Origin of the sequence: Pseudomonas sp. MN1F, assembly GCF_009391885.1 — a bacterium.
Classification (GTDB): domain Bacteria; phylum Pseudomonadota; class Gammaproteobacteria; order Pseudomonadales; family Pseudomonadaceae; genus Aquipseudomonas.
In genome coordinates this window covers 55186-110384 of record NZ_VZII01000016.1, presented here as the reverse complement: position 1 = coordinate 110384, position 55199 = coordinate 55186, and the positions used below count along the sequence as shown (strand labels likewise).

59 protein-coding genes and 1 riboswitch (2 of these 60 only partly in view) are annotated in these 55199 nt (G+C 63.3%); of the genes, 34 read left to right on the top strand and 25 right to left on the bottom strand.

The window, feature by feature from the left end; genetic code table 11:
- The 3 genes in view from F6X59_RS10900 to F6X59_RS10890 are tightly spaced (at most 1 nt apart) and all read right to left on the bottom strand, a layout consistent with a single transcriptional unit that may run on beyond the window.
- Positions 1 to 476, bottom strand: partial view of an ABC transporter permease gene (locus tag F6X59_RS10900; RefSeq protein WP_152956268.1) — the start only. 790 nt of this gene lie to the left of the window's left edge; only the first 476 of its 1266 coding nucleotides appear in the window; its start codon is at positions 474 to 476; its stop codon lies beyond the left edge, outside the window.
- The gene (locus tag F6X59_RS10895; protein WP_152956267.1) at positions 476 to 1186 is read right to left on the bottom strand and encodes an ABC transporter ATP-binding protein; all 711 of its coding nucleotides are present in this window, start codon (positions 1184 to 1186) and stop codon (positions 476 to 478) included. Before F6X59_RS10895 ends, F6X59_RS10900 begins: the two co-directional genes overlap by 1 nt.
- A 1-nt stretch (position 1187) precedes the next feature.
- The gene (locus F6X59_RS10890; RefSeq protein ID WP_152956266.1) at positions 1188 to 1763 is read right to left on the bottom strand and encodes a DUF2796 domain-containing protein; all 576 of its coding nucleotides are present in this window, start codon (positions 1761 to 1763) and stop codon (positions 1188 to 1190) included.
- A 131-nt stretch (positions 1764 to 1894) separates the two neighbouring features.
- On the opposite strand from F6X59_RS10890, the gene F6X59_RS10885 reads away from it, so the two are divergent.
- Entirely contained in the window at positions 1895 to 2230 is a 336-nt protein-coding gene (locus F6X59_RS10885) for a hypothetical protein (RefSeq protein ID WP_346652528.1), read from the top strand.
- A 45-nt stretch (positions 2231 to 2275) separates the two neighbouring features.
- On the opposite strand, the gene trxA is transcribed toward F6X59_RS10885, so the two are convergent.
- The 3 genes from trxA to F6X59_RS10870 are packed head-to-tail and all read right to left on the bottom strand — an operon-like array spanning position 2276 to position 4292.
- On the bottom strand, positions 2276 to 3148 hold the full coding sequence (gene trxA / locus F6X59_RS10880) for a thioredoxin (RefSeq protein WP_152956265.1): 873 nt from the start codon (positions 3146 to 3148) through the stop codon (positions 2276 to 2278).
- Between the two features lie 31 nt (positions 3149 to 3179).
- Positions 3180 to 3839, bottom strand: a complete 660-nt coding sequence (locus F6X59_RS10875) for a methyltransferase (RefSeq protein ID WP_372240352.1) — start codon at positions 3837 to 3839, stop codon at positions 3180 to 3182.
- Positions 3840 to 4292: a YbaY family lipoprotein gene (locus tag F6X59_RS10870; RefSeq protein WP_152956264.1), complete on the bottom strand. Its 453-nt coding sequence runs from the start codon at positions 4290 to 4292 to the stop codon at positions 3840 to 3842. It abuts the gene before it with no gap.
- Positions 4293 to 4397: 105 nt separating this feature from the next.
- Here F6X59_RS10870 and nrdR point away from each other — a divergent pair, with 105 nt between their 5' ends.
- From nrdR to F6X59_RS10810, 12 genes are all read left to right on the top strand, one after another.
- Entirely contained in the window at positions 4398 to 4862 is a 465-nt protein-coding gene (nrdR, locus tag F6X59_RS10865; RefSeq protein ID WP_054886565.1) for a transcriptional regulator NrdR, read from the top strand.
- 2 nt (positions 4863 to 4864) lie between these two features.
- Positions 4865 to 5995 carry a bifunctional diaminohydroxyphosphoribosylaminopyrimidine deaminase/5-amino-6-(5-phosphoribosylamino)uracil reductase RibD gene (ribD, locus tag F6X59_RS10860; RefSeq protein WP_152956263.1) on the top strand — a complete coding sequence of 377 codons (1131 nt, stop codon included), beginning with the start codon at positions 4865 to 4867 and terminating at the stop codon, positions 5993 to 5995.
- A gap of 42 nt (positions 5996 to 6037) precedes the next feature.
- The gene (locus F6X59_RS10855; protein ID WP_016497780.1) at positions 6038 to 6703 is read left to right on the top strand and encodes a riboflavin synthase; all 666 of its coding nucleotides are present in this window, start codon (positions 6038 to 6040) and stop codon (positions 6701 to 6703) included.
- A gap of 18 nt (positions 6704 to 6721) precedes the next feature.
- A complete protein-coding gene (gene ribBA, locus F6X59_RS10850) occupies positions 6722 to 7813 on the top strand; it encodes a bifunctional 3,4-dihydroxy-2-butanone-4-phosphate synthase/GTP cyclohydrolase II (RefSeq protein ID WP_012270288.1) in 1092 nt (363 codons plus the stop codon).
- Positions 7814 to 7904: 91 nt separating this feature from the next.
- Positions 7905 to 8381: a 6,7-dimethyl-8-ribityllumazine synthase gene (gene ribE / locus F6X59_RS10845; protein ID WP_027917814.1), complete on the top strand. Its 477-nt coding sequence runs from the start codon at positions 7905 to 7907 to the stop codon at positions 8379 to 8381.
- Positions 8378 to 8878, top strand: a complete 501-nt coding sequence (gene nusB / locus F6X59_RS10840) for a transcription antitermination factor NusB (RefSeq protein WP_060509621.1) — start codon at positions 8378 to 8380, stop codon at positions 8876 to 8878. Before ribE ends, nusB begins: the two co-directional genes overlap by 4 nt.
- An 18-nt stretch (positions 8879 to 8896) precedes the next feature.
- Positions 8897 to 9865 carry a thiamine-phosphate kinase gene (thiL, locus tag F6X59_RS10835; protein ID WP_152956261.1) on the top strand — a complete coding sequence of 323 codons (969 nt, stop codon included), beginning with the start codon at positions 8897 to 8899 and terminating at the stop codon, positions 9863 to 9865.
- A complete protein-coding gene (locus F6X59_RS10830; protein WP_027917812.1) occupies positions 9862 to 10365 on the top strand; it encodes a phosphatidylglycerophosphatase A in 504 nt (167 codons plus the stop codon). The genes thiL and F6X59_RS10830 overlap by 4 nt, the downstream gene beginning before the upstream one ends.
- 16 nt (positions 10366 to 10381) lie before the next feature.
- A complete protein-coding gene (locus F6X59_RS10825; RefSeq protein ID WP_152956260.1) occupies positions 10382 to 11125 on the top strand; it encodes an ABC transporter substrate-binding protein in 744 nt (247 codons plus the stop codon).
- Between the two features lie 121 nt (positions 11126 to 11246).
- On the top strand, positions 11247 to 11864 hold the full coding sequence (ribA, locus tag F6X59_RS10820) for a GTP cyclohydrolase II (protein WP_085677098.1): 618 nt from the start codon (positions 11247 to 11249) through the stop codon (positions 11862 to 11864).
- Positions 11861 to 12280 carry an MFS transporter gene (locus F6X59_RS10815; RefSeq protein ID WP_346652521.1) on the top strand — a complete coding sequence of 140 codons (420 nt, stop codon included), beginning with the start codon at positions 11861 to 11863 and terminating at the stop codon, positions 12278 to 12280. The genes ribA and F6X59_RS10815 overlap by 4 nt, the downstream gene beginning before the upstream one ends.
- A complete protein-coding gene (locus F6X59_RS10810; protein ID WP_152956259.1) occupies positions 12280 to 13092 on the top strand; it encodes a cobalamin-binding protein in 813 nt (270 codons plus the stop codon). The genes F6X59_RS10815 and F6X59_RS10810 overlap by 1 nt, the downstream gene beginning before the upstream one ends.
- On the opposite strand, the gene F6X59_RS10805 is transcribed toward F6X59_RS10810, so the two are convergent.
- From F6X59_RS10805 to ribB, 5 genes are all read right to left on the bottom strand, one after another.
- The gene (locus tag F6X59_RS10805) at positions 13070 to 14941 is read right to left on the bottom strand and encodes a TonB-dependent receptor domain-containing protein (protein WP_152956258.1); all 1872 of its coding nucleotides are present in this window, start codon (positions 14939 to 14941) and stop codon (positions 13070 to 13072) included. The two genes, F6X59_RS10810 and F6X59_RS10805, sit on opposite strands and share 23 nt — an antisense overlap.
- A gap of 121 nt (positions 14942 to 15062) precedes the next feature.
- Positions 15063 to 16958 carry a 1-deoxy-D-xylulose-5-phosphate synthase gene (dxs, locus tag F6X59_RS10800; RefSeq protein WP_152956257.1) on the bottom strand — a complete coding sequence of 632 codons (1896 nt, stop codon included), beginning with the start codon at positions 16956 to 16958 and terminating at the stop codon, positions 15063 to 15065.
- A 133-nt stretch (positions 16959 to 17091) separates the two neighbouring features.
- Positions 17092 to 17979, bottom strand: a complete 888-nt coding sequence (gene ispA, locus F6X59_RS10795) for a (2E,6E)-farnesyl diphosphate synthase (RefSeq protein WP_152956256.1) — start codon at positions 17977 to 17979, stop codon at positions 17092 to 17094.
- Positions 17976 to 18218, bottom strand: a complete 243-nt coding sequence (locus tag F6X59_RS10790) for an exodeoxyribonuclease VII small subunit (RefSeq protein ID WP_085677103.1) — start codon at positions 18216 to 18218, stop codon at positions 17976 to 17978. The genes ispA and F6X59_RS10790 overlap by 4 nt, the downstream gene beginning before the upstream one ends.
- 192 nt (positions 18219 to 18410) lie before the next feature.
- On the bottom strand, positions 18411 to 19061 hold the full coding sequence (gene ribB / locus F6X59_RS10785) for a 3,4-dihydroxy-2-butanone-4-phosphate synthase (protein ID WP_152956255.1): 651 nt from the start codon (positions 19059 to 19061) through the stop codon (positions 18411 to 18413).
- Positions 19062 to 19141: 80 nt separating this feature from the next.
- Positions 19142 to 19283: riboswitch (FMN riboswitch) on the bottom strand.
- Between the two features lie 501 nt (positions 19284 to 19784).
- Here ribB and F6X59_RS10780 point away from each other — a divergent pair.
- From F6X59_RS10780 to F6X59_RS10770, 4 genes are all read left to right on the top strand, one after another.
- Positions 19785 to 20027 carry a hypothetical protein gene (locus tag F6X59_RS10780; RefSeq protein ID WP_152956254.1) on the top strand — a complete coding sequence of 81 codons (243 nt, stop codon included), beginning with the start codon at positions 19785 to 19787 and terminating at the stop codon, positions 20025 to 20027.
- Between the two features lie 55 nt (positions 20028 to 20082).
- Positions 20083 to 20346: a DUF3077 domain-containing protein gene (locus F6X59_RS10775; RefSeq protein ID WP_152956253.1), complete on the top strand. Its 264-nt coding sequence runs from the start codon at positions 20083 to 20085 to the stop codon at positions 20344 to 20346.
- Between the two features lie 83 nt (positions 20347 to 20429).
- Complete coding sequence (locus F6X59_RS28635) at positions 20430 to 21581, top strand: hypothetical protein (RefSeq protein WP_256669210.1); 1152 nt, start codon at positions 20430 to 20432, stop codon at positions 21579 to 21581.
- A 103-nt stretch (positions 21582 to 21684) separates the two neighbouring features.
- Complete coding sequence (locus F6X59_RS10770; RefSeq protein ID WP_306109982.1) at positions 21685 to 23277, top strand: RHS repeat-associated core domain-containing protein; 1593 nt, start codon at positions 21685 to 21687, stop codon at positions 23275 to 23277.
- Positions 23278 to 23568: 291 nt separating this feature from the next.
- Here F6X59_RS10770 and F6X59_RS10765 read toward each other — a convergent pair whose 3' ends face one another.
- The 9 genes from F6X59_RS10765 to F6X59_RS10725 form a co-directional block, all read right to left on the bottom strand.
- Positions 23569 to 24258 carry an XRE family transcriptional regulator gene (locus tag F6X59_RS10765; RefSeq protein WP_152956251.1) on the bottom strand — a complete coding sequence of 230 codons (690 nt, stop codon included), beginning with the start codon at positions 24256 to 24258 and terminating at the stop codon, positions 23569 to 23571.
- Between the two features lie 177 nt (positions 24259 to 24435).
- On the bottom strand, positions 24436 to 24963 hold the full coding sequence (gene ppa, locus F6X59_RS10760; RefSeq protein WP_152956250.1) for an inorganic diphosphatase: 528 nt from the start codon (positions 24961 to 24963) through the stop codon (positions 24436 to 24438).
- A gap of 93 nt (positions 24964 to 25056) precedes the next feature.
- Positions 25057 to 25872 carry a zinc-dependent peptidase gene (locus F6X59_RS10755; protein ID WP_152956249.1) on the bottom strand — a complete coding sequence of 272 codons (816 nt, stop codon included), beginning with the start codon at positions 25870 to 25872 and terminating at the stop codon, positions 25057 to 25059.
- A gap of 8 nt (positions 25873 to 25880) precedes the next feature.
- Positions 25881 to 26528: a DedA family protein gene (locus F6X59_RS10750; protein ID WP_152956248.1), complete on the bottom strand. Its 648-nt coding sequence runs from the start codon at positions 26526 to 26528 to the stop codon at positions 25881 to 25883.
- A gap of 222 nt (positions 26529 to 26750) precedes the next feature.
- Complete coding sequence (locus F6X59_RS10745; RefSeq protein ID WP_152956247.1) at positions 26751 to 27209, bottom strand: GNAT family N-acetyltransferase; 459 nt, start codon at positions 27207 to 27209, stop codon at positions 26751 to 26753.
- A 109-nt stretch (positions 27210 to 27318) separates the two neighbouring features.
- Positions 27319 to 28137: an ethanolamine ammonia-lyase subunit EutC gene (eutC, locus tag F6X59_RS10740; protein WP_152956246.1), complete on the bottom strand. Its 819-nt coding sequence runs from the start codon at positions 28135 to 28137 to the stop codon at positions 27319 to 27321.
- An 8-nt stretch (positions 28138 to 28145) separates the two neighbouring features.
- The gene (locus F6X59_RS10735; protein ID WP_152956245.1) at positions 28146 to 29540 is read right to left on the bottom strand and encodes an ethanolamine ammonia-lyase subunit EutB; all 1395 of its coding nucleotides are present in this window, start codon (positions 29538 to 29540) and stop codon (positions 28146 to 28148) included.
- Positions 29541 to 29586: 46 nt separating this feature from the next.
- Positions 29587 to 31035, bottom strand: coding sequence for an ethanolamine permease (gene eat, locus F6X59_RS10730; RefSeq protein WP_152956244.1), 1449 nt, complete (start codon positions 31033 to 31035; stop codon positions 29587 to 29589).
- 117 nt (positions 31036 to 31152) lie between these two features.
- Complete coding sequence (locus F6X59_RS10725; RefSeq protein ID WP_152956243.1) at positions 31153 to 32673, bottom strand: aldehyde dehydrogenase family protein; 1521 nt, start codon at positions 32671 to 32673, stop codon at positions 31153 to 31155.
- 255 nt (positions 32674 to 32928) lie between these two features.
- On the opposite strand from F6X59_RS10725, the gene F6X59_RS10720 reads away from it, so the two are divergent.
- The 4 genes from F6X59_RS10720 (at position 32929) to F6X59_RS10705 (ending at position 37168) form a co-directional block, all read left to right on the top strand.
- A complete protein-coding gene (locus F6X59_RS10720) occupies positions 32929 to 34839 on the top strand; it encodes a sigma-54-dependent Fis family transcriptional regulator (protein WP_152956242.1) in 1911 nt (636 codons plus the stop codon).
- 69 nt (positions 34840 to 34908) lie between these two features.
- Entirely contained in the window at positions 34909 to 36258 is a 1350-nt protein-coding gene (gene mpl / locus F6X59_RS10715; protein WP_152956241.1) for a UDP-N-acetylmuramate:L-alanyl-gamma-D-glutamyl-meso-diaminopimelate ligase, read from the top strand.
- Complete coding sequence (gene ubiX, locus F6X59_RS10710) at positions 36255 to 36884, top strand: flavin prenyltransferase UbiX (protein ID WP_372240351.1); 630 nt, start codon at positions 36255 to 36257, stop codon at positions 36882 to 36884. Before mpl ends, ubiX begins: the two co-directional genes overlap by 4 nt.
- Entirely contained in the window at positions 36881 to 37168 is a 288-nt protein-coding gene (locus F6X59_RS10705; RefSeq protein WP_152956240.1) for a YceK/YidQ family lipoprotein, read from the top strand. The genes ubiX and F6X59_RS10705 overlap by 4 nt, the downstream gene beginning before the upstream one ends.
- A 3-nt stretch (positions 37169 to 37171) precedes the next feature.
- Here F6X59_RS10705 and F6X59_RS10700 read toward each other — a convergent pair whose 3' ends face one another.
- From F6X59_RS10700 to F6X59_RS10690, 3 genes are all read right to left on the bottom strand, one after another.
- Positions 37172 to 37816, bottom strand: coding sequence for an oxidoreductase (locus tag F6X59_RS10700; protein WP_152956239.1), 645 nt, complete (start codon positions 37814 to 37816; stop codon positions 37172 to 37174).
- A 27-nt stretch (positions 37817 to 37843) separates the two neighbouring features.
- Entirely contained in the window at positions 37844 to 39577 is a 1734-nt protein-coding gene (locus F6X59_RS10695; protein WP_152956238.1) for a C13 family peptidase, read from the bottom strand.
- Positions 39578 to 39697: 120 nt separating this feature from the next.
- Complete coding sequence (locus tag F6X59_RS10690) at positions 39698 to 40153, bottom strand: MaoC family dehydratase (RefSeq protein WP_152956237.1); 456 nt, start codon at positions 40151 to 40153, stop codon at positions 39698 to 39700.
- A 142-nt stretch (positions 40154 to 40295) separates the two neighbouring features.
- Between F6X59_RS10690 and F6X59_RS10685 the strand changes: the two genes are divergently transcribed.
- Genes F6X59_RS10685 through F6X59_RS10675 form a run of 3 tightly spaced genes read left to right on the top strand, consistent with a single transcriptional unit; the run spans position 40296 to position 41974 of the window.
- Positions 40296 to 40661 (top strand): CidA/LrgA family protein, encoded by a 366-nt coding sequence (locus tag F6X59_RS10685; protein ID WP_152956236.1) that lies wholly within the window; start codon positions 40296 to 40298, stop codon positions 40659 to 40661.
- Positions 40662 to 40663: 2 nt separating this feature from the next.
- Complete coding sequence (locus F6X59_RS10680) at positions 40664 to 41374, top strand: LrgB family protein (protein WP_178120070.1); 711 nt, start codon at positions 40664 to 40666, stop codon at positions 41372 to 41374.
- A 9-nt stretch (positions 41375 to 41383) separates the two neighbouring features.
- A complete protein-coding gene (locus F6X59_RS10675) occupies positions 41384 to 41974 on the top strand; it encodes an LON peptidase substrate-binding domain-containing protein (protein WP_152956235.1) in 591 nt (196 codons plus the stop codon).
- A gap of 67 nt (positions 41975 to 42041) precedes the next feature.
- Here F6X59_RS10675 and F6X59_RS10670 read toward each other — a convergent pair whose 3' ends face one another.
- Complete coding sequence (locus F6X59_RS10670) at positions 42042 to 43358, bottom strand: bifunctional DedA family/phosphatase PAP2 family protein (protein WP_152956234.1); 1317 nt, start codon at positions 43356 to 43358, stop codon at positions 42042 to 42044.
- A 3-nt stretch (positions 43359 to 43361) separates the two neighbouring features.
- On the bottom strand, positions 43362 to 44051 hold the full coding sequence (locus tag F6X59_RS10665; protein ID WP_152956233.1) for a DNA-3-methyladenine glycosylase: 690 nt from the start codon (positions 44049 to 44051) through the stop codon (positions 43362 to 43364).
- A 155-nt stretch (positions 44052 to 44206) separates the two neighbouring features.
- Here F6X59_RS10665 and F6X59_RS10660 point away from each other — a divergent pair, with 155 nt between their 5' ends.
- The 10 genes from F6X59_RS10660 to F6X59_RS10615 form a co-directional block, all read left to right on the top strand.
- A complete protein-coding gene (locus F6X59_RS10660; RefSeq protein ID WP_152956232.1) occupies positions 44207 to 45772 on the top strand; it encodes a hypothetical protein in 1566 nt (521 codons plus the stop codon).
- Between the two features lie 190 nt (positions 45773 to 45962).
- Entirely contained in the window at positions 45963 to 47234 is a 1272-nt protein-coding gene (locus F6X59_RS10655) for a glutamate-5-semialdehyde dehydrogenase (RefSeq protein ID WP_152956231.1), read from the top strand.
- A 1-nt stretch (position 47235) separates the two neighbouring features.
- Positions 47236 to 47895, top strand: a complete 660-nt coding sequence (nadD, locus tag F6X59_RS10650) for a nicotinate-nucleotide adenylyltransferase (protein ID WP_152956230.1) — start codon at positions 47236 to 47238, stop codon at positions 47893 to 47895.
- 43 nt (positions 47896 to 47938) lie between these two features.
- Positions 47939 to 48361 (top strand): ribosome silencing factor, encoded by a 423-nt coding sequence (rsfS, locus tag F6X59_RS10645; RefSeq protein WP_152956229.1) that lies wholly within the window; start codon positions 47939 to 47941, stop codon positions 48359 to 48361.
- Between the two features lie 9 nt (positions 48362 to 48370).
- On the top strand, positions 48371 to 48838 hold the full coding sequence (gene rlmH, locus F6X59_RS10640; protein WP_060479215.1) for a 23S rRNA (pseudouridine(1915)-N(3))-methyltransferase RlmH: 468 nt from the start codon (positions 48371 to 48373) through the stop codon (positions 48836 to 48838).
- Between the two features lie 16 nt (positions 48839 to 48854).
- Positions 48855 to 50744, top strand: a complete 1890-nt coding sequence (mrdA, locus tag F6X59_RS10635) for a penicillin-binding protein 2 (RefSeq protein ID WP_152956228.1) — start codon at positions 48855 to 48857, stop codon at positions 50742 to 50744.
- 38 nt (positions 50745 to 50782) lie between these two features.
- The gene (rodA, locus tag F6X59_RS10630; protein WP_177408561.1) at positions 50783 to 51886 is read left to right on the top strand and encodes a rod shape-determining protein RodA; all 1104 of its coding nucleotides are present in this window, start codon (positions 50783 to 50785) and stop codon (positions 51884 to 51886) included.
- A gap of 17 nt (positions 51887 to 51903) precedes the next feature.
- Positions 51904 to 52914, top strand: coding sequence for a lytic murein transglycosylase B (mltB, locus tag F6X59_RS10625; RefSeq protein WP_152956227.1), 1011 nt, complete (start codon positions 51904 to 51906; stop codon positions 52912 to 52914).
- Complete coding sequence (locus F6X59_RS10620) at positions 52914 to 53915, top strand: septal ring lytic transglycosylase RlpA family protein (protein ID WP_152956226.1); 1002 nt, start codon at positions 52914 to 52916, stop codon at positions 53913 to 53915. The genes mltB and F6X59_RS10620 overlap by 1 nt, the downstream gene beginning before the upstream one ends.
- A gap of 209 nt (positions 53916 to 54124) precedes the next feature.
- A protein-coding gene (locus F6X59_RS10615) for a D-alanyl-D-alanine carboxypeptidase family protein (protein WP_152956225.1) crosses the window boundary here: on the top strand, positions 54125 to 55199 show its 5' portion. It continues 86 nt past the right edge of the window; the window shows 1075 of its 1161 coding nt (coding positions 1–1075); it begins with the start codon at positions 54125 to 54127; its stop codon lies off the right edge, out of view.

Below are 55199 nucleotides of genomic sequence, written 5' to 3'. Positions count from 1 at the left end.
TTGTAATGCAGTGCGTCGGCCACTTCGGCGCCGAGCACTACTTCGAACGGGTCGCTGGCGAATTCACGGCCCTGGCTCAGTTGCAGATGCTGCTTGCGGCCGTACTGGTAATGGCTGAAGTAATCGGTAGTGGTCCCCATCACCCGGTAGCCACGGTGCGAGTCACCCAGCGAGATCGGGATCGCCCACTTGACCCGTGGGTCCTGGGCATAGTGCTGGAAGCTGTCCCAGCGGATGTTGTTGGTGGCGTTGCCGATGCGGAACACCGAGTACAGCAGCAGGTTCACCGACCCCGAACGGGCACCGACGATCAGGTCGGTGCCGCTGATGGTGCTGGCGAAACTGGTGCGCGCTTCGGTGCGCACGCGCTCCACGGCCAGCAGCAGGCACACCGACAGGGCGATGGCGAAGGCGGTGAGAAACGCGGTGAAACGGCGGTTGGCCAGGCTGGCCAGGGCAAGGCGAAGCAGGTACATCAGGCCTCCCGGGGCTTGGCGGCGCGGTTGAGATCGGCCAGGGACAGGTGACGGTCGAACAGCGGTGCCAGGCTCTGGTCATGGCTGACGAACAGCAGGCTGGAACCGGCTGTGCGGCATTCGTCGAACAGCAGGCGGATGAAGGCTTCGCGGGTGTCGGCATCCAGCGCTGAGGTCGGCTCGTCGGCGATCACCAGTTCTGGTTGGCCGATCAGTGCGCGAGCAGCCGCCACGCGCTGCTGCTGGCCGATCGACAGGCTGTCGGCACGCCGTGCGAGCAGCGCCGGGTCACCCAGGCCCAGGTGCGCGAGCAGCTCGCTGGCGGCCTGGTCGACGCTGCCGTGGCGCTGAATGGCCCGTTCGGCGCGGCTGCGCGAGAAACGGCAAGGCAGCTCGACGTTCTCGCGCACCGAGAGAAACGGCAGCAGGTTGAACTGCTGGAAGATGTAGCCGGTGTGGTCGACCCGGAAGCGGTCACGCGCACCCTGGCCAAGCACGGCGAGGTCCTGGCCAAGCAGCTGGATACGCCCCTGACCTGGCCGGTTGACCCCGCCGAGCAGGCCCAGCAGGGTGGTCTTGCCACTGCCGCTGGGGCCCTTGAGGAACAGCGCTTCGCCGGCCTCCAGGCGCAATGCCGGAATATCCAGCAGTGGCGCCTGGCCGGGCCAGGCGAACACCAGGTCCTGCAGTTCAATCAACGCCTGGCTCATCTCAGAACGCAACCACGGCCTTGGCCGGCGAAGTCTCGACGCCTTTCTGGCCATTCGGGCCGATCAGTTGCACGTTGATCTTCTGAGTGGCCGGGAAGGCCTTGAACAGCGGGGCGAGGTCGATCTGGGCGAGTTTTTCCGGGGTGGCGCAGGTCAGCTGGTAGTGGGCATTGATGTCGCTGTGCACGTGGCCTTTCTCGTGCTCGTCACCGTCGTCATCAGCCTTGGCCGCATCGCCGAACAGCGGGCTTTCCAGCTCTTGCTGGTCTTCCTTGCAGCCGGCGGCCGAGGCCAGGGCAAACAGCTTCAGGGGTTGTTCGAGCTGCTGGCGCACCGCGGCAACCTTGGCCTTGTCCGCATCGCTGCTGGCCATGTGCTCGAAGCCGACCAGGTTCATCGCCGGGCTGTCCAGCTCCAGCTCCAGGGTGTTGCCATCGAGCACGGCATTGAGCTTGGCCACACCATGCTCGTGGGCACCGAGGGTGCCGTGGGCGTGATCATGGTCATGTTCGTCGTGGGCATGGGCCACGGCCAGGGGCAGCAGGGCGAAAGGCAGGGCAAGCAGCAGGCGACGCATGGACGACTCCGGGAGCGGGCTGGAAGATTTGGTTATGTTATAACAAATTTTCTTCGCGCCGCCAGCCTGTGTGGCGCAGGTTTCATGTTGCGGTAGCATGGTTGCATTGATCTGAGCTCAAGGAACGCATCGTGAGAATTCGTGGACAGATTGGTGACTGGCCGGTGGACCTGACCCTCGAGTTGGAGCCGCAGGAGTGGGCGCAGTTGGGCCGGCAGATCGAAGTGCCGGTAGCTGAACCGGTAGCCGTTGCGGCGGCGCCGCGCCAGGACGACGGACAGTGGCATGCCGCACGTGAGGTGCTGCGTCTGGCAGGGCAGATGAGCGGGCCGGAGCTGCTCGACCGGCTGGAAGGGCTGGCCGGGAGCACGGCAGCGGGCAAGCGGTTGCTGGTGCGCTTGCGGCACAGCAGTGAGGTTAAGGTGGAAAGTGGCGTGGATGCGCCGGTGTATCACTGGGTGGGGTGAGGTCCTGGATTCTGGGGCCGCAAAGCGGCCCCGCCATTCTCAGGCTCAGAACATGGCCGAAGACAAGCGACGACGGTAAACACCTACCAACGGATGATCACTGCCCAGCAACTCGAACACCTGCAGCATCGCCTTCTGCGGCAAGCCGTTCTCATAAGCACGATTGCGCTGGAACAGCTTCAGCAACCCTTCCAGTGCCGCTTCATACTGCTGACGGGCCAACTGCTGAATGCTCAGCTGGTAAGCCGCCTCATCATCCTGCGGGTTCTGCGCCAGGCGGCTTTTCAGGTCGGCGACTTCCGGCAGGCTGGCGGCCTGGCGCAGGAAGGTCAGCTGAGCCTTGGCACCGGCCAGGGCGGCCTTGTGCTCATCGGTCTTGACCGCATCCAGCACCACTTGGGCTTCACCCAGCTCGCCACGCTCGGCCAGGCAGCGGGCATAAAAAATCAGCGCCTCGGTATTGCTGTTGTCTTCACCCAGCAGTGCCTTCAGCGCAGCCTCGGCCTCGGCGAAGCGGCTTTCGGCGAACAGCGCCTTGGCCTGTTCCAAAGGCGAAGCGGTCGGGGCGGCCGGCAATTGCACATGCGGCTCGAGCATGGCGCGAATCGCCGACTCCGGCTGGGCACCAGCAAAGCCGTCAACCGGCTGGCCATCCTTGAACAGCACCACGGTCGGCAGGCTGCGGATGCCGAACTGGGCCACCACCTGCTGCTCGACGTCGCAGTTGATCTTGGCCAGCAGCAGCTCGCCCTGGTAACCCTCGGCGATCTTCGCCAGCAGCGGCATCAGCGCCTTGCACGGCGCGCACCACTCGGCCCAGAAGTCCACCAGCACCGGCTTGTGGAAGGAGTTCTCGATCACCAGTTGCTGGAAGGTGGCATCGGTGGCATCGAAGATATATGGGGTGTCCTGGCTCATCGCGACTCTCGCAAATCCGTGAATGGCACCACTATAAAGGCTCGCGGCTGGCGTGGTACAGGCTGACCCGGCGGAATTCGTGCGGCTCGGCCAGGTCTGGCAGGGTCAAGGCTTCGAGCACGCCAAGCTGCCGGTACAGCGGGTGGCTGAAATCGCGGACTCGCGAGTCGGCCACCAGTGCCTGGCGACCGCGGCCAAGGAAGGCATCGAGCAGCGGCAGGTTGGCGCGGTCATAGAGCACGTCGGCAACCAGGATCAGGTCGAAGCGGTCGGCTTCGGCGAAGAAGTCGCTGCTGTAGCCCAGTTCGACCTCGTTGAGCTGGGCGTTGGCACGGCAGGCTTGCAGGGCCAGCGGGTCGAGGTCACAGGCGACCACTTCCAGCGCCCCGGCGCGGGCCGCCGCGATCCCGGCAATGCCGGAGCCGGCGCCAAAGTCCAGCACGCGCTTGCCGGCTACCCACTCGGGGTGCGCCGCCAGGTAGCGGGCCATGGCCAGGCCGCTGGCCCAGCAGAAGCTCCAGTACGGCGGTTCTTCGAGGATGCGCCGGGTTTCTTCGCTGCTGAAGGCGCGGTCCATGTTCTGATCATCGATCAGCCACAGCTTCAGCGCGCACTCAGGCAGGTCGCTGATGACCAGGCGCGCTTCGCCGATCAGGCCACTGAGGGCCTGTTGCAGGGCAAGCGGCGCCACTTAGGGGGTCTTCTCGAAGCGCAGCGGGCCGGTTGCCTGGGTCTGGGCCTGGATGATGCGCACGGGGGGAAGGTGCATGATCAGCTGGCCGGAACTGCTGGCACGGCCGCGCAGTTCGACGCGGGCACCGGCCGGGAAGGCCTCGGGGTTGAAGCGCAGGTGATAGGGCAGGGCCTGGCCGGTGCCGGTCAGATTGCTGCTGGCCAGCAGCTGTTGCGGGCGGTCGCGGTCGTCGATGACCAGCAGCGCCAGCTCCACGTCGGCGCCGGCGGGAATTTCCAGCAAGGTGCCGCTCAACTCACGCTGATAGGCCGGCAGCGGGCCAAGCGGTTCGGCGTTTTTCGCCACCTTGGCTGCTGCTGGCGCGGGGACTGCTTCTGTCTTGGGGCGGTCACTGCCGCAGGCGGCGAGCAGGGAAGCGCAGCACAGCACGACGAGCGCACGAAGATGCATGGGTGGGTCCTTCACGGGCAGAATTGTATGGATGTTAACCCCTTTGGCTTGTCTTGCCAGTGCAATGCGCTACCATGGCCCTCCCTTTTTTTGTTGCCTGCCACCATGCACTGTCCCTTTTGCGGTGCCAACGACACCAAGGTCATCGACTCGCGTCTGGTCGCCGAGGGCGAACAGGTGCGCCGCCGCCGTGAATGCGTCGCCTGCGGCGAGCGCTTCACCACCTTCGAAACCGCCGAGCTGGTGCTGCCCCGGCTGATCAAGCAGGACGGCACGCGCCAGCCCTTCGATGAAGAGAAGCTGCGCGCCGGCATGCAGCGTGCGCTGGAGAAGCGCCCGGTCAGCATCGAGCGCCTGGAAGCGGCGCTGGCGCATATCAAGAGCCGCCTGCGCGCCACCGGCGAGCGTGAGGTCAAGTCGCTGGTGGTGGGTGAAATGGTCATGGCCGAGCTGCGCAAGCTCGACGAAGTGGCCTACATTCGCTTCGCCTCGGTGTACCGGCGCTTCCAGGACCTCGACGAATTCCGCGAAGAAATCGACCGCCTGGCCCGCGAGCCGGCTAAAGAGTGAGCATGCCCAGCCAGACCGCGATCCTCGATGCGCATTACATGGCCCGCGCGCTGGAACTGGCGCGCAAGGGCGTGTACACCACCCACCCCAACCCGCGTGTGGGTTGCGTGATCGTCCGCGATGGCGAGGTGGTCGGTGAAGGCTGGCATGTGCGTGCCGGCGAGCCGCATGCCGAAGTGCATGCCCTGCGTCAGGCCGGCGAACTGGCCCGCGGCGCCTGCGCCTACGTGACCCTGGAACCGTGCAGCCACCATGGCCGCACGCCGCCGTGCGCCGAGGCGCTGGTCAAGGCCGGTGTGGCCCGTGTGGTCGCCGCCATGCAGGACCCCAACCCGCAAGTCGCAGGGCAGGGCCTGCGGCGCCTGGCGGACGCAGGCATCATCGTGGCCAGCGGCGTGCTCGAAGCCGAGGCCCGCGCCCTCAACCCCGGCTTCCTCAAGCGCATGGAGCACGGCTTGCCGTTCGTCCGCGCCAAGCTGGCCATGAGCCTGGATGGCCGCACCGCCATGGCCAGTGGCGAAAGCCAGTGGATCACCGGGCCCGCTGCCCGCTCGGCAGTGCAGCGCCTGCGCGCCCGTTCCAGCGTGGTGCTGACCAGTGCGGCCAGCGTGCTGGCCGACAACGCGCGGATGACCGTGCGTGGCAACGAGTTGGGGCTGGACACCGAAACCACCGCCTTGGCACTGAGCCGCACGCCGTTGCGCGTGCTGATCGACGGCCGCCTGCGTTTGCCGCTGGACGCGCCATTCTTCCAGGCGGGCCCGGCGCTGGTGGTCACCGCCGTCGCAGATGACCCGCGCTATGCCGCTGCCGGCCATGAGCTGCTCAGCCTGCCGGGCGACAATGGCCAGGTGGACCTGCCGGCGCTGCTGCAGGCGCTGGCCGCTCGCGGTGTCAACGACATCCTCCTGGAGGCCGGTGCCGGCCTGGTCGGTGCCTTTGCCCGGCTGGGCCTGATCGACGAGTACCAGCTGTTCGTCGCTGGCACATTCCTCGGCTCCCAGGCCCGGCCGTTGCTGGACTGGCCGCTGGAGAAGATGAACCAGGCACCGCGGCTGAAAATCACCGAAATGCGCGCAGTGGGCGATGACTGGCGGGTCACGGCCATCCCTCTGCCGGCGCCCGGCGTATAATGCCGGGCTTGCCCCGCGCAACCCGTTTCTGAGGAAGTCCCCATGTTCACCGGCATCATCGAATCCATCGGCACCATCCGCAGCCTGACCCCCAAGGGCGGTGACGTGCGCGTCTACGTCGAAACCGGCAAGCTCGACCTGGGTGACGTCAAGCTCGGCGACAGCATCGCCGTCAACGGCGTGTGCCTGACCGCCGTCGAGCTGCCGGGCAACGGGTTCTGGGCCGACGTCAGCGTCGAAACCCTCAAGCGCACCGCGTTCATCGACCTCAAGAGCGGCAGCAAGGTCAACCTGGAAAAGGCCCTGACCCCGACCACCCGCCTGGGCGGCCACCTGGTCAGCGGCCACGTCGACGGTGTCGGCGAAATCATCTCGCGCAGCGATAACGCCCGCGCCATCCAGTTCCGCGTGCGTGCGCCCAAGGAGCTGGCCAAGTACATCGCCCACAAGGGTTCGATCACCGTCGACGGCACCAGCCTGACGGTCAACGAGGTCAATGGCGCCGAATTCGAGCTGACCATTGTCCCGCACACCCTGTCCGAAACCATCATGGCCGACTACCGTGCAGGGCGTCGGGTCAACCTTGAGGTCGACTTGCTGGCCCGTTACCTGGAGCGTCTGCTGCTGGGCGACAAGGCTGCCGAACCGAGCAAGGGCAGTGGCATCACCGAAAGCTTCCTGGCCGCCAACGGCTTCTTGAAATCCTGATTGAGAAGGGGGTGCCGAGTGGCGCTCAACAGCATCGAAGAACTGGTCGAAGACATCCGCCAGGGCAAAATGGTCATCCTCATGGATGACGAAGACCGCGAAAACGAAGGCGACATCATCATGGCGGCCGAGTGCTGCCTGCCTGAGCACATCAACTTCATGGCCAAGCACGCCCGCGGCCTGATCTGCATGCCGATGACCCGCGAGCGTTGCGAAACCCTGAAGCTGCCGTTGATGGCGCCGCGCAACGGCTCGGGCTTCGGCACCAAGTTCACCGTGTCGATCGAAGCCGCCGAAGGCGTTACCACCGGCATCTCCGCCGCTGACCGTGCGCGCACCGTGCAGGCTGCCGCGGCCAAGGACGCCAAGGCCGAAGACATCGTCAGCCCAGGCCACATCTTCCCGCTGATGGCCCAGCCCGGCGGCACCCTGGCCCGCGCTGGCCACACCGAAGCGGCTTGCGACCTGGCGCGCATGGCCGGCTTCGAGCCGAGCGGCGTGATCTGCGAAGTGATGAACGACGACGGCACCATGTCGCGCCGTGCCGAACTGGAAGTGTTTGCCGCCGAACACGGCCTCAAGATCGGCACCATCGCCGACCTGATCCATTACCGCATGATCCACGAGCGCACCGTGCAGCGCGTCTCCGAGCAGCCGGTCGAGAGCGAGCTGGGTGAATTCAACCTGGTCACCTACCGTGACGCGGTGGAAGGCGACGTGCACATGGCCCTGACCCTGGGCAAGATCTGCGCCGAAGAGCCGACCCTGGTGCGCGTGCACAACATGGACCCGCTGCGCGACCTGCTACTGGTCAAGCAGCCGGGCCGCTGGAGCCTGCGCGCGGCCATGGCCGCCGTGGCCGAGGCGGGCAGCGGCGTAGTGCTGCTGCTGGGCCACCCGCTGGACGGCGACGTACTGCTGGCGCACATCCGCGAAAGCGCGGGCGATGCACCGACCAAGGCGCCGACCACCTACAGCACCGTCGGTGCCGGTTCGCAGATCCTGCGCGACCTCGGTGTGCGCAAGATGCGCCTGATGAGTTCGCCGATGAAGTTCAATGCGATATCCGGATTCGATCTGGAAGTTGTAGAATACGTGCCCTCCGAGTGACTTGAGGCGGCATTGACGCCCAGAGCTCGAGTCCACACCCCTGCCGAGGCCGCTTGTATGCGGCCTCGCTCTTGAAGATGAGAATATCGGAATGACCCTGAAGACCATCGAAGGTACCTTCATCGCCCCCAAAGGTCGCTATGCTTTGGTGGTTGGCCGCTTCAACAGCTTCGTCGTCGAAAGCCTGGTTAGCGGCGCCGTTGATACCCTGGTACGCCACGGTGTCAGCGAAAGCGACATCACCATCATCCGTGCCCCGGGTGCGTTCGAAATCCCGCTGGTGGCACAGAAAGTCGCCCAGCAAGGCGAATACGACGCGATCATCGCCCTGGGCGCAGTGATCCGCGGCGGTACCCCGCACTTCGAATACGTGGCGGGCGAATGCACCAAGGGCCTGGCCCAGGTGTCCATGGAGTTCGGCGTACCGGTGGCCTTCGGCGTTCTGACCGTCGACTCCATCGAACAAGCCATCGAACGTTCCGGCACCAAGGCTGGCAACAAAGGCGGTGAAGCTGCCCTGTCCGCTCTGGAAATGGTCAGCCTGCTGGCGCAGTTGGAGGCCAAGTGATTAGCGACGAAAGCGATCGTTTCAACCCGCGCGATCCAAAACCTGCGGATGCCGGCAAGCCATCGAAGAGCGCCAAGCGCCGCGAAGCCCGCAAGCTCGCGACCCAGGCCCTGTATCAGTGGCACATGGCCCAGCATTCGCTGAACGAGATCGAAGCGCAGTTCCGGGTCGATAACGATTTCACCGATGTCGACGGTGCCTATTTCCGTGAAATCCTGCATGGGGTTCCGGCGATCAAAGGCGAAATCGACGGCGCGCTGAAGCCGTGCCTGTCCATCGCACTGGAAGAGCTCGACCCAGTCGAGCTGGCCGTGCTGCGCCTGTCCACCTGGGAGCTGATCAAGCGCGTCGACGTACCGTACCGCGTAGTGATCAACGAGGGCGTGGAGCTGGCCAAGGTCTTCGGTGCCACCGACGGCCACAAGTTCGTCAATGGTGTGCTGGACAAGCTCGCTCCGGCCCTGCGTGAAGCAGAAGTCAAGGCGAACAAGCGCTGATCCTGGCGCTGCCTGCCCATGGGTGAGTTCGAGCTGATCAACCATTACTTCGCCGCCGCGCCTTGTGCGCAGGGCGGCGAGGGCGTGGCCCTGGGTATCGGCGACGACTGTGCCCTGCTGGAGCTTCCACCCGGTGAGCAACTGGCGGTGTCGACCGACACCCTGGTCGCCGGGGTGCATTTCCCCGCTGTCTGCGATCCGCTGCTGCTTGGCCAGCGCTCGTTGGCCGTGGCGGCCAGTGACCTGGCGGCCATGGGCGCGACGGCGATCGGCTTCACCCTCGCCCTGACCCTGCCTGATGTCGGCCCCGACTGGCTGGCGGCCTATGCCGACGGCCTCAGCCGCATGGCCCACCGTTGCCGCATGAGCCTGATTGGTGGCGACACCACCCGCGGCCCGCTGAGCATCACCGTCACCGTGTTCGGCCGGGTGCCGGCCGGCCAGGCGTTGCGCCGCAGCGGCGCACGGCCTGGCGACCTGCTGTGCGTTGGGGGTTCACTGGGCAAGGCGGCAGGGGCGTTGCCACTGGTACTGGGTGAGCGCGAGGCACCGGCCGAGCTGGCCAAGCCGCTGCTCGACCACTACTGGTCGCCGATGCCGCAGCTCCACCTTGGGCAGCTGCTGCGCGGCCGGGCCACGGCGGCGTTGGACATTTCCGATGGCCTGCTCGCCGACTGTGGGCATATCGCCAAGGCGTCCGGGGTCGCACTCGAGGTGAACCTGCTACAGGTCCCGGTGTCTCCTGCTCTGGAGGCCTTCCTTGGCCTCGATGCGGCCCGGCTGGCAGCGCTGACTGGCGGCGACGACTACGTACTGGCTTTCACCCTGCCGCCTGCAGCGCTCGCCCCGCTGACCGACCTCGGTTTTGCCGAGGTGCACGTCATCGGCCGCGTGCTCGAAGGCCAGGGCGTGACCCTGCGCGACCCGCAGGGGCATGACATCACCCCGGTTCAACGGGGCTATCAACACTTTAGGGAGACACCGTGACCGACCACCCCAATCAGGTGCCTGCGGAGTTCGTTCCGCCATCGGTCTGGCGCAACCCGTGGCACTTCATCGCCTTTGGCTTCGGCTCCGGCACCCTGCCCAAGGCCCCCGGTACCTGGGGTTCGATGGTGGCGATCCCGTTCATCCCACTGTGGCAAATGCTGCCTGACTGGGGCTATTGGCTGTTGCTGGGTGTGATGATGCTGTTCGGCTTCTGGCTGTGCGGCAAGGTCGCCAACGACTTGCGCGTGCACGACCATGAAGGCATTGTCTGGGACGAGATGGTCGGCATGTGGATCACCCTGTGGCTGGTGCCGGAAGGGTGGCAGTGGATCCTTGCCGGGTTCCTGATGTTCCGCTTCTTCGACATCCTCAAGCCATGGCCGATCCGCTGGATCGATCGCCATGTGCACGGGGGTGTCGGGATCATGCTCGACGATATCCTCGCCGGTGTGTTCGCCTGGCTGGGCATGCAGATTCTGGTGTGGGCGGTAGGCTGAAGCAGGGAGCGTTGCGATGGCCATAAGGACTGTGCTGCTGGCAATGATGCTGAGCCTTGCCCCCTGGGCGATGGCGGCCGATGCGTTACCAAAGCAGATTCACCTGGTCAGCGAAGAGTGGATCGACTACACCAACGCCGATGGCAGCGGTGTGGCCTGGGATGTGCTGCGCAAGGTGTTCGAGCCTGCCGGGGTCAAGGTGGTGACCCAGAGTGCGCCGTACAGCCGTGCGGTTGGCCTGGTCAAGCGTGGCGAGGCGGATGCCTGGGTCGGGTCGTACAAGGAAGAAAACAACGACAACCTGTATCCGCGCTGGCATTTCGACATGGACCACATCTATGCCCTGGGCCTGGCCAGCAAGCCGGTGCCGACCTTGGCCACCGTCGGCCAGTACCGCCTGGCCTGGGTACGCGGCTATGACTACGGCAATTACCTGCCCAACGTGCGCAACTTCCGCGAAATCCAGCGCCGTGAAGGCATCCTGCCGATGCTCGAGCATGAGCGGGTGGATTTCTACATCGATGCGCAGACCGAAGTCGACTATGTGCGCGGGCAGGCCTCACAGCCGGAGCGCTTTCGCAGCACCCATGTGGCCGAGTTGCCGTTGTACCTGGCGTTTTCCAGGAACGAACACGCCAAGGCCCTGCGCGACCTGTTCGACAAGCGCATGGCCGAGCTGGTGCACAGCGGCGAGTTGAAGCCGATCTTCGAGCACTGGAAGCAGCCGTATCCCTTCACTGCGGACAGTAAGCCGCAGTAGGTTCGTGTAACTAAGCATCGAACTTTTCGATCTTAAGCCACGGTATTCAACGAGCGCACACGCGGCGACCTGCTGATACAATCGGCTCACGAGAAATTTCCTACTTATCCAGGAGCACAACGTGCCCGTCGTCTTTGTTGCCGCCTCGAAACTCCCGACTCCCTTTGCGATTTTCACCATGCATGGCTTCCTCGACGAAGCCACTGGCCGTGAGCACGTGGTGCTCAGCCTGGGTGATATCGCCGACGGCGAGCCGGTGCTGGGGCGCCTGCACTCCGAGTGCCTGACCGGCGACGCCCTGTTCAGCCAGCGCTGCGACTGCGGTTCGCAGCTGGAAGCCGCGCTGCAGGCAATCGCCCGCGAAGGCCGTGGCGTGCTGCTGTACCTGCGTCAGGAAGGCCGCGGCATCGGCCTTTTGAACAAGATCCGCGCTTATGAGCTGCAGGATGGTGGTGCCGACACCGTCGAAGCCAACGAGCGCCTGGGCTTTGCCGCCGACCAGCGCGACTACGCCATGTGCCTGCCGATGCTGGAGCACCTGGGCGTGAAATCGCTGCGCCTGATGACCAACAACCCGCGCAAGGTCAAAGCGCTGACCGACATGAACATCAAGGTCGCCGAGCGCGTGCCGCTGCACACCGGGCACAACCCGCACAACCGTTACTACCTGGCGACCAAGGCCGGCAAGCTCGGCCACATGCTGGGTAACGAACACCAGGGCGAGGTGCCCCAGGCGTGACCCGCGGCGAGGTCAAGCGGCGCCTGGCGTTGGCCTGGTGGCAGTACCTGGCGGTCGGCCTGGTGCCGCTGCCGGTCATGGCCTGGGCCTTTGGCGGTGGCGATGCGCTGATCCCGGTGCTGGCGATGCCGCTGTTCATTGCTGGCGCCGCGACCATGTTCCTCAGCTTGCCGCGCTTCGGTGCCTACAAGCGGGCACTGATCGCCACCTCGAAAGTGCTGGGCACGGCTGAAGAGCCAGCCGCCTGGATCACCCTGGCGCGAGTGCGACGCATGGCCATGCTGTTTGCCTGCTTCCCGGCCTGGGTCGCCGCACTGTCGGTGCTGGTCGGGCTGGAGGCGGTGGCGCAGATCCTCCTGGCGCTGTCCACTGTGGTGGTGCTCTACCTCTACCGTATTCCGCGTCAGCTGGGCTGATGCGCGTCCTGCTTTGCCTGCTGGCACTGCTGGCCCTCAGCGCAAGGGCCGGCGAGCCCTTGCGCGTGGTCAGCCTCGCGCCGTCGATGAGCGAGATCATGCTCGAACTGCACGCCGATGACCTGCTGGTAGGCGTGCTCGATGGCGGCGAGCGACCGCAAGCGCTGCAACGGCTACCCTCGGTCGGGCGCCAGGGCCAGCTGGACATGGAAACCCTGCTCAGCCTCAAGCCCGACCTGCTGCTGCTCTGGCCTGGCAGCGTGGCACCGGCCCAGCGCGACCAGCTCAAGCGCCTGGGCATCGCCACTTACAGCGCCGAACCCCATGACCTGAACCAATTGCTCGACCAGATCGAGGCCATTGCCGTGCGTGTCGGGCGGGGCGAGCAAGGCCGGCCCTACGTGCAGGCCCTGCGCGAACGCTTGCAGCAGCTGCGCCAGCAGTATCGGCGCGAGCAACCGTTGCGGGTGTTCTATCAGGTGTGGGACCGGCCGCTGTACACCTTGGGCGGCCAGCAGGTGGTCAGCGATGCCTTGGCGGTGTGTGGGGCGCGCAATGTCTTTGCCGACCTGAGCCAGCCGGCCCCGCAGGTGAATGTCGAGTCGGTACTGATGCGTGACCCGCAGGTGATCCTGGCGGGTGACGAGGATCAGTTGGCCAGCTGGAAGGCCTGGCCACGGCTGAGCGCGGTGGCAGGCGAGGGCTTGCTGGTGGTGCCGGACAAGGGCCTGGAGCGGCCGAGCGGGCAGATGATCGAAGCCATCGCCCGCCTGTGCGCGCTGTTGGCGGCTAGAGTGCCGGCGTCCAGGTGACGCTGAACAGCGCGGTGCGGCCTTCTTCGCGGTAGCCGTAGCTGGCCCCGTCGAAGCTGTACAGTGCCCGGCTGTAATCCTTGTCCAGGAGATTATCCAGCTTCACTTCCAGCTTCAGTTCCTCGGTAGCCTGCCAGCCCGCACGCAGGCCCAGCAGGCCGTATCCGCCGAGTCGATTGCGGTTGGCCTCGTCGTCGTAGCTTGCGCTCACGGCCTGCCAGCTGGCGCCCACGTTAAACCGTTCGAACTGGCGGTCCAGATCCAGGCTCAGGGTGCGTCGGGCGCGACGGGCCAGGGTATGGCCACTGTCGCGGTCGCGAGGGTCGATCAGCGCCAGGCCCAGTTGGCTGCGCCATTCGCCCCATCGCTGGTGCAGTGCCATTTCCAGGCCGTTGATACGCGCCGAAGCGACGTTTTGCGGAATCGAGTCCTGGCCGAAGATGATCGCATCGCGCAGGTCGGTGCGGTACAGCGAGGTTTCCAGGCGGCTGTCGCGGCTGAGCTGGCTGCGCCACTGCACTTCATAACTCTTCGAGCGCTCGGGCTTGAGGTCCGGGTTGCTGAACTGCGGGTAGTACAGGTCGTTGAACGTTGGGGCGCGGAAGCCTTCGCTGTAGGACAGCAGCACGTCATTGCGGGCATTCAGCGGCACGGTAAGGCTGCCACTCCAGGTAGTCTGGCCGCCGAACTGCTGGTTCTCGTCGTGCCGTACGCCAAGCTCGGTGGAGAAGTCTTCGCCGCTGTAGCGGTGCTGGATGAAGGCCGCACGGTTCCAGCGGCTGTCCTCGGTAAAATCGGTGCTGCCGTGTACGCGGTCTTCGTACCAGTCACCGCCCAGCAGCAGGTTGTGCCGCTCGGCCAGGGCCAGGTCGTTCTGCCAGGTGACCTGGTCGCGGTAGGTGTTGAACACGAAGCGCTCGTCGCTGAGCTTGTCACGCTTGTCGTCACGGTTCTCGCTGTGGGCGAGTTCCAGGCGCGAATGCCAGAGGTCGTTGAGCTGAGCATCGAAATAGCTGCCCAGGCTGCTGACGCTGAAGTCGGTGTAGGGCTTTTGCCCGAAGCTCTGGAAGGTGACCGGGTCGAAGCGGCCGAACGGGTTGTCGTACTCGCTGCGGCCGCGGCTGTCGAGCAGATTCAGGCCGGCTTCGAAGCGCTCACCAAACGTGTGGCTCAGGCTCAGGTTGAGCGACTTGTTGCGGTAGGCGTCGTGGTCGCTGTCGCTGGCAAACGACGGCCCGGTCGAGTCGATACCGGCTGTTTCATCCAGGCTGGCGCCGAGATTGAAGCGGGTGGCATCGTCACCACCAGACAGCCCCAGGCTGCGCTGGAACGTCTGGTTGCTGCCCGTCGCCAGGCGCAGGCGTGGTTGCAGGCCGGGGCCGCTGCTGCGGCGGGTGAAGATCTGGATCACCCCGCCAATGGCATCGCTGCCATACACCGCCGAGCGCGAACCGCGCAGCACTTCGACGCGTTCGATCTGGTCGACATCGAGAAACTGCAAGCCGCTATCGCCGGAGGTGGCATTGGCGATGCGCACGCCATCGACCAGCACCAGGCTCTGGGCGGCCTTGGTGCCACGGATGAAGATGCCGGGCAGGCTGCCGCGGCCGCCGGTGGGCGCGACTTGCACACCGGGCACGCGGGTGAGCAGGTCGGTGACGCTGCTGGGTTGCAGGCGGTCGATGTCGGCGCGGGTGAAAACGGTGTTGGCGGCGCTGGTGGCGCTGCGGGATTCAACCTGGCGGTTGGCGCTGATCAGGATGTCGGGGAGCTTGAGAGCGTCGTCGCGTTCAGCGGCCAGCAAGGGGATGGGGAGGCAGAGCAGGGTGGCAAAGGTTGAGGCTTTCATCGCGGCTTCCAACGCAATCGCCGGCAAACCAGCTCTCACAGGATCCGCATTGGCCTGGAGGCCTGCGCGGTTCCTGTGGGAGCTGGCTTGCCGGCGATGGGCCGCAAAGCGGCCCCAGAATTTACAGGCCGAGCCTGGCCATGCGGGCTTTCACCGAGGCCTCGATGCCAGCAACATCCAGCCCACACTCGGCGAGCATCTGCGCCGGTTTGGCATGCTCGACATAGATATCCGGCAGCCCCAGGTGCAGCAACGGCTTGACCACGCCCTCACGGGCCAGGAACTCGCCCACGGCAGCCCCGGCTCCACCCATGATGCTGTTCTCTTCGATGGTCACCAGCAGCTCATGGCTGGCAGCCAGTTCCAGCACCAGGGCCTCGTCCAGCGGCTTGACGAAGCGCATGTCGACCACGGTGGCGTTGATCTGCTCGGCAACCTGCAGGGCCTCGGCCAACTGCACGCCGAACACCAGCAGGGCGACTTTCTCGCCCTGGCGGCGCACCACACCCTTGCCGATTTCCAGCGGTTCGAGGTCGCCACTGATCGGTGCGTTCGGGCCGGTGCCGCGCGGGTAGCGCACAGCGGCCGGGCCGTTGTACAGGTGGCCGGTGCTGAGCATCTTGCGCAGTTCGTTCTCGTCGCTCGGGGTCATCACCAGCATGCCGGGGATGCAGCGCAGGTACGACAGGTCATAGGCGCCAGCGTGGGTCGGGCCGTCTTCGCCGACCAGGCCGGCGCGGTCGATGGCGAACAGCACATCGAGGTTCTGCACCGCCACGTCGTGGATCAGCTGGTCGTAGCCGCGCTGCAGGAAGGTGGAGTAGATCGCTACCACCGGCTTGCTGCCTTCGCAGGCCATGCCCGCGGCCAGGGTCACCGCGTGCTGCTCGGCGATCGCGACGTCGAAGTAACGCTCGGGGTAGCGCTCGCTGAAATCGACCAGGTCGGAGCCTTCCTTCATCGCCGGGGTGATGCCCACCAGGCGGTTGTCGGCGGCGGCCATGTCGCACAGCCACTGGCCGAACACCGCAGAGTACTTCGGCCCGCTGACCTTCTTCGGCGCAGCCGGCTTGTCGGCGGGTTCGAGCTTGGTAATGGCGTGGTAGCCGATCGGGTCGACCTCGGCCGGGGCGAAGCCCTTGCCCTTCTTGGTCACCACGTGCAGGAACTGCGGGCCTTTGAGGTCACGCATGTTGCGCAGGGTGGCGATCATGGTGGGCAGGTCATGGCCGTCGATCGGGCCGATGTAGTTCCAGCCCAGCTCTTCGAACAGCGTGCCCGGCACCAGCATGCCCTTGGCGTATTCCTCGGTGCGACGGGCGATTTCCCAGGCACCGGGCAGGCGTGACAGCACCTTCTTGCTGCCCTCGCGCATGCTCGCGTAGGTGCGGCTGGAAAGGATCTTGGCCAGGTAGTTGGACAGGCCGCCGACATTGCGCGAAATCGACATGTCGTTGTCGTTGAGGATCACCAGCATGTCAGCGTTGACTTCCTGGGCGTGGTTCAACGCTTCGAAAGCCATGCCGGCAGTGAGGGCGCCGTCGCCGATCACGGCGATCGACTTGCGTGCGCTGTTCTGCAGGCGGGCGGCAATGGCCATGCCCAGCGCGGCGCTGATCGAGGTGCTGGAGTGGCCGACGCCGAAGGTGTCGTACTCGCTCTCGCTGCGGCGCGGGAAGGCGGCGATGCCGTCCTTCTGGCGCAGGCTGAGCATGCGGTTGCGGCGCCCGGTGAGAATCTTGTGCGGGTAGGCCTGGTGGCCGACGTCCCACACCAGCCGGTCATCCGGGGTGTCGAAGACGTAGTGCAGGGCAATCGTCAGCTCGATGACGCCCAGACCGGCGCCGAAATGCCCACCGGTCTGACCAACGGTGTAGAGCAACTCCTGGCGCAACTCGTCGGCCAGGGTCTCCAGGTCGGCTTCAGCCAGCCGGCGCAGGCCGGCAGGCGTGTCAGCGCGGTCGAGCAACGGCGTGACCGGGCGTTCGCGGGGGATCTCTTGAAACGTCGTGGGCATCAGGCGAGTCGTTATAGGTGTGTGAAGACGCGGCAGTTTACCCCATTGTGGGAAAAGTGCCCATTCGACCACGGGTTACGCGGACCCTGTAGGGGCGGGTAAACCCGCTCCCACCGGGGATTGGTATCAGGCCTTAATGACGGCGTTCGACGATGTAGCGCGCCAACGCCCGCAGCGGCTCGGCGGCTTCACCAAAGCCTTGCAGGGCGATCAGCGCCTGGTCGCGCAGTTCGATTGCGTAGGCCTTTGCGGCTTCCAGCCCCAGCAGCGCCGGGTAGGTCGGTTTGTCACGGGCGATGTCGGCGCCCTGGCGCTTGCCCAGGGTGGCGGTGTCGCTTTCCACGTCGAGGATATCGTCCTGCACCTGGAAGGCCAGGCCGATGGCCTGTGCATAAGTCTGCAGGGCATCCAGCTGCGCCTGCTCGGCGCGGGCACTGGCCAGGGCGCCGAGGCGCACGCTGGCTTCGATCAGCGCGCCGGTCTTGTGCCGGTGCATGAATTCCAGGGCCTGCTGGTCCAGCTTCAGGCCAACCGAACCGAGGTCGATGGCCTGGCCGCCGACCATGCCTGCTGGGCCTGCAGCCTTGGCTAGAACCTGGACCATGGCCAGGCGGATGCTGTCGGCCTGCGGGCTCAGGCGTGGGTCGAGCAGGGCGCTGAACGCCAGGCTCTGCAAGCCATCGCCAGCGAGAATCGCGCAGGCTTCGTCGAAAGCTTTGTGGGTAGTTGGCTGGCCACGGCGCAAGTCGTCGTCGTCCATGGCTGGCAGGTCGTCATGCACCAGCGAATAGGCGTGGATCAGCTCTACTGCACAGGCGGCACCGTTGGCTTGCTCGGCCGGCGCGCCAAGGGCTTCGCAGGCCGCATAGGCGAGCAGCGGGCGCACGCGCTTGCCGCCGTTCATCACGCTGTAGCGCATGGCGGCATACAGGCGTTCCAGCTCTTTGGTCGGGGCGACGAACAGGGGTTCGAGGGCGGCGTCGACACGGGCCTGACAGCTGGCCTGGTAAGCAGTGATCATGCCTCTGGCTCCGCATCGAACGGCTGCGCGGCGAGTTCGCCGTCACGTTCCAGCAGGATCTGCACTTTCTGTTCAGCCTGGGCCAGGGCGCCCTGGCAATCGCGGGTCAGGGCGATGCCTTGCTCGAACGCGGCCAGCGAGTCTTCCAGCGACAGTTCGCCGTTCTCCAGGCGCTCGACCAGGGCTTGCAGGTCGGCGAGGGATTGTTCGAAATCGATGGTGGCTTTTTTGCGGGCCATGGCGACAGTCTCGTAGGCGGGTCAGAACCGCGCGACGTTAGCAGAGCGGGGCTAGGGGAGCAAACTTCCGCTGGATTCACTGGCCCATTCGCGGGTAAACCCACACAAGGTCTGCACCGGGTTCAGAGTTGGCGCAGTCCCTGTGTGCGGGTTTACCCGCGAATGGGCCGCAAAGCGGCCCCGTACGGTCTGTCAGGCAGGCTCGGCTTCCAGCTCCAGCATCGCCTCACGGCACCGCGCCAACTCTTCGATAGTCAGCACAGGCAAGTTGTACTGCCGTGCATACACCGCCACCTGCTCGCCCCGTGCCATGCTGCCATCGGGGTTCATCAGCTCGCACAGCACCGCGGCCGGGCGCAGACCGGCCAGGCGTGCCAGGTCTACGGAACCTTCGGTATGCCCGCGACGAGCCAGCACGCCACCATCACGCGCACGCAGCGGGAACACATGGCCCGGGCTGACGATATGGCGTTGCTCGGCGGTCGAACGCAGCGCCGCCTCGATGGTGGTGATGCGGTCCTGCGCGGAAACACCGGTGCTCACGCCTTCGGCCGCCTCGATGGTGACGGTGAAGCCGGTGCCGTGGCGGGCCTGGTTGTTCTGCACCATCGGCGCCAGTTGCAGGGCATCGACGGTGGCTTCGTCCAGGCACAGGCAGACGATGCCGCTGCAGTCGCGGATCATCATGGCCATGGTCTGCAACGACAGGTTTTCGGCGGCGGCGACGATGTCGGCTTCGTCCTCGCGGTCGTCATCGTCGAGCAGCAGCACAGGGCGCCCGGCCTGGAAGGCGGCGATGGCGGCGGACACATTGGGGAATTGTTTTTGCAGCAAAGGGGACATGAAACGCTCCTCGTGATTGATCGATGAACGTCTCGGGGCGAACAAAATGCGCGCGCAGGGGCGCCCGAATGGCCCCTGCCTGACGCCTTCTTTCATCCGGACTATGACCGTCGGCTCTGGAGTCGCACCAGATCTGCTGACCCCCGGCATGGCCGGGGCGCTCGCGGGCTCATCTTTCGATTTACCGCCGGTGGGGACTTTCACCCCGCCCTGAAGACCGGCCAAGCATACAGCACTGTGCCACCTTGCTGGCAAGCCGCTGTTCTACGACCTTTGGCGGTGCACATGTCTTGGGAGTTGTGGCGCCTGCGAGATCGAGCGCCGCCCGCGCGGCGCATCGCGAGCAGGCTCGATCTCATAAGCGCTGAAAATCCAAAGGCGATCCCCTCTGATCCAAAACTTCAGATTTTTCCCGTTGTTTGTAGTCCATTTCTGAATTAGCTTCCTAGCGCCCTTGGGCCATTGCGGTGGTGTTTCTGGCGGCTTAGTGTGGCCCAGTCGTTGTCAAAACAGCGACCGGGCCTGCAAGCCCGCTGAGAACATATGTTGATCACCGACGTTCAGTGGCATGCCATTGAACTCGCTTTATGGTGGCTGCGTACGGGAGGTTTTCGAACCTGCCGGTTTTCGTTCTCCCGGTCTTGCAGACCCGTACGTGGCCGCCACCCATCACACTGCAAGTCATGAGTGGCGGCTCTATGCAACCCATATGAGAACGCCACCATGCTAAAGATTGTCCCCGATCCACCCCACGATATTCATTCCCTCGAAGACACTCTGATCCAGGCCACCGACTACGCGCTGTGTGCGTCGACCGTGGTGCATCAGGCGTTGCTGCTGCAGCCCAAGTCACCGGCGTCGATCCTGATGATGACCTCGATGCATGAGCTGGAGGCGCTGCGGGTGTTGCTCGAATCCGCGTTGATCCAGGTGCAGATGCCTACTGGGCCTCGGACTTTGCATTGAGGCTTGAGTGATGAGGCCCGCCCAGGCATTCGAGAATTTTCAGGGAGATTGAACAATGACTACAGACAACACCCAATGCACCGTCGGTATGACCACCTTCTTCCAAGGTGAAAACCAGTCCCACCCATTGTTCCGCATCGAACCCGGCATCCCTTGCCGCGATGCCCGCGAGCAGGCCTCGGAACTGATGGGCTATGTGCGTGAATTGACCATCCTAGGCCTGATGGACGAGAAACCGATGATGATCTGGGCTTCTCATTATCTGAGCGCAATGGCCAAGGCACTGATGGATGATGCCGAACTGGGCATGACACATTAAGGCTGCGCTGCCGGCGAAGAAGAGGGTTTGATTAAATGGTCTAGACTTGCCAGACCCTCTCATCATATTCGGTTAATAGCCTTATGCCAGCCTCTCTGCACCGGCATACCCCCGCGCTGAATGCGGCTGATTCGCGTGGCTTAGTTGTGCGCAATATTGTCTGTCATCGTGGCGGCTCTGGAAACAGCGCCGCCCTCGACATACGCATTGACCAACAAGTATTCGATGCCCGCGGTCATCTGAATCAGCAATGTGATCCGCGTTTTTTCGAGGCCCGAAAGAACGATCCACAACAGGCACCGAATCAAGTCATACATTACGGGCTGTCGGGGCGGGTACTAAAGAGCGAAAGTGTCGACGCTGGCTTGCGTATTGTTTTCAGTAACATGGCTGGTCAAGTACTTGAACACTGGGATGGTCGCGGTACTCATCAACAAATTGAGTACGACCGGTCTATGCGTCCGCTGGCGCAGTTTGAGCAAGTGGCTGGCGAGATGGATCGGCGCTGTACTGATCGCTTCACTTATGCAGGCGGCGATGCCGAGGAGTCAAAGCGTAACCGTTGTGGCCAGATGATTCGTCACGATGACTCCGCCGGGAGTCAGTGGCATGAGCGGTTCAACCTGCAGGGTCAGCCAAGTCTGGAAACCCGTCAATTTCTGCAGGCACTGACGCCGCCCGATTGGCCTGAGTCGGTGGATGCTCGCGATAAACTACTGGAAAAAAACAAAGAGCAGAATATTGGTGTGCTTTACAACAGCAGTTGGAAGCACGATGCCTTGGGCGCAATGATCGAAACCCTGGATGCTGTGGGTAACGTGCAGCGTTTCGAGATGGACATTGCGGGTCGCTCCAGTCGATCGTTCCTGAATGATCAGGGGCTACTCGAAAAAGTCGAGTACAACGCCTTGGGGCAGGTGACGATGGAGCTGGCGGGCAACCATGTCACCACCACGAGCCGCTATTCGGCATTGAATGGCCGGCTCGTCCCAGGCCAGCAAGGCCGATGGCAAGCGGTTGCTGAACTTGCAGTACACGTACGACCCGGTGGGCAATATCGATCGTATCGAAGACTTGGCTCAGCCAGTGAAGTGGGGAGCGGGACGGGTGGCGGCTGTCAGCAACTATACCTACGACACCCTTTACCAACTGACCAGCGCCAGCGGACGCGAAAATGCCAGCCAGGCCATCGGCCCTGCGCTGCCTGGGGTCGAGATCTTCGGCAAGGTGGATGACAGCCGCTGGCGCAACTACACCCAGGACTTCAGCTACGACCGGGGCGGTAATCTGACCGATCTGTTGCACAAGGTGAATGGCGCTGTGGTGAGCCACCGCGTCATGGCTGTCGACCCCGCGAGCAACCGCAGTTTGTTCAAGGAGAGCGAGGGTTCACCGATCGATTTTGGCAAAGGCTTCGATGCTAATGGCAACCAGCAGGCCCTGGCGCCCGGGCAGGCCATGCAATGGGATGCGCGAAATCAATTGAGCCTGGTGACCCAGGTTGTTCGCGAAGATCCCGATGGCCGGGACGACGATGTGGAAGCCTATGTGTACGACGGCGGTGGCCAACGGGTGCGCAAGGTCCGTCGAATGCAAACCCTGAGGGGCGCGCAAGTCGGTGAAGTGCGCTATTTGCCGGGGCTGGAGATCCGCACGCTGGCGTCAGGTGAACACCTGCAGGTAGTCACCGCCCAAGCCGGGCGCAGTGGTGTGCGGCTCTTGCATTGGGCGGCCGACAAGCCTGGTGGGATCGATAACGACCAACTGCGCTACAGCGTGAGCGATCACGTGGGCAGCAGCCTGCTGGAGCTGGCGCAAAACGCTGAACTGATCAGCCAGGAAAGTTATTACGCCTACGGCGGTACCGCCTGGTGGGCAGCGCGCAGCGCTGTCGAAGCGAAATACAAGACGGTGCGCTATTCGGGTAAGGAGCGCGATGCAACAGGGTTGTATTACTACGGTTACAGGTATTACGCACCGTGGTTGCAGCGCTGGATCAATCCGGACCCGGCGGGGGATGTGGATGGGTTGAATGTGTATCGGATGACGCGGAACAATCCGGTCGTGTTTCACGATCAAGATGGAAGGCTATCGGTTGAACAACAACTGGGTCTATATATTACCGCAGCGGTATTGGCAATCGTTGCAGTTGTGGTTATTCCCCTGCTTCATCGACGTGTTTTGGCTAGGATGGCGATTGAGGAAAGGGCAAATATGGCTTCTGAGGATAACACCACTATTCAGCATTTGAACAAAGTGGCTGAACAACAAGCTCGTGAATCCGGGCTTCCAGGTAGGGCAGCTGAAGCATATCGGGATTTTTTGAAGACAGAGTATTTTGAAAAGTTTAAGGCGGCAGGTCGAGGTCTTCAGAGCGGTTTTTATTCTAGCGAGGGAATGGTGCATGCTTATGCTTTTTTTCCTGAAGATTATAAAAGGGTTGTAGAAATTGTTGAAAGCGGCCATGAAGTTGGCCGAAGATTGAAAGATTTGGGTGTCAATCATAAGGTGCTCGTGAGACCAAAATCGCGCACTGATCAGGTGGCTAGGGCACCCGAGTCGGCGACTGTTTTTGAACAACAGTCCAGCAAGACTACTGTGAGAAGGAATGCGGTAAAGAGGGCTGTTGCATCGGTTGGTAATCAAACTTCTGGTAACGTTGATAGCGCTGGAACAGAGTTGATATTCGCCGTGGTAAATCCACAGCACTTTGCTGAGCAAAGCATGTCGAGCATGGATTCGAAGATATTGGGCCGAGCCATAGAAAGCCTGCGAAGCCGGAAGGTCGGTTATAAGTTGAGTGGAACGAATGAGTTCGTGGTAGACCTTCCTGGGTATAGAGGGCAAAAAGGCAGGGGCGCCTATCGATTGGCTTTTACGCAAGAAGGTACAAAAAGACGGTTGACCAGGATCGTCAATCCGCACCTATGAGAACCCCTTGCTAAATGAGATCTCAAGAAGCCACTTGAATGAGGTAGGATTATCTTTGGGCATTAAAAAGCCGGCTTGTGGCCGGCTTCTCGGGGACGCTTCCGACTAATTTATGGTAAGTCGCAACCGCCTTAACTGTGTGGCCATCAAGGGCCTGAAAGAGATGGCAAACGCTCGTGTGGAACGTCGCCGAGCCCTCTGGCACACGGCTTGCGCCGGCCGGGGCTGAATGTGCGGCGTAGCATACAAGGGCTGGTGCGGTATGCCCAGCAAAAAATGGCACAGCGTGTGTCAATCGGGGCGTCGCTGGCGGTAATGCGACCAATGGAACACCCAGCCGAGTACCTCCAGCTTCTGCACCGCGCACTGCAAGGTGGTGTAGCGTTCGACAACCTCGCGCCGGTTGTGGCTATGCAGGCACAAGGTGCCCCGGTGGCCGAGGCTCAGGCTGTTCACCCTGAGCCGGCCGTTGTGCAGCAGGGCATAGATCTCGCCATCGACCACCTGGGTGTAGCTGAGGTCGATCGCCAGGATCGCATCACGTGGGATCCACGGCGCCATGTTGTCGGCCGGCATGGTCATGCAGATGGCTGTGTCCACAGGCACGGCCAATGCCTCCAGCGCAGGTGCCGGCATTGCCAGGTGATGACCGTCGAGCGCTATGAGCTGGCCATTACGCAGCTCGTTGAAAGGCACTTGCACCAGAGGAGCAGGTTGTTCCGATGGCGTTTGTAACGGCGTCGCCTGGGGCGCGTACATGCGCAGGAACGAATGCGGGTGCTTGGGGCCTTCGCCGGTCTGCAGCCAGCGGCGCTGCACACAGAACAACTCGGCCATTTCATCGAGGCGGGCAATCGGGATGCCTCGGGTGAACCAGTTGTTGATGTGCTGCGACGAGACGCGGCGCTGGGCAGCGAAGTCTGAAGGGGTCAGGCCACATTCCCGAAGGAGTGCCTTGAGGCGGTCACCGGATCTTTTCATGCGTCCGAGTGTAGCGGCCGGTTGCCAGTAGCGAAATGAACGTGATGTAGATATGAACAGCGTGAAACATGCCGGGATGTAGGGCAAAGGCGTAGGACTGCGTAGGACTTTTTACCGACCTCCTGCGTCACCCATAAAAAAACCCCGCCGAGGCGGGGTTTTTTCTACAAAACAGTATCAGCCTTTGTAGGCTGCGACCGATTTGGTGATCGCGGCGCGGGCGGCGTCGGCGCCTTCCCAGCCTTCGATCTTGACCCACTTGCCCTTCTCGAGATCCTTGTAGTTCGCGAAGAAGTGCTCGATCTGCTGGATCAGCAGGGCTGGCAGGTCGGTGTATTCCTTCACGTCGACGTACAGCTGGCTCAGCTTGTCGTGAGGAACGGCGATGACCTTGGCGTCGCCGCCGCCGTCGTCGGTCATGTTCAGCACGCCGACTGGACGGGCGCGGATGACCGAGCCTGGAGCAACCGGGTACGGAGTCACGACCAGCACGTCCAGCGGATCACCGTCGTCGGCCAGGGTGTTGGGGATGAAACCGTAGTTGGCCGGGTAGAACATCGGGGTGGCCATGAAGCGGTCGACGAACAGGGTGTCGCTCTCCTTGTCGATTTCGTACTTGATCGGCGCGTGGTTGGCCGGGATCTCGATGGCGACGTAGATGTCGTTCGGCAGGTCTTTGCCAGCCGGAATCTTGCTGTAGCTCATTGGGCAGTGCCCCCGTGTTTGATCAAAAAAGTGGCGGCGATTATAGGCACATTCCGCCAGGCCATGCCACGTGTGGACGGATGTGCGGCCGCATCAGGCGTGGCTTTCGCGGTAATCCGGGTGCGCGGCCTGCAGCTTCAGCAGGCGCTGCAGAGGGTTCTGCCGGTAGAACAGCGACAGCTGCTGGTACACCTGTGGATAAGCCTGCTGCAGCAGGTCGGGAGCGCTGAAGAAATATTCACTGGTGACGGCGAAGAATTCCGCCGGGTTTTCCGCTGCGTAGGGGTCGATGGCGGTTTCGGCGTCGGGGTCGGCGTCAAGCTGGCGGTTGAGGTCGTCATAGGCCTGCTGCATGGCTGCGGCCCAGTCTTCCACGCGCATGCCCGGGTGCAACGGCGGCAGGCCATTGGCATCGCCATTGAGCATGTCCAGTTTGTGCGCCAGCTCGTGGATCACCAGGTTGTAGGCCTCCCAGCCGCCACTGGCGAGCACCCCGGCCCAGGCCAGGATGATCGGCCCCTGCTGCCAGGCTTCGCCGCTGTGCTCGGCATCCCACACGTGCTCCACGCCACTGGCATCGCGGTGGCGCTGCGGGCTCTTGAAGTCGTCGGGGTAGAGGATGATTTCGTGGAAGCCCTGGTACCAGTTCAGCTCGCCAAGGTGCAGCAGCGGCAGCTGCGCCTGGGCGGCGAGAAACAGGCGCTGCTGGTCGTCCAGTTCGACCCCGGGGAGGGTCGTCAGGTGCTTGTCGAGCAGGAACAGGATGCAGGCTTCGCGCAGCCACTGGTCTTCCACCTCGCTGATGCCATCGAGCATTGGCAGGCGATCACGGATCACCTGCCATTGCCGTGGGTCGATCGGGTAGCGCGCGAGGGTGCGCTTGCGCCGCCAGGCGCTGAAGGACCACATGTCTGCTGTCAGTGGGCCTTGGCGGTGCGGCCCAGGCGGCTGCGCAGCAGGCCAAGGATCATCGGTACCAGCGACAGCACGATGATGCCGACCACCATCAGCGACAGGTGCTGCTTGATGAACGGTACATTGCCGAAGAAGTAGCCCAGGGTCACCAGGCCGCCGACCCACAGCAGCGAACCTGCCACGCTGAAGCCGAGGAAACGCGGGTAGTGCATATGCGCGATGCCGGCCACGAACGGCGCGAAGGTGCGCAGGATGGGCAGGAAGCGCGCCATGGTCACGGTCTTGCCGCCATGGCGTTCATAGAACTCATGGGTGCGCTGCAGGTAGTCGCGGCGGAAGATCTTCGAATTGGGGTTGCTGAACAGTTTTTCGCCTGTGGTGCGGCCGATGATGTAGTTGGTGCTGTCGCCCAGGATGGCGGCGGCCATCAGCAGGCCTGCCAGCAGGACAGGGTCCATGCCGCCACCTGCGGCCACGGCGCCGGCGATGAACAGCAACGAGTCGCCCGGCAGGAACGGCATCACCACCAGGCCGGTTTCGCAGAAGATCACAGCAAACAGGATCGCGTAGATCCAGGGGCCGTAGTTGGTCACCAGCAGATCGAGGTAGGTATCGAGATGCAGGATTAAGTCCAGCGGGTTGAATTCCATGTACAGCACCTGTGTTCTTGACCCGCTTTACGGGCACGCGATGACGGACAATGCCCTGGGCGTCGGCATGACTACCTGTGGATGGGTAAATTTTCACACATGGCAGGTCGAAGCATTATACGGCGAAGCAGGAAACCTGCCCGTAGAGTTTGTAGCGGGGGGTTACTGTGTGAGCTTGTGCTGGCCTGTGCGCGGCGAACCGCCGCGAACAGGCCAGTAGGGTCAGTCCTGATTGATCGGCAATATGTAGTTCTCGAACTCGGTGTCCTTGCGAAAGCCGATCGATTCATAGGTCTTGCGCGCCGCTTCGTTGTTGGCGCTGGTCGATACCCGCATGCGCACGGCCTGGGTGTCCTTGGCCATTTTCTTGGCCTCGCGCATCAGATGGTCGGCCACCAGCATGCGCCGCGAGTCTTCGGCGACGTAGATGTCGTTGAGGATCCATACACGTTTCAGCGAAAGCGATGAAAAGCTCGGATACAGCTGGCAAAAGCCGAGCAATTTACCGTCATCATCGTCCGCCAAGGCCAGGTAGATGACCGATTCGTCGCGTTTGAGGCGCTTTTCCAGAAAGGCACGCGAGCTGTCGGGGTAAGGGAGCTGCCCATAGAACTCGCGGTATCTGACGAACAGCGGGGTGAGCAGATCGAGGTGGTCCAGGGTTGCCTTGATGATGCGCATGTGCGGCCCTCAGAGTCCATTTGGGGAAACAGCGGAATGCCTGCAGCTTTCTTGGGCATGCTGCCCCAATGCTGGCCATCAGTGCAATCCGCCTTCCATTACATGTTCTTTAACCTTCACCAAGCAGGAAGTTGCCGCGCTGGTTGGGGGCATTTTCACTGTCGATGCTATGGACCTCGGCTTCGTCCTTCAGATTCACACCGGAAAGTTGCCGCCGGCAGGCTTCGCGCATCAGGTATAGCAGGCGGTGGGCAGCCATGCCGTAACTCAGGCCTTCCAGGCGAATGTTGGAGATGCAGTTGCGGTAGGCATCGGTCAGGCCGACCTTGGGCGCGTAGGTGAAATACAGGCCCAGGCTGTCTGGCGAGCTCAGCCCCGGGCGTTCGCCAATCAGCATCACGGTCATGCGCGCACCGAGCAGTTGGCCAACTTCGTCCGCCACTGCAACCCGGCCTTGCTCCACCAGCACCACCGGGGCGCTGGTCCAGCCATCGGCTGCGGCTTGCTCCTCGAAGCGGGCCAGGAATGGCAGGGTGTGGCGGTGCACGGCCAGGGCCGAGAGGCCGTCGGCGACCACGATGGCCAGGTCGACGCCGTCAGGGTTGGCCTGGGCATGCTGGCGCAAGCGCTCGGCCGAATCGTCGTTCAGCCGCCGGCCCAGGTCGGGGCGTTGCAGGTACTGGTGGCGGTCGCTGGCAGCGCTGTGCAGCACCAGGCTGTCGCGGCCGCGGTCCTTGAGCTGCTCGCTCAGGGCGGCGTGGTCGAAGGCCAGGTGCACGGCGTCGCGGGCCTGGGCGTGGGCGAACTGGAAGTCCAGTTGCGCAGCGGTAGGCAGGCTGGTGCCGCAACGGCCCAGGGCGATGCGTGCCGGGGTCAGGTTGCGCAGGGCCAGCCAAGGATTTTCAGGGGTGGGGGATCGGTCTGCCATGGTCACCTCTAAGCCAGCTGTGCCAAGGCCTGGCGGAATGCCGGCGGCAGGTTGTCGCCAAAGCGCACGCGGCCATCGGCCTGGGTGAAGATGCCGGTGCGTTGCAGCCAGGCTTCGAATTCCGGCCCGGGCTTCAGGCCCAGGGTCTGGCGCGCATACAGCGCGTCGTGGAATGACGTGGTCTGGTAGTTGAGCATGATGTCGTCGGAGCCTGGGATGCCCATGATGAAGTTGATCCCGGCCACGCCCAGCAGGGTCAGCAGGGTGTCCATGTCGTCCTGGTCGGCTTCGGCATGGTTGGTGTAGCAGATGTCGCAACCCATCGGCACGCCGAGCAGCTTGCCGCAGAAGTGGTCTTCGAGGCCGGCGCGGATGATCTGCTTGCCGTTGTACAGGTACTCGGGGCCGATGAAGCCGACCACGGTGTTGACCAGAAACGGCTTGAAGTGGCGGGCCACGGCGTAGGCGCGGGTCTCGCAGGTCTGCTGGTCGACACCGTGGTGGGCGTTGGCCGACAGCGCGCTGCCCTGGCCGGTCTCGAAGTACATCAGGTTCTGCCCGAGCGTGCCGCGCTTGAGCGACAGGCCGGCCTCGTAGCCTTCCTGCAACACGTTGAGGTTGATGCCGAAGCCGGCGTTGGCCGCCTCGGTGCCGGCGATCGACTGGAACACCAGGTCCAGCGGCACGCCGCGGTTGATCGCCTCGATCGAGGTGGTGACGTGGGTCAGCACGCAGGCCTGGGTGGGGATGTCGTAGCGCTGGATGATGGCGTCGAGCATTTCCAGCAGGGCGCAGATCGAGGCGATGCTGTCGGTGGCCGGGTTGATGCCGATCATGGCGTCGCCGTTGCCGTAGAGCAGGCCGTCGAGGATGCTGGCGGCGATGCCGGCCGGCTCATCCGTCGGGTGGTTGGGCTGCAGGCGGGTCGACAGGCGCCCGCGCAGGCCCATGGTGCCGCGGAACTGGGTGACCACGCGGATCTTCTGCGCCACCAGCACCAGGTCCTGCACGCGCATGATCTTCGAAACGGCGGCGGCCATTTCCGGGGTCAGCCCCGGGGCGAGGGCGCGCAGGCTCTGTTCGTTGGCCTCTTCGCTGAGCAGCCAGTCGCGCAGGCCGCCTACGGTCAGGTGGCTGACGGCGGCGAAGGCCTGGGCGTCGTGGGTGTCGACGATCAGCCGGGTGATTTCGTCCTGTTCGTAGGGGATCAGTGCTTCATTCAGAAAATGCGTCAGCGGGATGTTGGCCAGGGCCATCTGCGCGGCCACCCGTTCACCGTCGTTGCTGGCGGCGACTCCGGCCAGGAAGTCCCCGGAACGGGCCGGGCTGGCCTTGGCCATCACGTCCTTGAGGCTGTCGAAGCGGTAGACCAGGTGGCCTACCGTGTGTACGAAACTTGCCATACAGAATCTCCAGAGCCGCGGGCTGGCCCGCGGCAGGTGGCTTTGATCAGTGCAGGGCCTCTTCGGCCTTCTGGATCGCGGCGAATTCCTCTTCCGGTGTGCCCGCAACCAGGTGGTGGCGGCTGTAGAACGCGAAGTAGGCAATGAATACCGCATAGATCACCGCAGCGCCAATCACCACCCGTGGGTCGACCAGGAAGCCCGCGACCACGGCGATACAGGCCAGTACCAGGGCCAGGCCCGAGGTGAAAATGCCGCCTGGGGTGCGGTAAGGGCGTTCCATTTTCGGCCGACGGATACGCAGGGTGATGTGCGCGGCCATCATCAGCACATACGACAGTGTGGCACCGAATACCGCCACCAGGATCAGCAGGTCGCCCTGGCCGGTCAGCGACAGGGCAAAACCGATGATCCCGGGGATTACCAGCGCCATGACCGGGGCCTTGCTCTTGTTGGTTTCCGACAGCTTGCGCGGCAGGTAACCGGCGCGGGAAAGGGCGAAGATCTGCCGCGAATAGGCATAGATGATCGAGAAGAAGCTGGCGATCAGGCCGGCCAGGCCCACCAGGTTGACGAAGCTGCCCATCCAGGTGGAGCCGCCGTAGGCCTTGGCCAGCGCCTCGACCAGCGGGTTGCCGGAGGCTTTCAGGGCTTCGGAGCCCGCACCGCCTGGGCCAACCACCAGGATCAGCAGGGCGAAGGCCAGCAGCACCAGCATCGCACCGATCAGGCCGCGTGGCAGGTCACGCTTGGGGTTTTTGGTTTCTTCGGCGGCCAGTGGCACACCTTCGACGGCGAGGAAGAACCAGATGGCATAGGGGATCGCGGCCCACACGCCAACGTAGCCGAACGGCAGGAAGCTGCTGGCGCCAACGGCGTCCGTTTTGGCGATGTCGAACAGGTTGGCTGCATCAAAATGGGGCACCATGGCCACCAGGAACACGGCCAGGGCGATGGCCGCGATGGCGGTGATGATGAACATCAGTTTCAGCGCTTCACCCACGCCGAAGATGTGAATGCCGATGAAGACCACGTAGAACGCCAGGTAGATCATCCAGCCACCAATGCCGAACAGTGACTGGCAATAGGCGCCGATGAACGTGGCAATGGCGGCGGGGGCGATGGCGTATTCGATGAGGATTGCCGTGCCAGTCAAAAAGCCGCCCCACGGGCCGAAGGCGCTGCGGGCAAAGCCGTAGCCGCCGCCAGCGGTGGGGATCATCGAGGAAAGTTCGGCCAACGAGAAGCACATGCACAGGTACATGGTGGCCATCAGCAAGGTGGCGAGGAACATGCCGCCCCAGCCGCCCTGGGCCAGGCCGAAGTTCCAGCCGGCATAGTCGCCGGAAATCACATAGGCAACGCCCAGGCCCACCAGCAGTACCCAGCCGGCGGCGCCTTTTTTCAGTTCACGTTGCTGGAAATAGTCCGAGCCGACTTTTTCGAAGTCAACGGAAGACCCTGCCGGCACACCGGCGGAATGATCGCTTGGCATAGTTTCACCTGTTCTTTTTCTTGATGGCCGGAAGGGCTCCGGGCCGATGGTGATGGGTACTGCAGGAAGCGAGCCAGAGCGGTTGGGGCCGCCAGTCGGCGGCCCCAGTGCGCTGTTTTAGAAGAAGCCCAGCGGGTTGATGTCGTAGCTCACCAGCAGGTTCTTGGTCTGCTGGTAGTGGTCGAGCATCATCTTGTGGGTTTCACGGCCAACGCCGGACTTCTTGTAGCCACCGAACGCGGCATGCGCCGGGTACAGGTGGTAGCAGTTGGTCCACACGCGGCCCGCCTTGATGCCGCGGCCCATGCGGTAGGCGCGGTTGATGTCGCGGGTCCACACGCCGGCACCGAGGCCGAACTCGGTGTCGTTGGCAATGGCCAGGGCTTCGGCTTCGTCCTTGAAGGTGGTGACGCTGACCACCGGGCCGAAGATTTCTTCCTGGAACACGCGCATTTGGTTGTTGCCCTTGAGCAGGGTCGGCTGGATGTAATAACCGGTGGCCAGCGCGCCTTCGAGTTTTTCCACCTTGCCGCCGGTCAGCAGCTCGGCGCCTTCCTGCTGGGCGATTTCGAGGTACGAGAGAATTTTCTCGAACTGCTGCTGCGAGGCCTGGGCGCCGACCATGGTGTCGGTGTCGAGTGGGTCGCCGCGCTTGATCTGCAGCACCTTCTTCATCACCACTTCCATGAACTGCGGGTAGATCGACTCCTGCACCAGGGCACGCGATGGGCAGGTGCACACCTCGCCCTGGTTGAAGAACGCCAGCACCATGCCTTCGGCGGCCTTGTCGATGAAGCTCGGCTCGGCCTGCATGATGTCTTCGAAGTACACGTTCGGCGACTTGCCGCCCAGCTCGACAGTGGATGGGATGATGTTCTCGGCGGCGCATTTCATGATGTGCGAACCGACCGGGGTGGAGCCGGTGAAGGCGATCTTGGCGATGCGCTTGCTGGTGGCCAGTGCTTCACCGGCCTCGCGGCCATAGCCTTGCACCACGTTGAGCACGCCCTTGGGCAGCAGGTCGCCAATCAGCTCGACCAGCACGGTGATGCCGAGCGGAGTCTGCTCGGCCGGCTTGAGTACCACGCAGTTGCCGGCAGCCAGCGCCGGAGCGAGCTTCCAGGCGGCCATCAGGATCGGGAAGTTCCACGGGATGATCTGCCCGACCACACCCAGTGGCTCGTGGATGTGATAGGCCACGGTGTTTTCGTTGATTTCGGCAGCGCCGCCTTCCTGGGCGCGGATGCAGCCGGCGAAGTAGCGGAAGTGGTCGACGGCCAGCGGGATGTCGGCGTTGAGGGTTTCGCGGATCGGCTTGCCGTTGTCCCAGGTTTCGGTAATGGCCAGGAGTTCCAGGTTCTGTTCGATACGGTCGGCAATCTTCAGCAGGACGTTGGAGCGGTCCTGGACCGAGGTGCGGCCCCAGGCATCGGCAGCGGCATGGGCGGCATCCAGGGCTTTATCGATGTCTTCGGCAGTGGAGCGAGGGAACTCGGCGATCAGCTGGCCGTTCACCGGGGAAGTGTTGTCGAAGTACTGGCCTTTGACGGGGGCCACGAACTCACCGCCGATGAAGTTGCCGTAGCGGCTCTTGAAGGAAACCTTCGCGCCCTCGGTACCGGGATGTGCGTAACGCATGGTGTGTCTCCTGGCTGTTATGTTTGTTGAGGAGTTGAAAAGCGTAGAGCAAAGGTTGGGCCAGCGTGGTGCGCCCCAGTGAAATCAATGACTTGGGTCATGTTTCGGCGCGGCGGGAAGATGCCCTGTGCCAGGCCTGGCACGGCCGGGGTGACACTTTGTGCCGTTTGCGACACGCGGCCGGCGGGCACGTTGCAAAGCCTGCGCGGGTGGAGGATGCTGGCGTGAATCTCTATCTGCGGAGAACAACAACAAATGCAGAGCAATTCATTCAGTCGCCATGCCCAGCAAGTGCACACGGTTGCCCGTGGTGAAGCGGGCAGCGATCCTTCGATTGCCCGCTCCTGGCTGCGCTGCCTCGACGATTACCACCTCGACCCGTCCGTGGTCGAGGCCCCCGTGGTGCTCGAACACGGCCGCCTGCTGGAGAGCCGCGAGCGCCTGCGCCAGGTGCTGAAGATCGCCGACAGCGAAATGAACAGCCTGCACCAGCAGCTGTCCGGCGCCGGCCATGCGGTGCTGCTGACCGATGCCCGTGGGGTGATCCTCAACTGTGTCACCGCGCCCAGCGAGCGGCGCAACTTCGAGCGTGCCGGGCTGTGGCTTGGGGCGGACTGGAGTGAGGCCCGCGAGGGCACCAACGGCATCGGCACCTGCCTGGTCGAGCGCCAGGCCGTGACCATTCATCAGAATGAGCATTTTCGCGGCCGCCATACCGGGCTGACCTGCTCGGCGAGCCCGGTGTTCGACCCGCACGGTGAGCTGCTGGCGGTGCTCGATGTGTCCTCGGCACGGCCGGACGTATCGCGCCAGAGCCAGTTCCACACCATGGCGCTGGTCAACCTCTCGGCGAAGATGATCGAGAGCTGTTATTTCCTGCGTCATTTCGAGCAGCAGTGGTTGCTGCGCATCCACGTGCAGGCTGAGTCGGTCGGCCAGTTCAGCGAAGGGTTGCTGGCGTTCGATGGCGATGGCCGCATCTGCGCCGCCAATCAGAGTGCCCTGAACCTGTTGGGCACCCTTCGCGGTGGCGTGCTGGGCAAACCGCTGGAAATGTTCTTCGCCTGCAGCCATGACGAGCTGTTCGGCCGTGCCACGCCCGGCGGCAGCACGGTCTGGCCGTTGCGCACCCGTGATGGTCGCCAGGTGTTCGCCAGCCTGCGCGGGCAGGCGAGGGCGCCGTTGTGGACGGTGCCGGCCAGCCTGCCCCAGCCCAGGCCCGCCGCGGAGCCGGGCATCTGCTTGCTGGACCCGGCCTTGCAACACGATTTTCATCGTGCCGTGCGCGTGTTCGAGCGCGACGTGCCGCTGCTGCTGCGCGGTGAGACCGGTTGCGGCAAAGAGGCCTTCGCCCAGGCCGTGCACCAGGCTAGCCAGCGCCGTGGCAAGCCATTTGTGGCAGTGAACTGTGCGTCGATTCCCGAGAGCCTGATCGAGAGCGAGCTGTTCGGTTATCGCGGCGGCAGTTTTACCGGGGCGCGCAAGGAAGGCATGCGCGGCAAGTTGCTGCAGGCCGAGGGTGGAACCTTGTTGCTGGACGAGATCGGCGACATGCCGCTGGCTTTGCAGACCCGTCTGTTGCGGGTGCTGGAAGAGCGCCAGGTGGTGCCGATTGGCGGTGAGCCACAGGCGGTGGATGTACGCATCGTCAGTGCCACCCACCGGGATTTGCTGGAGCGGGTGGAGCAGGGGAGTTTCCGTGAAGACCTGTACTACCGGCTCAACGGTCTGGAAGTCGCGTTGCCAGCGGTGCGCGAACGCAGTGACAAGGCACAGTTGCTGGACTTTCTGCTGCATCAAGAGGCGCAGGGACAGGTGGTTCGATTGGCGCCCGAGGCGCGTCAGGCACTGCTTGGCTTCGCCTGGCCAGGGAACGTCCGGCAGATGCGTAATGTGCTGCGGACCTTGGTGGCGCTGTGCGAAGACACCACCATCCGCTTCTTGGACCTTCCCGCCATCATCAAGACGTACGCGCCCTCTGTGGGAGCGGGTGTGGAGCCTGAAGTTTCGGTGGGCGTCGATGTATTGCAGAGCGCTGAACATCAGGCGCTGATGGAAGTGCTGGAGGCAAAACACTGGCACCTGACCCGGGTCGCCGAGCACTTGGGCATCAGCCGCAATACCTTATATCGAAAATTGCGAAAACACGGCATCAGCCGCGTGTAATAACCGAAACAGCGTGTGCGATTTTTCTCGCCCTAGGCTACCCTGCCTCGAAGTTTTGCGAGGTCGACCATGCATATTCATATTCTCGGTATTTGCGGCACTTTCATGGGCTCGCTGGCCGTACTGGCCAAAGAGCTCGGCCACCGCGTCACCGGTTCCGACGCCAACGTCTATCCGCCGATGAGCACCCAGCTCGAAGCCCAGGGCATCGAGCTGACCCAGGGCTACGACCCTGCTCAATTGGACCCTGCACCTGATCTGGTGGTGATCGGCAACGCCATGTCGCGGGGCAACCCGGCGGTGGAGTATGTGCTGAACAAGGGCCTGCCTTATGTGTCTGGCCCGCAGTGGCTGGCCGACCACGTGCTGCAGGGCCGCTGGGTCCTGGCCGTGGCGGGCACCCACGGCAAGACCACCACCAGCAGCATGCTGGCCTGGGTGCTGGAGCATGCCGGCATGAGCCCGGGCTTCCTGATCGGCGGCGTGCCGCAGAACTTCTCGGTGTCGGCGCGCCTGGGCGGCACGCCGTTCTTCGTGGTCGAGGCCGACGAATACGACAGCGCCTTCTTCGACAAGCGTTCGAAGTTCGTGCACTACCATCCGCGCACCGCGATCCTCAACAACCTCGAGTTCGATCACGCGGACATCTTCCCTGATCTGGCGTCCATCGAGCGGCAGTTCCACCACTTGGTGCGGACCATCCCGAGCGAAGGCCTGGTGATTCACCCGACCACCGAGCAGGCGCTGGAGCGCGTGATCGGCATGGGCTGCTGGACCCCGGTGCAGACCACCGGTGAAGGTGGCCAGTGGCAAGCGCGCCTGCTCAGCGCCGACGGCTCGCGTTTCGATGTGCTGTTCGAAGGTGAAGTGCAGGGTGTGGTGGACTGGGCCCTGACCGGCCAGCACAACGTCGCCAACGCCCTCGCCACGCTGGCCGCAGCCCGTCATGTGGGCGTGGTGCCGGCCATGGGCATCGACGGCCTGAGCGCGTTCAAGAGCGTCAAGCGGCGTATGGAGAAGGTCGCTGAAGTTCAAGGTGTGACCATCTACGACGATTTCGCCCACCACCCGACCGCCATTGCCACCACCCTCGACGGCCTGCGCAAGCGGGTTGGCGAAGCCCCGATCATTGCCATCATCGAGCCGCGCTCCAATTCCATGAAGCTGGGCGCCCATCGTGACGGCCTGCCGGAAAGCGTCAACGACGCCGACCAGGTGATCTGGTATGCGCCCGCCAACCTGGGATGGGACCTGGCCGCCACTGCCGCGCAATGCAAGGTGCCAAGCGTGGTTGCCGACGGCCTCGACGCGATCATCGACCGGGTCAAAGGCCAGGCACGCCCGGGAACCCATGTGGTGATCATGAGCAACGGCGGCTTCGGCGGCCTGCACGGCAAGCTGGCCGAGGCCTTGAAGTGAGCGGACCGGAGCGTATCACCCTGGCCATGACCGGCGCCTCCGGCGTGCAATATGGCCTGCGTCTGCTCGATTGCCTGGTGCGCGAAGACCGTGAGGTGCATTTCCTCATCTCCAAAGCCGCGCAACTGGTGATGGCCACCGAGACCGACGTGCTGCTGCCGGCCAAGCCGCAGGCCATGCAGGCGTTTCTCACCGAATACACCGGAGCGGCCGACGGGCAGATCCGCGTGTACGGCAAGGAAGACTGGATGTCACCGGTGGCCTCGGGCTCCGGTGCGCCAGCCGCGATGGTGGTAGTGCCGTGTTCGACCGGTACCTTGTCGGCAATCGCCACCGGTGCCTGCAACAACCTGATCGAGCGGGCCGCCGACGTTACCCTCAAGGAGCGTCGGCAGTTGATCCTGGTGCCGCGCGAGGCACCGTTCTCGACCATTCACCTGGAGAACATGCTCAAGTTGTCGCAGATGGGCGCAGTGATCCTGCCGGCGGCACCGGGGTTCTATCACCAGCCGCAAACCATCGATGACCTGATCGACTTCGTCGTGGCGCGCATTCTCAACCTGCTGAACATTCCGCAGGACATGTTGCCGCGCTGGGGCGAGCATCATTTCGGGGCTGACGATTGAGGCGTTTGCTGGCCGGCTTGCTGGCGGCAAGCCTGCTCGGCGGCTGCGCCACGGTGCGCACGCTGGATGCCAACAAACCAGGGGCGCCGGTGGTGTATGCCGGGACCCGGCTGGACCTGTATGTGATCAACGGCGGGTGCTGCCCCAAGGATCGCTACGGGGCTGAGGCGCCGGCTTATCCGCACCTGGACCTGCCGGGCAGCATGCTGCTGGATACGCTGTTCCTGCCGCTGTCGTTGCTGACCGCGGCAGGCATAGGGTTTCAGGCTACGGGCGGCCTGTAAGGGCTATTTCTTGCCGAGTTTGCGCAACTCGTCGGACTCGATGACCCGAATGCCGTCCTCTTCCTCCAGCGCCAGGCGCCACAGTGCCCGGGCCAGGGTGCAGGCTTCGATGCCCCGGTATTTACCGGGCATCAACTTCGAAAATGGCGATGCCAGCTTCTCGCCGAGCCGCGGTTGTATCCGTTCACCCAGCAGCAGCGACGGCCGTACGATGGTCAGTTGTGGCCAGTCCTGAGCCTTGAGCGCTTCTTCCATCTCGCCCTTGACCCGGTTGTAGAAAATCGGTGACTTGGGGTCGGCCCCAATCGCGCTGACCACCAACAGATGCCGCGCCCCCATTTCCCGCGCGCGCTTGCTGAAGGCGACGACCATGTCCAGATCGACGGCGCGAAACGCCTGCTCCGAGCCCGCCTGCTTGAGGGTGGTACCCAGGCAGCAGTAGGCAATATCGACCCGACCGGCCAGTTGCGGGAGAAACACCGCCGGGTCGCCCACCGGGTTCTCCAGGTGAGGGTGTTCGGCCAGTGGCCGACGGGTCGGTGCCAGTACGCGACTGATGGTGGGTTCGTTGAGCAGGCGGTCGAGCAAGTGCTCGCCGGTAAGGCCGGTGGCTCCGGCAAGCAGGACATGCTGAGGCGTCAAGTACATGATGTCTCTCCCTTGTTACACACAAGCTTAGCGGCTGGCAGGCGTTTTTGCCTGTTCCTCGGCCTTGGCCTGTGCTGCATTACGCAAGGCTTCTTCGGCCTGTTGCCGACGCAGTTGCTGCCAATGTGCCAGTACTGCGGGCGGAGCCCAGATTTGCGGCTCGGAGGCTTCGAAACCTTCCCTTCGTTCTCTTTCGGCAACGCTGGTACGCGCCAGTTCAAACGCTTGTTTCAGGTCGTCGGTCTGGTTCAGGGCCTCGGCGAACAGGGCGTCGCCGAAGTAGGTAAAGTCAGCTTCTTCCGAGCAACCGAACGATACCCGGTCGGCACGTGCCGCGGTCATGATCACCGTGCGATCATCCTTGAGCGGGGCGATGTAGCCGCCGGAATAGCAGGCTGAGATGACAATGACCTTGTCGCGGTCCTTGAGTGGCGCCAGGGCACTGGCCAGTTCGTCGGCGGACAGGTCGGCCAGTTGCAGGCGTGGCTGGTCGAGCACCAGTTGGTGGTCCTGGCTGCCGTGGCTGGTCAGATAGATGAAGATCAGGTCTTCCGGGCCGCTGCGCTCGGCCAGGGTGCGGGCGGCGCGCGTGAGGTTCTCGCGGGTGGCCATGGGGCGGGTGGCCATCTGGTCGCGGTGGTTGACCAGGGTGACCTGGCCGCGGGCACCGAAACGTACCTTGAGCATGTTGCTGACATAATCGGCTTCGCGCAGGAACACGCTTTGCTGGCCATCGCCGGCCAGTACCAGGCTGTACAACTGGATGGGCGACGCCGAGCGCGGTATCCGGGCCAGTGCGTCGTCGAGCAGGCGGCCCTGGTTGAGCAGGGCCAGGTCCAGCGGGTCGGGCAGCAGTTTGCCCTTCTGGTCACGTACGCGCACGCCATTGGCCCAGGTGCCGCTTTCGACCTTGCCATTGGCCAGGGTCAGCGTGCCATGGCCGTGGTAGGCATCGTTGTCGAAACCGCCGACGTACCTGCTGCCGTCAGGCAGCTGCAGGCTGCCTTGGCCGGACAGGTGCCAGTCGAGGAAGGTGCCTTTGTAGTGGCTGCCATCGCTGCCGAGCATTTCACCTTCGCCGATCAGCGAACCGTCCTTGAAGTTGCCGATCCACACGTCGCCGTCGGCATTTTCGTAGCGGCCGCGGCCTTCCAGGCGGTTGTCCTTGAACTCGCCGATGTATTGCTCGCCATCGACGCTGTCGTAGGTGCCGCTGCCTTGCAGCTGGCCATCGACGAAACGGCCGCTGAACTGGTTGCCGCTGGCATCGCTGCGCACGCCGGCGCCATTGGGTTTGCCTTTGGCGAACAAGCCTTGGTAGCGGCTGCCGTCGGCCATTTCCAGCTCGCCTGCACCTTCGTACTGGTCGTCCTTGAATTGGCCGCGGTAGGTCTGGTCGGCCTGCTTGAGGCTACCTTCACCGTCCCGCCGACCGTGGCTGAACGTGCCGGCATAGTGGCTGCCCGGGGTGGTCAGGTCGCCCAGGCCGTGAAACAGCCCTTTGTCGAACTGGCCACGGTAGATCTCGCCATTGCTGCCGTGCCACTCGCCCTGGCCGTGCCACTGGCCGTCCTTGAAGCTGCCGGCGTACCAACTGCCGTTGGGGTAGTCGATGCGTCCCTCGCCCTGCAGCAACCCATCGACCACCTGGCCCCGGTAGCGGCCACCGTCGGGCAGGCGCGCGTCGGGCGGGGACAACGACTCGCCATCGCCACAGGCAGCGAGCATCAGGGTCAGTGCGAGGGGGAGCAGTGCACGCATGGCGGAATCCGGGCAAAAAGTCTCCCGAGTATGCCGCAGAATAGGGGGCGGAGGTATCTGTGATCCAATCGAAATCGGTGTGTGCCTCTTCGCAGGCTTGCCGGCGAAGAGGCCTGGTCATCAGACGAAGCAGAGCGAGAGGGGTTCGGCGATGTAGGCCGGCTTCTCTTCGCCTTCGATCTCCAGAGTAGCGGTGGCCTTGAGCAGCCATTGCCCCGGCTTCTTCTCGATTACCTCAGTCAGGTCGACCTTCAGGCGCACCTGGCTGTCGACTTTCACCGGCTGAATGAAGCGCACGCTGTCCAGCCCGTAATTGACCACCATCTTCACACCCTCAGGCAGCACCAGGATATCCAGCATCAGCATGGGGATCAGCGACAAGGTCAGGAAACCATGGGCGATGGTGGTGCCGAACGGGGTTTTCGCCGCCTTTTCCGGGTCGACATGGATGAACTGGAAATCGCCGGTGGCTTCGGCGAACAGGTTGATGCGCTGCTGGTCGATCTTCAGCCAGTCGGAACGTCCCAGCTCCTTTCCAACGTACTGCGACAGCTCGTTAACCGGTACATAGGGCATGGCGACTCTCCAAGGTTGTCATTTGGTACGAGAGTGCAAGATCAGCACGGCGAACCGTTTCAGTCAAGATGCCCGCTTTTCGGCGAATATCGGCTTATGGGCAGCGCGTGCTTATAATGGCCGCCACCTGAAGGAGATCCTTATGCTGTTGCGTGGTTTGACCTGGCTGGTGCTGTTTCAACTGCTGGGTACGGCGCTCAATCACTTGTGCGTGCCGATTCTGCCGGGGCCGATCATCGGCCTGTTGCTGCTGCTGTTTTTCCTCATGGCCCGTGGCGAAGTCGGCAAGCCGCTGAGTGAGGCCGCCGGTAGCCTGCTGCGCTACTTGCCACTGCTGCTGGTGCCTCCGGCGGTGGGGGTGATGGTCTATGCCAAGGACATTGCCGCAGACTTCTGGGCGATTGCCGGTGCGTTGCTGATTTCCTGCCTGGTGACCCTGGTGTTCGTCGGCCTGCTGATGCAGAAGCTCATCGACCGTCAACATGGCAAGCGCGAGGAGCAGCCATGATCCTGGACTGGCAAGGAGCGCTCGACGCCGTCATCCACCACCCGTTGTTCGGCATCGGTATCACCCTGGGCGCTTACCAGATCGTGCTGGCAGCCTATGAAAAGACCCGCTGGATCTTCCTGCAGCCGGTATTGGTATCGATGCTGCTGGTGATTGGCGTGCTGCTGACCTGCGGCATCAGCTACGCCGAATACCGCAAGAGCACCGAGATCATGAACATCCTCCTCGGCCCCGCCACCGTGGCCCTGGCAGTGCCGCTCTACCTCAACCTGCGGCGTATCCGGCAACTGTTCTGGCCGACATTTACTACGCTGGTAATCGGAGGCCTGTTCGCAACGGTCTGCTGCCTGCTGCTGGGCTGGTGGTTCGGTGCCGAACACATGATCCTGATGACCATGGCGCCGAAATCGGTCACTTCGCCGATCGCCATGCTGGTGGCTGAACAGATTGGTGGCGTGGCGGCGTTGGCGGCCGTATTCGTATTGATTACTGGCGTGATCGGGGCGATCTTTGGCCCGGCGCTGCTGACCCGCTTGGGTGTGCACAGCCCGGAGGCGCGGGGTATGTCGCTGGGTGTGACGGCTCACGCCGTGGGCACTTCGGTGGCCTTGCAGGAAAGTGACGAGTGCGGCGCTTTTGCCGCGCTGGCGATGAGCCTGATGGGGGTGGCCACGGCGGTGTTCCTGCCGTTGGCGGTCAGCCTGGTGGCTTGAGGAGTTGTGATGACGCTACCGCTGTTTCCCCTCAATACCGTGTTGTTTCCTGGTTGCCTGCTGGATCTGCAGATCTTCGAGGCGCGCTACCTGGACATGATTGGCCGTTGCATGAAGCAGGGCACTGGTTTTGGCGTGGTGTGCATCGTCGAAGGCGAGCAGGTCGGCAAGGCGCCGCCGGTGGTGGCCTCGATTGGCTGCGAGGCGGTGATCCGTGACTTCGTTCAGCAAGACAACGGTTTGCTGGGCATTCGTGTGGAAGGTGTCCGTCGCTTCGAGCTGAGCCAGACCGAGGTGCAGAAGGACCAGTTACTGGTGGGCGAGGTGCATTGGCTGGCGGAGCAGCCGGACAGCCCGCTCACCGAGCATGACGATGACCTCCTGGCGCTGCTGGTGGCCCTGGGCGAGCACCCGATGGTCGAGGCACTGGACATGCCGCGGGAAGTCGACGGGCGCCAGGCTCTGGCCAACCAGCTGGCCTATCTGCTGCCGTTCATGGAAGAGGATAAGCTGGACTTGCTGGCAATCGACTCGCCGGCGCAGCGGCTGGAAGAGATCCAGAAGCTGCTGGAGCGGATTCAGGGTGAGTTGTTCGCCTGATTGAACTCAATGGCCTGCACCGGCCTCTTCGCGCCGAACCGCCGCGAAGAGGCCGGTGCTGGCTAAATCAATACTGGTAGCGAAGCAGCGCGTCGGGCAATGCATGCATGGCAAAGAACGCCAGCAACGCGATACACGCCGGCAACACCAGCCACCAAACTTTCTGCGGCAGTGCCATCAGCGGCTGTCGATGCTGCACCAGCGTCAGGCTCAGCGCACACACGCAACAGGCCAGCAAGGCCCCGGCCATGATGTCGGTCGGCCAATGCGCGCCCAGATACACCCGCGACAAGGCGATCGCCAGTGCCGGAAGGCAGCCCAGCATCACCCAGGTCAGGCGCATGCGCGGCGGCATGCCGCGACCTGCCAGTACCGCCAAGGTCAGGAAGAATGCAAACGATGCCGAGCTATGCCCGCTGGGCATGCTGTAGCTGGTCAGTGGGTCGGTCAGCACTTCTGGCCTTGCCCGGGCGAACAACCATTTCAGTGAGCCGTTGGCCAGCGCGGTGCCCATCAATGCACCGCCGGCAAACACGGCATGGCGCCACTGACGGGCCAGCAGTAGCAAACCGGTCAGCAAGCCGCCGAGGAAGAACTGCGTCTTGAAGTCGCCAAGCCGTGTCACCAGCACCACGGTGCCATCAATGGCCTGGCTGCGGTGTTCCTGGACCAGTGTCATGATCCCTTGGTCAAACTCGTGCAGGTAGGGCCAGCCGAGAAACAGGCCTGTCAGGGCGATGAAGCTCAGGCCGGCGATCAGCCGGGTGCCGTGACGCTGGTCACGGATACTGCTGTTCAGGCTCAGGCCAATCAGCACCGCCAGGGTGCCGACAATGATCCCGGCATCCAGCCAGAAACCTTCCGGCAAGGGCAGGCGCATGGCCGCACCGGTGGCCCAGCCTGGCAGCAGGTAAGCCACTGACCAGCCAGCACCGGCCACCAGGCTGACGGCGATGAAGCGCGGCAGCGGCATGTCGAACATCCCGGCGACCATGGGCAGCATCGGCCGCAGCGGGCCGATGAAGCGGCCGACCAGCAGGCTGGCGATGCCGTAGCGCTGGAAGTAGGCCTCGGCGCTGCCGATCCATTCCGGGTGGTGGCGCAGCAGCGGCAAGCTGCGGATGTTCTGGTGGAAATACTTGCCGATGGTGTACGACAACGCGTCACCGAGCAGGCCACCGAGGAACCCCAGCAGCAGGGTTTCACCCAAGGTAAATGCACCACTGCCAGCCAGCACGGCAACCGCGAACAGCAGCACCGTGCCTGGCACGATAATGCCGGCGATGGCCAGGCATTCCACGCAAGCCACCAGGAAAATCGCCAGGCCAAGCCACTGGGGGTTGGCGCTGAGCCAGCCGGTCAGGCTGTCGAGCCATTGGCCCATGTTTCAGCTTCCTTGTTCGAGGATGAAAAAGTCTTGCCCTTCGACTTGGCCCCGTCGCAGCGGGTTCCGGGTGCAGAAGCGGGCGAATTCGGCATCGACGAAGCGGTACGGCAGGTGCTCGTCGCGCCCGTGGGGGATGCCCAGGCGTGCCGCCTGGATCACCCGTGGCACGGCAATGCCGCAGTCTTCGACGTACAGGCGTTCGGGGTCGAAGCGTTGTGCGTCCCAGTGCGGCACTTTCAGGCCCATCGCCTTGCACAGCAGGGTCTGCCCGGCGCACAGGCGCTCGGGCGGGCGCAGGTTGCCGCTGGCATCGGGGTTGTTCAGTTGCATCTGCGCCAGGCTGTTGGCATCAGAGATGGCATCGACCCACGGGTAGGCCGACTTGATCAGTACCGCGTTACCCGGGCCCTGGGCACTGAAGTTGAGCGAGTCGCCACCGCGGGCGTAATACATGTAGATATGGCCGCCATCGAGGAACAGTGCCTTGCGCTTTTCGGTATAGCCGAGCGAGGCATGGCTGCCTTTGTCAGTGAGGTAGTAAGCCTCGGTTTCAATGATACGTGCGGCTAACCACAGGTTGCCGTGACGATGGCGAATGATCTTGCCCAGCAGATCCCTGGCCAGTTGCTGGGCATCGCGGTTGAAGAATGCGTCTGGAAGCGCGCGCTGAGGGCAGGGGGCGTCGAGCATTTACACGTCATCGGGTGGGGAGCGCAGGATCATAGCAATTTACATGCGGCAAGCGCGAACCTGACTGGGTTACCTGACATTTCTGTCAGTTGTGAAGCATTTTGGACGAAGGAATAATTTAACGGGTTCGAGTGCTAGCTTAATAAGGTGGTCAAATGAAGCGGGAGTCTCAGGACTTGGCGGGCCTTGAAGTAGCGGACCTGCATGGCTGGCAAGGGCGGGTTGTACTGAATGTTGGCGACCTGAATCACTATTGGGAAGTTTCTCGTGTCCTTGAAGAAGGTAATGACGAATTTGTACATCTTGACACGACAACTACACCTGGGCTTGTTTGGAACTGGTTTTCTGGTTACCTTTCGCAGCCTGCAATTGAATACTTCAAATCAAATTCAAGCCGAATAGATATGCGGGTCAAACGCAAAATTCTGAATGAGGTCAATATTCGGCTTGTTCATGTGGTCGGGCGAAAAGGGAGATATATAGATCAAATTATCGCGCTGACTTCCGGCAACCGCACCCTATTTCAGGAAGTTCCATTGCAAGGGGCCAAGATCCGGTTCAGCGATGGGTTTATCAAGCTGTATGAGGTTGACCCGAGCAACTACATCATGCGTGAGGGTGAGTCCGAAAAGGATTTTGTGCAGGCCTCGCGATTCCGTGAATTCCTGGAGGATGACATCAAGGCGTGGCGAGTTAGCGCGGTCGATTCTTTGTACGCCGAGAGAGTTGCCGAGGTGGAAGGAATCTTCTATAACTTGTCCCACGACACTATCAGTGTATTTATCCACAAGCCGGGATGGCCCAGAGGCACTATTCCAACCGTGCTCAGCGAGCCACAAGGTACGGCCAGCCCTGAGGCATTGGGTTTGCTTCCTAACGAAGTGGCGCTGATATACTACAGCAAGTTGGCACTGGGTAATTTCACTATGGCAGATGTGGCGGGCTACGCGGCGCTGCTCGCGCCCACCCGTATTGTTACCTCGGGCCGTATGGCAGTTATAGGCCTCGATAAATGGGTGGAAATATTCGACCTGGCCAAGCCCTTCAGAACTTCGCGTGAGGCTGGGTCGACTTGTCGTGATGCTGTGGCGGCGGCCTATGAACTCAACCCGCTGTTGGCTATTGCGAAGCGAGGGCAGGATGCTATCGAGTTGAGCCTGAGCCCTGCCAATGCCAGCGCAATCTGGCGCATGGGCGACGGCAGTGCCGGCAAATTGAAGACCGTGGATGGCAAAACCTGGTATGTGCCCCCAACTGAGCTGAACCCGGTCATAGCATTCGATAATGGGCACAAAACCGAAATCAAGGCAGGCTTGAAAGGCACGGTGCTTGAAGAGGTTCCGCCGAACCGGGTCGATACCGTCTATGTCTCGGTCGGCCAAGGCGCGCCAGAGATGACTTCGACGTTCATCATCGAGGACTCATCGCAAACACACTACTTCAAGTACACGCAAGTGGACGCTGGCGTGAAGCTGCAACTCTATTATCGCGACAAGTCTGGAAATGAAGTCACCGTGCCAGCGTCCGACATCGAATGGGAGGTCATGGCAGGTAACGGCAAGGTGACCCAGGAAGGTGTCTTCACCGTTGACGGCGCTGACTCAAGCCCGTTCACGATCATCAGGGCGATCGAGCCGGACGACAGATACTGGTATTGGGCGGCAGTCAATTTGCCCGTCCCGTTGGTGACCGCCGCTGACGCAATTAAAATGCTTTCCTAGCGTTCTGTTCGAATACCCGCTCGCAGGCCAGCTTGCGATTGAGCTGGCAGCCATGACTCTGAGGCTGCCAGTTACATCTTTCCTGCCCCTTTCTGACGGCCTTTTCCTACCATCCGTTAGCCACCGCTGGGCGTATACCTGCGCGGCAGTTATAATCAGCCGATTTCCCCTTCGCCAAGACACCGAACCCATGACTGAGTCCGTTCTTGACTACATGACCCGCCTGGGTCACGCCGCACGCCAGGCTTCCCGCGTCATCGCACGTGCCAGCACCGCGCAGAAGAACCGCGCCCTGCAGGCCGCTGCCGATGCGCTGGATGCTGCGCGCGCCGAGCTTGCCGCAGCCAACGAACTGGACCTGGCCGCCGGCCGTGCCAATGGCCTGGAGCCAGCGCTGCTCGATCGCCTGGCGCTGACCCCGGCGCGCATCGACGGCATGATCACCGGGCTGCGTCAGGTTGCAAGCCTGCCTGACCCGGTCGGTGCCATCCGCGACATGAGCTACCGCCCGTCGGGCATCCAGGTCGGCAAGATGCGCGTGCCACTGGGGGTGATCGGGATCATCTACGAGTCGCGCCCGAACGTGACAATCGATGCCGCGAGCTTGTGCCTGAAGTCGGGCAACGCCACTATTCTTCGCGGCGGCTCCGAGGCCATCCACTCCAATCGCGCCATCGCCATCTGCATCCAGCGTGGCCTGGCCGAAGCCGGCCTGCCGGCTGCCGTGGTGCAGGTGGTCGAGACCACTGACCGCGAGGCCGTTGGCGCGCTGATCAGCATGCCCGAGTTCGTCGATGTCATCGTGCCGCGCGGCGGCCGTGGCCTGATCGAGCGCATCAGCCGCGATGCCCGCGTGCCGGTCATCAAGCACCTGGACGGCATCTGCCACGTCTATGTGGCCGAGCACGCCGATCTGGACAAGGCCTGGCGCGTGGCATTCAACGCCAAGACCTACCGCTACGGCATCTGCGGCGCGATGGAAACCCTGCTGGTCGACCAGCGCGTGGCCGAAGGCTTCCTGCCGGAAATGGCCCGCCGCTTCCAGGAGAAGGGCGTCGAACTGCGTGGCTGCGAGCGTACCCGTGCGCTGATCGAGGCCAAGCCGGCCACTGAAGACGACTGGCACACCGAGTACCTCGACGCGATCCTGTCGATTCGCGTCGTTGAAGGCCTGGACCAGGCCATCGAGCACATCAACCAGTACGGCTCGCACCACACCGACTCGATCATCACCGAGCACCAGGGTCAGGCCCGCCAGTTCATGGCCGAGGTCGATTCGGCATCGGTGATGCTCAACACCCCGACTTGCTTCGCCGATGGCTTCGAATATGGCCTGGGCGCGGAGATCGGCATTTCCACCGACAAGCTGCACGCCCGCGGCCCGGTCGGCCTGGAAGGCCTGACCTGCGAGAAGTACGTGGTGATCGGTGACGGCCAGCTGCGTGGCCAGGAGTCCTGCTGAGTTGAGCAAGGCCCAGGCAGTCCGGCGCATCGGCATTCTTGGCGGTACCTTCGACCCCGTGCACATCGGTCACCTGCGCAGCGCGCTGGAAGTGGCCGAGTTCATGGCGCTCGATGAGCTGCGCCTGTTGCCTAACGCCCGCCCGCCACACCGCGATACCCCGCAGGTGGCGGCGCATGACCGCCTGGCCATGGTCCGTGAAGCGGTGCAGGGTGTCGATTGCCTGAGCGTCGATGCCCGCGAGCTTGAACGCGACAAACCGTCGTACACCATCGACACGCTGGAGTCGATTCGCGCCGAGTTGGGTGCCGACGACCAGCTGTTCCTGGTGCTGGGTTGGGACGCCTTTTGCGGCCTGCCCACCTGGCACCGCTGGGAAGAACTGCTGCAACACTGTCACATCCTGGTGCTGCAACGCCCGGATGCCGACGTTGAACCCCCTGACGAGTTGCGCAACCTGCTGGCTGCGCGCTCGGAGAGCGATCCCACCGCCATGTCCGGCCCGGCGGGGAATATTTCGTTCGTCTGGCAGACGCCGCTCGCGGTGTCGGCTACACAGATCCGACAGCTGCTGGCCAGCGGCAAATCGGTGAGGTTCCTGGTGCCGGACGCCGTACTGGCCTACATCGAGGCGCACGAACTGTATCGTGCCCCTAACTGACGGTGCCCCAGGGCGCCTCATCCAACGAGTTGAAGAGTTTTATATGAGCAAGCAGAAAATCAATGGCGAAGCACTGGTCAAACTGACCATCAGCGCCCTGGAAGACGTCAAGGCCCAGGACATCCAGGTCATCGACGTGCGCGAGAAGCACAGCCTGACCGACTACATGATCATTGCCACCGGTACCTCCAACCGCCAGATCAACGCGATGCTGGAAAAGGTCCGTGAAACGGTCAAGAAAGAGGGCGCGCAGCCTCTGGGTGAAGAAGGCAAGGGCGACAGCGACTGGGTGCTGCTGGACCTGAACGACGTCATCGTGCACATGATGACCGCTGCTGCCCGTCAGTTCTACGACCTGGAGCGCCTGTGGCTGGGCGCCGAACAGAGCCGTGCGGCCGATGCCAAGCACCACAGCCCGGAAAACGCCAGCGACTACTTCACCGACAAACTCAAAGACCGGGAATAAGGAAGCGTCGTGCGTCTGCGCCTGATCGCGGTCGGCTCGCGCATGCCCAAGTGGGTCGAGGAAGGCTGGCATGAATATGCCAAGCGCCTGCCCCAGGAGCTGTCGCTCGAGCTGGTGGAAATCCCGCTGAACACCCGTGGCAAGAATGCCGACGTCGCCCGCCTGATCCGTCAGGAGGGCGAGGCCATGCTGAGCAAGGTTCAGCCTGGGGAACGCATCGTCACCCTCGAGGTCCATGGCAAGCCTTGGAGTACCGAGCAGCTGGCGAGCGAGCTGGACCGCTGGCGCCTGGACTCGCGCACGGTGAATTTGATGGTGGGCGGCCCGGAGGGGCTGGCGCCTGAGGTCTGCGCGCGCGCCGAGCAACGCTGGTCGCTGTCGCCGCTGACCCTGCCGCACCCGTTGGTAAGGATACTCATCGGCGAGCAGATCTACCGCGCCTGGACGGTATTGTCCGGGCACCCTTACCACAAATGAGCCTGTAAGCAGTCCGATGTCGCAGCCGATCCGTCTCAAGGACCACGAGAAAGACGCCCGCCTGGTGCGTAACCGCGTCGTGGTCGGCGCGGTGGCGGTCATGCTGCTCATCTGCGTGCTGGTCGCGCGGCTGTACTACCTGCAGATCATCCAGTACGACTATCACTCGACGCTGTCGGAGAACAACCGGGTGCATGTGCAGCCGATTCCGCCGACTCGCGGGCTGATCTTCGACCGCAACGGGGTGATCGTCGCCGACAACCGGCCTAGCTTCAGCCTGTCGATGACCCGCGAACGTGCGGGTAATTGGCAGGAAGTGCTGGATACCATCGTCGAAGTGCTGGACCTCACGGCGGACGATCGGGCACTGTTCGAGAAGCGCATGAAGCAGGGGCGTCGGCCGTTCGAGCCGGTGCCGATCCTGTTCGAGTTGAACGAAGAGCAGATCGCCCGCGTGGCGGTCAACCAGTTCCGCCTGCCGGGGGTGGAAGTGGTCGCTCAGTTGGTGCGCCACTACCCACAGGGCGCGCACTTCGCTCATTCGGTCGGTTATGTCGGGCGGATCAACGAAAAAGAGCTGAAAACCCTCGATCCGGTGAACTACAGCGGCACCCACCACATCGGCAAGACCGGCATCGAGCGCTTCTACGAGCCCGAACTGCACGGCCAGGTTGGTTACGAGGAAGTCGAGACCAATGCCCGGGGCCGCGTATTGCGGGTGCTCAAGCGCACCGACCCGAAGCCGGGCAAGGACATCGTGCTGAGCCTCGACATCAAGCTGCAGGAAGCCGCCGAGGCCGCCCTGGGTGGCCGGCGCGGCGCCGTGGTAGCGCTCGACCCGCGTACCGGTGAGGTGCTGGCAATGGTCAGCCAGCCGAGCTTCGACCCCAACCTGTTCGTCACCGGCATCAGCTTCAAGGCCTATGCCGAGCTGCGCGACTCGATCGACCGGCCACTGTTCAACCGCGTGCTGCGCGGCCTGTACCCGCCGGGTTCGACCATCAAGCCGGCGGTGGCCATTGCCGGCCTCGACAGCGGGGTGGTCAACGCCAGCAGCCGGGTATTCGACCCGGGCTACTACCAGTTGCCCAACTACGACCACAAATACCGTAACTGGAACCGCACCGGTGACGGCTGGGTCGACCTGGACACCGCGATCATGCGCTCCAACGACACCTACTTCTACGACCTTGCCCACAAGATGGGTATTGATCGGCTGTCCAGTTACATGAACAAGTTCGGCATCGGCCAAAAGGTTGCCCTCGACATGTTCGAGGAGTCGCCCGGGCTGATGCCGTCGCGCGAGTGGAAGCGCGCCACCCGTCGCCAGGCCTGGTTCCCGGGTGAAACGCTGATTCTCGGCATCGGCCAGGGCTACATGCAGGCCACGCCGCTGCAGCTGGCCCAGGCCACTGCACTGATCGCCAACAAGGGCGTGTGGAACCGTCCGCACCTGGCCAAGACCATCGAGGGCCAGCCGCCGGTGGACCCCAACCCCATGGAGGACATCGTCCTGCGCGACAAGTCCGACTGGGCCAAGGTTACCCACGGCATGGAGCAGGTGATGCACAACGCCCGCGGCACCGCGCGCAAGGCGGCAACCGGTGCCCAGTACCGCATCGCCGGCAAGAGCGGTACCGCCCAGGTGGTGGCGATCAAGCAAGGCGAGAAGTACGACCGCAACAAACTCCAGGAGCGCCACCGCGACCACGCGCTGTTCGTGGCCTTTGCCCCGGCCGACGATCCGAAGATCGTGGTCTCGGTGATGGTCGAGAACGGTGAGTCCGGCTCTGGCGTTGCTGCGCCAGTGGTGCGGCAGATCATGGATGCCTGGCTGCTCGACGAGAGCGGCCGGCTGAAAAGCGAATTCGCGCCCGCCACCGTCGCCCAGGAAACGGCCCAGTGAAGAACAATTTCGATCGCATGCTCTCCAGCGAGGACGTGATGCGTCGACGCGCCAGCTTCCTGCAGCGCATCCACATCGACGGCCCCTTGCTGATCATCCTGCTGACCCTCGCGGCCGGCAGCCTGTTCGTCCTCTATTCGGCCAGTGGCAAGAACTGGGACCTGCTGCTCAAGCAGGCCACCTCGTTCGGCATCGGCCTGGTCTCGATGTTCGTCATCGCCCAGCTGGAGCCGCGCTTCATGGCCCGCTGGGTGCCGCTGGCGTATCTGGTCGGGGTGTTCCTGCTGGTGGTGGTGGACGTCATGGGCCACAACGCGATGGGCGCCACACGCTGGATCAACATCCCCGGGGTGATCCGCTTCCAGCCCTCGGAATTCCTCAAGATCATCATGCCGGCGACCATCGCCTGGTACCTGTCCAAGCGCACCTTGCCGCCGCACCTGAAACACGTGGCAATAAGCCTGGTGTTGATCGGCGTGCCGTTCATTCTTATCGTCCGTCAGCCTGACCTGGGCACGGCGCTGCTGATTCTTGCCTCCGGTGCATTTGTGCTGTTCATGGGTGGCCTGCGCTGGCGCTGGATCCTCAGCGTGCTGGCCGCGGCCGTGCCGGTAGCGGTGGCGATGTGGTTTTTCGTGATGCACGACTACCAGAAGCAGCGGGTACTGACCTTCCTCGACCCGGAAAGCGACCCGCTGGGTACCGGCTGGAACATCATCCAGTCGAAGGCCGCCATCGGCTCCGGTGGCGTGTTCGGCAAGGGCTGGCTGCTGGGTACCCAGTCGCACCTGGACTTCCTGCCCGAGAGCCACACCGACTTCATCATTGCGGTGCTTGGTGAGGAGTTCGGCCTGGTCGGCATCTGCCTGCTGCTGATCGTCTACCTGCTGCTGATCGGCCGCGGCCTGATGATCACCGCGCAGGCGCAGACCCTGTTCGGCAAGCTGCTGGCGGGCAGCCTGACCATGACCTTCTTTGTTTATGTGTTCGTCAATATTGGTATGGTCAGCGGCCTGTTGCCTGTGGTGGGGGTGCCGCTGCCCTTCATTAGCTATGGCGGAACTTCGTTGGTGACGCTGCTGTCAGCGTTTGGCGTTCTGATGTCGATCCACACGCACCGCAAATGGATCGCGCAGGTTTGAATAAGGTGAAGAATTTCATGCAAGCAGTGCGTAACTGGGCTGCCCGTTGTGCGCCGTGGATCGGCGCGGTGGGCCTGTTCGGCGCTGTACAGCTGGCCCAGGCCGGCGACTACGACGGCTCGCCGCAGGTGACCGAGTTCGTTCTCCAGATGAGCCGCGATTACGGCTTTGCCCCCGAGCAATTGAACGGTGTATTCCGTGAGGTGCAGCGCAAGCAGTCGATCCTCGACGCCATCTCGCGCCCGGCCGAACGGGTCAAGCCGTGGAAGGAATACCGGCCGATGTTCATCACTGACGCGCGCATTGCCCGTGGTGTGGACTTCTGGCGCCAGCACGAGGCGGTGCTGGCCCGAGCCGAGCAAGAATATGGCGTGCCGGCGCAGTACATCGTCGCGATCATCGGCGTGGAGACCTTCTTCGGTCGCAACACCGGCAACTACCGGGTGATCGATGCCTTGTCGACCCTGGCCTTCGATTACCCGCCGCGTGCCGAATTCTTCCGCAAGGAGCTGCGCGAATTCCTCCTGCTGGCCCGTGACGAGCAGATCGACCCGCTCAACCTCAAGGGTTCCTACGCCGGCGCCATGGGCCTGCCGCAGTTCATGCCGAGCAGCTTCCGCAACTACGCGGTGGACTTCGACGGTGACGGCCACATCAATATCTGGAACAACCCCGACGATGCCATCGGCAGCGTGGCCAGCTACTTCAAGCGCCATGGCTGGGTGGCCGGCGAGGGCGTGGTCAGCCGCGCCCAGGTCAGTGGGACGCGGGTTGACGAGGGCGTCACCAGCGGAATCGAGCCGGTCAAGACAGTCGGGGAGTTGCGGGCGCTGGGCTGGTCGAGCCATGATGCGCTGCGCGATGATCTGCCGGTGACTGCTTTCCGCCTGGAAGGCGACAACGGCCCCGAGTACTGGATGGGCCTGAAGAATTTCTACGCGATCACTCGCTACAACCGCAGCGTGATGTATGCCATGGCGGTGCATCAGCTTGCCGAGCAGCTGGTCCAGGTACGGGGTGTCAAGTAATGCGTGCAATCTTCTCTGCCAACACCTTCAAACTGCTGACCTGCATGACCGTTGGCGTGCTGCTGGTCAGCTGTTCCTCCAGCCGCCCGACCTCCCAGGGCGGCGGCAACGTAGTCCGCTCGCAGCCTGGCCTGGACATCAACCGGGCACACAAGGACGGCGCACCGTGGTGGGACGTGGACGTCAACAAGATCCCTGACGCCACGCCAACCGTGCACACCGGTGCCTACAAGGCCAACCCCTATACCGTGCTGGGCAAGACCTACTACCCGATGCAGGACGCGCGCAACTACCGCGCCGAGGGCACCGCATCGTGGTATGGCACCAAGTTCCACGGGCAGAACACCGCCAACGGCGAGCTCTATGACCTGTACGGCATGAGCGCGGCGCACAAGACCCTGCCACTGCCGGCCTACGTGCGGGTGACCAACCTGGCCAACGGCCGCAGCGTGATCCTGCGCGTCAACGACCGTGGCCCGTTCTACTCCGACCGCATCATCGACCTGTCCTACGCGGCGGCGAAGAAGCTCGGTTACGCCGAGATCGGTACCGCTCACGTGCGCGTTGAAGGCATCGACCCGCAGCAATGGTGGGCGCAGAAAGGCCAGCAGCCGCCGCTGATGCTCAAGGAGCCGCAGGTTGCCCAGACCCAGGCGATCCCGGCCAGTACCGGTCGCGTCGAGCAATGGACCCCGCCACCGCAGCAACACGCGGCGCCGGTGGTGCCGGTGCAGGTGGCTAACAACTACGTAGCGGCCGGCGGTGCTGGCAACGTTCTCCAGGTGGGTGCCTTCGCCAACCCGGATGCCGCCGAACTGCTGCGTTCCAAGCTCAGTACCATGGTCAGCGCGCCGGTGTTCATCAGCTCCATCGTGCGTAACCAGCAAACCCTGCATCGTGTGCGCCTGGGGCCGTTCAGCAGCCAGGGCGAGATCCAGCAGGCACAGGACAGCATTCGCCTGGCGAACCTTGGCCAGGCCAAGCTGGTCACAGCTGACTGACAGTTCTTGTGGGGGCCTTGCCCCCCACAAACTGTCGGTTTTGTCATGAATTGCCGGCCCCGGCCATGTACAATGTCGGCTTTTGCCCGCAGCGACATAAAGCCGCAGTTCGTGGGCCAGGCCGACGGCCACAAAAACTAGACTGACTGGCGCTGGGCACACGATGTGGCCCAGGGAACATCAGACCATTAGCGATTTTCGAGAGACGGATGAACATCACCAACCTTGCCAAACGACTTTGCCTGCCCGTACTGCTGATGCTCACGCCTGCTGCCTTCGCAGCAGAGCAGATGATGCCGGCGCCACCGCAACTGGCAGCCAAGTCCTACGTACTCATGGACGCGTCCAGCGGCAACGTGCTGGTCGAGAACAACGGTGACGAGCGCCTGCCACCAGCCAGCCTGACCAAGCTGATGACCGCCTACATCGCCACCGTCGACATCCGTCGTGGCCAGATTGGCGAGAACGACCCGGTCACCGTCAGCGAAAACGCCTGGCGTACCGGCGGTTCGCGCATGTTCATCAAGGTCGGTAGCCAGGTCACCGTCAGCGACCTGCTGCACGGCATCATCATCCAGTCGGGCAACGATGCCTCGGTCGCCCTGTCCGAGCACATCGCCGGCAGCGAAGACGCCTTCGCCGACATGATGAACAAGACCGCTGCCGAACTGGGCATGTCCAACAGCCACTTCATGAACCCGACCGGCCTGCCGAACCCAGAGCACTACTCCTCGGCTCACGACATGGCCCTGCTGGCCCGCGCGATCATCACCATCGACCCGGCCCACTACGCCATCTACTCGCAGAAAGAGTTCTTCTGGAACAACATCAAGCAGCCGAACCGCAACCTGCTGCTGTGGCGTGACAAGACCGTCGACGGTCTGAAAACCGGCCACACCGAAGAAGCCGGCTACTGCATGGTGGCTTCGGCCGTACGTGACGGCCAGCGCCTGATCGCCGTGGTGTTCGGCACCAACAGCGAGCAAGCCCGTGCTGCCGAGACCCAGAAGCTGCTGACCTACGGTTTCCGCTTCTTCGAAACCCAGACCTTCTACCAGAAGGGCACCGAGCTGACCCAGGCTCCGGTCTGGAAGGGCGCTACCAGTCAAGTCAAGGCTGGCCTGGCCAACGACCTGACCATGACTATGCCTAAAGGCCAATTGAAGCGCCTGCAGGCTTCGATGACCATGAACCCGCAGCTCACCGCACCGATCGCCAAAGGTGACGTGATCGGCAAAGTGGAAGTCAAACTGGACGAGAACGTGGTTCACAGCGCCGACCTGA

What these genes read in the sequence shown, in the direction of transcription:
- F6X59_RS10895 (WP_152956267.1), bottom strand. Translation starts at nt 1,186, where the DNA reads ATGAGCCAGGCGTTGATTGAACTGCAGGACCTGGTGTTCGCCTGGCCC.
- F6X59_RS10890 (WP_152956266.1), bottom strand. Translation starts at nt 1,763, where the DNA reads ATGCGTCGCCTGCTGCTTGCCCTGCCTTTCGCCCTGCTGCCCCTGGCC.
- trxA (WP_152956265.1), bottom strand. Translation starts at nt 3,148, where the DNA reads ATGAGCCAGGACACCCCATATATCTTCGATGCCACCGATGCCACCTTC.
- F6X59_RS10870 (WP_152956264.1), bottom strand. Translation starts at nt 4,292, where the DNA reads ATGCATCTTCGTGCGCTCGTCGTGCTGTGCTGCGCTTCCCTGCTCGCC.
- nrdR (WP_054886565.1), top strand. Translation starts at nt 4,398, where the DNA reads ATGCACTGTCCCTTTTGCGGTGCCAACGACACCAAGGTCATCGACTCG.
- ribD (WP_152956263.1), top strand. Translation starts at nt 4,865, where the DNA reads ATGCCCAGCCAGACCGCGATCCTCGATGCGCATTACATGGCCCGCGCG.
- F6X59_RS10855 (WP_016497780.1), top strand. Translation starts at nt 6,038, where the DNA reads ATGTTCACCGGCATCATCGAATCCATCGGCACCATCCGCAGCCTGACC.
- ribE (WP_027917814.1), top strand. Translation starts at nt 7,905, where the DNA reads ATGACCCTGAAGACCATCGAAGGTACCTTCATCGCCCCCAAAGGTCGC.
- thiL (WP_152956261.1), top strand. Translation starts at nt 8,897, where the DNA reads ATGGGTGAGTTCGAGCTGATCAACCATTACTTCGCCGCCGCGCCTTGT.
- F6X59_RS10825 (WP_152956260.1), top strand. Translation starts at nt 10,382, where the DNA reads ATGGCCATAAGGACTGTGCTGCTGGCAATGATGCTGAGCCTTGCCCCC.
- F6X59_RS10810 (WP_152956259.1), top strand. Translation starts at nt 12,280, where the DNA reads ATGCGCGTCCTGCTTTGCCTGCTGGCACTGCTGGCCCTCAGCGCAAGG.
- F6X59_RS10805 (WP_152956258.1), bottom strand. Translation starts at nt 14,941, where the DNA reads ATGAAAGCCTCAACCTTTGCCACCCTGCTCTGCCTCCCCATCCCCTTG.
- dxs (WP_152956257.1), bottom strand. Translation starts at nt 16,958, where the DNA reads ATGCCCACGACGTTTCAAGAGATCCCCCGCGAACGCCCGGTCACGCCG.
- ispA (WP_152956256.1), bottom strand. Translation starts at nt 17,979, where the DNA reads ATGATCACTGCTTACCAGGCCAGCTGTCAGGCCCGTGTCGACGCCGCC.
- F6X59_RS10790 (WP_085677103.1), bottom strand. Translation starts at nt 18,218, where the DNA reads ATGGCCCGCAAAAAAGCCACCATCGATTTCGAACAATCCCTCGCCGAC.
- ribB (WP_152956255.1), bottom strand. Translation starts at nt 19,061, where the DNA reads ATGTCCCCTTTGCTGCAAAAACAATTCCCCAATGTGTCCGCCGCCATC.
- F6X59_RS10780 (WP_152956254.1), top strand. Translation starts at nt 19,785, where the DNA reads ATGCTAAAGATTGTCCCCGATCCACCCCACGATATTCATTCCCTCGAA.
- F6X59_RS10775 (WP_152956253.1), top strand. Translation starts at nt 20,083, where the DNA reads ATGACTACAGACAACACCCAATGCACCGTCGGTATGACCACCTTCTTC.
- F6X59_RS28635 (WP_256669210.1), top strand. Translation starts at nt 20,430, where the DNA reads ATGCCAGCCTCTCTGCACCGGCATACCCCCGCGCTGAATGCGGCTGAT.
- F6X59_RS10770 (WP_306109982.1), top strand. Translation starts at nt 21,685, where the DNA reads ATGGCTGTCGACCCCGCGAGCAACCGCAGTTTGTTCAAGGAGAGCGAG.
- F6X59_RS10765 (WP_152956251.1), bottom strand. Translation starts at nt 24,258, where the DNA reads ATGAAAAGATCCGGTGACCGCCTCAAGGCACTCCTTCGGGAATGTGGC.
- ppa (WP_152956250.1), bottom strand. Translation starts at nt 24,963, where the DNA reads ATGAGCTACAGCAAGATTCCGGCTGGCAAAGACCTGCCGAACGACATC.
- F6X59_RS10755 (WP_152956249.1), bottom strand. Translation starts at nt 25,872, where the DNA reads ATGTGGTCCTTCAGCGCCTGGCGGCGCAAGCGCACCCTCGCGCGCTAC.
- F6X59_RS10750 (WP_152956248.1), bottom strand. Translation starts at nt 26,528, where the DNA reads ATGGAATTCAACCCGCTGGACTTAATCCTGCATCTCGATACCTACCTC.
- F6X59_RS10745 (WP_152956247.1), bottom strand. Translation starts at nt 27,209, where the DNA reads ATGCGCATCATCAAGGCAACCCTGGACCACCTCGATCTGCTCACCCCG.
- eutC (WP_152956246.1), bottom strand. Translation starts at nt 28,137, where the DNA reads ATGGCAGACCGATCCCCCACCCCTGAAAATCCTTGGCTGGCCCTGCGC.
- F6X59_RS10735 (WP_152956245.1), bottom strand. Translation starts at nt 29,540, where the DNA reads ATGGCAAGTTTCGTACACACGGTAGGCCACCTGGTCTACCGCTTCGAC.
- eat (WP_152956244.1), bottom strand. Translation starts at nt 31,035, where the DNA reads ATGCCAAGCGATCATTCCGCCGGTGTGCCGGCAGGGTCTTCCGTTGAC.
- F6X59_RS10725 (WP_152956243.1), bottom strand. Translation starts at nt 32,673, where the DNA reads ATGCGTTACGCACATCCCGGTACCGAGGGCGCGAAGGTTTCCTTCAAG.
- F6X59_RS10720 (WP_152956242.1), top strand. Translation starts at nt 32,929, where the DNA reads ATGCAGAGCAATTCATTCAGTCGCCATGCCCAGCAAGTGCACACGGTT.
- mpl (WP_152956241.1), top strand. Translation starts at nt 34,909, where the DNA reads ATGCATATTCATATTCTCGGTATTTGCGGCACTTTCATGGGCTCGCTG.
- F6X59_RS10700 (WP_152956239.1), bottom strand. Translation starts at nt 37,816, where the DNA reads ATGTACTTGACGCCTCAGCATGTCCTGCTTGCCGGAGCCACCGGCCTT.
- F6X59_RS10695 (WP_152956238.1), bottom strand. Translation starts at nt 39,577, where the DNA reads ATGCGTGCACTGCTCCCCCTCGCACTGACCCTGATGCTCGCTGCCTGT.
- F6X59_RS10690 (WP_152956237.1), bottom strand. Translation starts at nt 40,153, where the DNA reads ATGCCCTATGTACCGGTTAACGAGCTGTCGCAGTACGTTGGAAAGGAG.
- F6X59_RS10685 (WP_152956236.1), top strand. Translation starts at nt 40,296, where the DNA reads ATGCTGTTGCGTGGTTTGACCTGGCTGGTGCTGTTTCAACTGCTGGGT.
- F6X59_RS10675 (WP_152956235.1), top strand. Translation starts at nt 41,384, where the DNA reads ATGACGCTACCGCTGTTTCCCCTCAATACCGTGTTGTTTCCTGGTTGC.
- F6X59_RS10670 (WP_152956234.1), bottom strand. Translation starts at nt 43,358, where the DNA reads ATGGGCCAATGGCTCGACAGCCTGACCGGCTGGCTCAGCGCCAACCCC.
- F6X59_RS10665 (WP_152956233.1), bottom strand. Translation starts at nt 44,051, where the DNA reads ATGCTCGACGCCCCCTGCCCTCAGCGCGCGCTTCCAGACGCATTCTTC.
- F6X59_RS10660 (WP_152956232.1), top strand. Translation starts at nt 44,207, where the DNA reads ATGAAGCGGGAGTCTCAGGACTTGGCGGGCCTTGAAGTAGCGGACCTG.
- F6X59_RS10655 (WP_152956231.1), top strand. Translation starts at nt 45,963, where the DNA reads ATGACTGAGTCCGTTCTTGACTACATGACCCGCCTGGGTCACGCCGCA.
- rsfS (WP_152956229.1), top strand. Translation starts at nt 47,939, where the DNA reads ATGAGCAAGCAGAAAATCAATGGCGAAGCACTGGTCAAACTGACCATC.
- mrdA (WP_152956228.1), top strand. Translation starts at nt 48,855, where the DNA reads ATGTCGCAGCCGATCCGTCTCAAGGACCACGAGAAAGACGCCCGCCTG.
- rodA (WP_177408561.1), top strand. Translation starts at nt 50,783, where the DNA reads ATGCGTCGACGCGCCAGCTTCCTGCAGCGCATCCACATCGACGGCCCC.
- mltB (WP_152956227.1), top strand. Translation starts at nt 51,904, where the DNA reads ATGCAAGCAGTGCGTAACTGGGCTGCCCGTTGTGCGCCGTGGATCGGC.
- F6X59_RS10620 (WP_152956226.1), top strand. Translation starts at nt 52,914, where the DNA reads ATGCGTGCAATCTTCTCTGCCAACACCTTCAAACTGCTGACCTGCATG.